49 protein-coding genes and 2 tRNA genes (1 of these 51 running past the window's edge) are annotated in these 57,671 nt (G+C 38.3%); 17 read left to right on the forward strand and 34 right to left on the reverse strand.

The annotated features are described in order from the left end of the window. The 11 genes from CLOL250_RS07385 to dnaA form a co-directional block, all read right to left on the reverse strand. A partial coding sequence (locus CLOL250_RS07385) for a hypothetical protein (protein WP_008401661.1) occupies positions 1–260 on the reverse strand: 260 nt, incomplete at its 3' end. A 245-nt stretch (positions 261–505) separates the two neighbouring features. Beyond that, positions 506–2,167, reverse strand: coding sequence for a hypothetical protein (locus CLOL250_RS07390; RefSeq protein WP_044945523.1), 1,662 nt, complete (start codon positions 2,165–2,167; stop codon positions 506–508). A 209-nt stretch (positions 2,168–2,376) separates the two neighbouring features. Then, complete coding sequence (locus CLOL250_RS07395; RefSeq protein WP_044945526.1) at positions 2,377–2,946, reverse strand: Fe-S-containing hydro-lyase; 570 nt, start codon at positions 2,944–2,946, stop codon at positions 2,377–2,379. 93 nt (positions 2,947–3,039) lie between these two features. Beyond that, positions 3,040–3,882 (reverse strand): fumarate hydratase, encoded by an 843-nt coding sequence (locus CLOL250_RS07400; RefSeq protein WP_008401664.1) that lies wholly within the window; start codon positions 3,880–3,882, stop codon positions 3,040–3,042. A 17-nt stretch (positions 3,883–3,899) separates the two neighbouring features. Then, a complete protein-coding gene (locus CLOL250_RS07405; protein ID WP_008401665.1) occupies positions 3,900–4,205 on the reverse strand; it encodes a hypothetical protein in 306 nt (101 codons plus the stop codon). Positions 4,206–4,285: 80 nt separating this feature from the next. Then, complete coding sequence (gyrA, locus tag CLOL250_RS07410) at positions 4,286–6,835, reverse strand: DNA gyrase subunit A (RefSeq protein WP_008401667.1); 2,550 nt, start codon at positions 6,833–6,835, stop codon at positions 4,286–4,288. A gap of 17 nt (positions 6,836–6,852) precedes the next feature. Further along, entirely contained in the window at positions 6,853–8,769 is a 1,917-nt protein-coding gene (gene gyrB / locus CLOL250_RS07415; RefSeq protein WP_008401669.1) for a DNA topoisomerase (ATP-hydrolyzing) subunit B, read from the reverse strand. 35 nt (positions 8,770–8,804) lie between these two features. Continuing rightward, positions 8,805–9,887: a DNA replication/repair protein RecF gene (recF, locus tag CLOL250_RS07420; RefSeq protein WP_008401670.1), complete on the reverse strand. Its 1,083-nt coding sequence runs from the start codon at positions 9,885–9,887 to the stop codon at positions 8,805–8,807. A gap of 26 nt (positions 9,888–9,913) precedes the next feature. Next, the gene (locus CLOL250_RS07425; protein WP_008401671.1) at positions 9,914–10,123 is read right to left on the reverse strand and encodes an RNA-binding S4 domain-containing protein; all 210 of its coding nucleotides are present in this window, start codon (positions 10,121–10,123) and stop codon (positions 9,914–9,916) included. 23 nt (positions 10,124–10,146) lie between these two features. Further along, positions 10,147–11,253, reverse strand: a complete 1,107-nt coding sequence (gene dnaN, locus CLOL250_RS07430; RefSeq protein WP_044945529.1) for a DNA polymerase III subunit beta — start codon at positions 11,251–11,253, stop codon at positions 10,147–10,149. A gap of 272 nt (positions 11,254–11,525) precedes the next feature. Continuing rightward, a complete protein-coding gene (gene dnaA, locus CLOL250_RS07435; RefSeq protein WP_008401673.1) occupies positions 11,526–12,890 on the reverse strand; it encodes a chromosomal replication initiator protein DnaA in 1,365 nt (454 codons plus the stop codon). 690 nt (positions 12,891–13,580) lie between these two features. Here dnaA and rpmH point away from each other — a divergent pair. The 8 genes from rpmH to rsmG all read left to right on the forward strand — a co-directional run bounded on the left by rpmH (position 13,581) and on the right by rsmG (position 20,812). Further along, positions 13,581–13,715 (forward strand): 50S ribosomal protein L34, encoded by a 135-nt coding sequence (rpmH, locus tag CLOL250_RS07440; RefSeq protein ID WP_004852723.1) that lies wholly within the window; start codon positions 13,581–13,583, stop codon positions 13,713–13,715. Positions 13,716–13,778: 63 nt separating this feature from the next. Then, on the forward strand, positions 13,779–14,132 hold the full coding sequence (gene rnpA, locus CLOL250_RS07445; protein ID WP_008401675.1) for a ribonuclease P protein component: 354 nt from the start codon (positions 13,779–13,781) through the stop codon (positions 14,130–14,132). 2 nt (positions 14,133–14,134) lie between these two features. After that, positions 14,135–14,347, forward strand: a complete 213-nt coding sequence (gene yidD, locus CLOL250_RS13710; protein WP_084770674.1) for a membrane protein insertion efficiency factor YidD — start codon at positions 14,135–14,137, stop codon at positions 14,345–14,347. 11 nt (positions 14,348–14,358) lie between these two features. Continuing rightward, a complete protein-coding gene (locus CLOL250_RS07450; protein WP_008401679.1) occupies positions 14,359–15,756 on the forward strand; it encodes a YidC/Oxa1 family membrane protein insertase in 1,398 nt (465 codons plus the stop codon). Further along, entirely contained in the window at positions 15,756–16,400 is a 645-nt protein-coding gene (gene jag / locus CLOL250_RS07455; RefSeq protein ID WP_008401680.1) for an RNA-binding cell elongation regulator Jag/EloR, read from the forward strand. The genes CLOL250_RS07450 and jag overlap by 1 nt, the downstream gene beginning before the upstream one ends. A 283-nt stretch (positions 16,401–16,683) precedes the next feature. After that, positions 16,684–18,063, forward strand: coding sequence for a tRNA uridine-5-carboxymethylaminomethyl(34) synthesis GTPase MnmE (mnmE, locus tag CLOL250_RS07460; protein ID WP_008401681.1), 1,380 nt, complete (start codon positions 16,684–16,686; stop codon positions 18,061–18,063). A gap of 12 nt (positions 18,064–18,075) precedes the next feature. Beyond that, on the forward strand, positions 18,076–19,974 hold the full coding sequence (gene mnmG, locus CLOL250_RS07465) for a tRNA uridine-5-carboxymethylaminomethyl(34) synthesis enzyme MnmG (protein ID WP_008401682.1): 1,899 nt from the start codon (positions 18,076–18,078) through the stop codon (positions 19,972–19,974). 115 nt (positions 19,975–20,089) lie between these two features. Further along, positions 20,090–20,812 (forward strand): 16S rRNA (guanine(527)-N(7))-methyltransferase RsmG, encoded by a 723-nt coding sequence (rsmG, locus tag CLOL250_RS07470; RefSeq protein WP_008401683.1) that lies wholly within the window; start codon positions 20,090–20,092, stop codon positions 20,810–20,812. A gap of 160 nt (positions 20,813–20,972) precedes the next feature. Here rsmG and CLOL250_RS07475 read toward each other — a convergent pair whose 3' ends face one another. The 14 genes from CLOL250_RS07475 to trmB all read right to left on the reverse strand — a co-directional run bounded on the left by CLOL250_RS07475 (position 20,973) and on the right by trmB (position 35,835). Then, a complete protein-coding gene (locus CLOL250_RS07475; protein ID WP_008401684.1) occupies positions 20,973–21,932 on the reverse strand; it encodes a 3'-5' exonuclease in 960 nt (319 codons plus the stop codon). A 115-nt stretch (positions 21,933–22,047) separates the two neighbouring features. After that, positions 22,048–22,121: transfer RNA gene (locus CLOL250_RS07480), tRNA-Arg, on the reverse strand. A 68-nt stretch (positions 22,122–22,189) separates the two neighbouring features. Beyond that, positions 22,190–23,065, reverse strand: a complete 876-nt coding sequence (locus CLOL250_RS07485) for a DUF3881 family protein (RefSeq protein ID WP_008401685.1) — start codon at positions 23,063–23,065, stop codon at positions 22,190–22,192. Positions 23,066–23,138: 73 nt separating this feature from the next. After that, positions 23,139–24,422, reverse strand: a complete 1,284-nt coding sequence (serS, locus tag CLOL250_RS07490; RefSeq protein WP_008401686.1) for a serine--tRNA ligase — start codon at positions 24,420–24,422, stop codon at positions 23,139–23,141. Between the two features lie 90 nt (positions 24,423–24,512). After that, a complete protein-coding gene (locus CLOL250_RS07495) occupies positions 24,513–25,043 on the reverse strand; it encodes a DUF4446 family protein (protein ID WP_008401687.1) in 531 nt (176 codons plus the stop codon). Positions 25,044–25,063: 20 nt separating this feature from the next. Next, entirely contained in the window at positions 25,064–26,002 is a 939-nt protein-coding gene (locus tag CLOL250_RS07500; RefSeq protein ID WP_008401688.1) for a ParB/RepB/Spo0J family partition protein, read from the reverse strand. A 17-nt stretch (positions 26,003–26,019) separates the two neighbouring features. Continuing rightward, positions 26,020–26,799, reverse strand: a complete 780-nt coding sequence (locus CLOL250_RS07505) for a ParA family protein (RefSeq protein WP_008401689.1) — start codon at positions 26,797–26,799, stop codon at positions 26,020–26,022. Between the two features lie 648 nt (positions 26,800–27,447). Further along, positions 27,448–28,404: an alpha/beta hydrolase gene (locus CLOL250_RS07510; protein ID WP_119963580.1), complete on the reverse strand. Its 957-nt coding sequence runs from the start codon at positions 28,402–28,404 to the stop codon at positions 27,448–27,450. Positions 28,405–28,578: 174 nt separating this feature from the next. Continuing rightward, positions 28,579–29,304 (reverse strand): DUF6320 domain-containing protein, encoded by a 726-nt coding sequence (locus tag CLOL250_RS07515; protein WP_008401693.1) that lies wholly within the window; start codon positions 29,302–29,304, stop codon positions 28,579–28,581. Further along, a complete protein-coding gene (locus CLOL250_RS07520) occupies positions 29,297–30,580 on the reverse strand; it encodes a hypothetical protein (protein WP_008401694.1) in 1,284 nt (427 codons plus the stop codon). Before CLOL250_RS07520 ends, CLOL250_RS07515 begins: the two co-directional genes overlap by 8 nt. Before the next feature lie 15 nt (positions 30,581–30,595). Then, positions 30,596–32,287, reverse strand: coding sequence for an arginine--tRNA ligase (gene argS, locus CLOL250_RS07525; RefSeq protein WP_008401695.1), 1,692 nt, complete (start codon positions 32,285–32,287; stop codon positions 30,596–30,598). Between the two features lie 92 nt (positions 32,288–32,379). Further along, entirely contained in the window at positions 32,380–33,510 is a 1,131-nt protein-coding gene (locus CLOL250_RS07530; RefSeq protein WP_119963312.1) for a sensor histidine kinase, read from the reverse strand. Positions 33,511–33,566: 56 nt separating this feature from the next. Further along, complete coding sequence (locus tag CLOL250_RS13365; RefSeq protein ID WP_008401697.1) at positions 33,567–35,168, reverse strand: D-alanyl-D-alanine carboxypeptidase family protein; 1,602 nt, start codon at positions 35,166–35,168, stop codon at positions 33,567–33,569. 19 nt (positions 35,169–35,187) lie between these two features. After that, positions 35,188–35,835 carry a tRNA (guanosine(46)-N7)-methyltransferase TrmB gene (gene trmB / locus CLOL250_RS07540; protein WP_008401698.1) on the reverse strand — a complete coding sequence of 216 codons (648 nt, stop codon included), beginning with the start codon at positions 35,833–35,835 and terminating at the stop codon, positions 35,188–35,190. A 787-nt stretch (positions 35,836–36,622) separates the two neighbouring features. On the opposite strand from trmB, the gene CLOL250_RS07545 reads away from it, so the two are divergent. Next, a tRNA-Lys gene (locus CLOL250_RS07545) sits at positions 36,623–36,695 on the forward strand. Between the two features lie 80 nt (positions 36,696–36,775). Here the strand turns inward: CLOL250_RS07545 and CLOL250_RS07550 are convergent. From CLOL250_RS07550 to CLOL250_RS07560, 3 genes are read right to left on the reverse strand one after another with little or no spacing between them, the layout of a single operon-like run. After that, positions 36,776–38,086 carry a sensor histidine kinase gene (locus tag CLOL250_RS07550; RefSeq protein WP_243104440.1) on the reverse strand — a complete coding sequence of 437 codons (1,311 nt, stop codon included), beginning with the start codon at positions 38,084–38,086 and terminating at the stop codon, positions 36,776–36,778. 26 nt (positions 38,087–38,112) lie between these two features. Beyond that, complete coding sequence (locus CLOL250_RS07555) at positions 38,113–38,844, reverse strand: LytR/AlgR family response regulator transcription factor (protein WP_008401702.1); 732 nt, start codon at positions 38,842–38,844, stop codon at positions 38,113–38,115. Then, positions 38,841–39,419 (reverse strand): accessory gene regulator B family protein, encoded by a 579-nt coding sequence (locus tag CLOL250_RS07560; protein WP_008401703.1) that lies wholly within the window; start codon positions 39,417–39,419, stop codon positions 38,841–38,843. Before CLOL250_RS07560 ends, CLOL250_RS07555 begins: the two co-directional genes overlap by 4 nt. A 243-nt stretch (positions 39,420–39,662) precedes the next feature. Between CLOL250_RS07560 and CLOL250_RS13925 the strand changes: the two genes are divergently transcribed. From CLOL250_RS13925 to CLOL250_RS07575, 4 genes are all read left to right on the forward strand, one after another. Continuing rightward, positions 39,663–39,827: a hypothetical protein gene (locus CLOL250_RS13925; protein WP_156782870.1), complete on the forward strand. Its 165-nt coding sequence runs from the start codon at positions 39,663–39,665 to the stop codon at positions 39,825–39,827. A gap of 145 nt (positions 39,828–39,972) precedes the next feature. Beyond that, positions 39,973–40,632: an ABC transporter ATP-binding protein gene (locus CLOL250_RS07565; protein ID WP_179960553.1), complete on the forward strand. Its 660-nt coding sequence runs from the start codon at positions 39,973–39,975 to the stop codon at positions 40,630–40,632. Positions 40,633–40,646: 14 nt separating this feature from the next. Continuing rightward, positions 40,647–43,028, forward strand: a complete 2,382-nt coding sequence (locus CLOL250_RS07570) for an FtsX-like permease family protein (RefSeq protein ID WP_008401706.1) — start codon at positions 40,647–40,649, stop codon at positions 43,026–43,028. Positions 43,029–43,040: 12 nt separating this feature from the next. Continuing rightward, positions 43,041–43,451: a hypothetical protein gene (locus CLOL250_RS07575; protein WP_008401707.1), complete on the forward strand. Its 411-nt coding sequence runs from the start codon at positions 43,041–43,043 to the stop codon at positions 43,449–43,451. A 101-nt stretch (positions 43,452–43,552) separates the two neighbouring features. On the opposite strand, the gene CLOL250_RS07580 is transcribed toward CLOL250_RS07575, so the two are convergent. Beyond that, on the reverse strand, positions 43,553–45,076 hold the full coding sequence (locus CLOL250_RS07580) for an aminoacyl-histidine dipeptidase (RefSeq protein WP_008401708.1): 1,524 nt from the start codon (positions 45,074–45,076) through the stop codon (positions 43,553–43,555). Positions 45,077–45,156: 80 nt separating this feature from the next. Then, a complete protein-coding gene (locus CLOL250_RS07585) occupies positions 45,157–45,903 on the reverse strand; it encodes a helix-turn-helix transcriptional regulator (protein ID WP_008401709.1) in 747 nt (248 codons plus the stop codon). A 212-nt stretch (positions 45,904–46,115) separates the two neighbouring features. Here CLOL250_RS07585 and CLOL250_RS07590 point away from each other — a divergent pair, with 212 nt between their 5' ends. Then, positions 46,116–49,589: a carbohydrate binding domain-containing protein gene (locus CLOL250_RS07590; protein ID WP_008401710.1), complete on the forward strand. Its 3,474-nt coding sequence runs from the start codon at positions 46,116–46,118 to the stop codon at positions 49,587–49,589. A gap of 95 nt (positions 49,590–49,684) precedes the next feature. Here CLOL250_RS07590 and CLOL250_RS07595 read toward each other — a convergent pair whose 3' ends face one another. After that, a complete protein-coding gene (locus CLOL250_RS07595; protein ID WP_008401711.1) occupies positions 49,685–50,569 on the reverse strand; it encodes a YitT family protein in 885 nt (294 codons plus the stop codon). 193 nt (positions 50,570–50,762) lie between these two features. Here CLOL250_RS07595 and CLOL250_RS07600 point away from each other — a divergent pair, with 193 nt between their 5' ends. From CLOL250_RS07600 to CLOL250_RS07610, 3 genes are all read left to right on the forward strand, one after another. Beyond that, complete coding sequence (locus CLOL250_RS07600; protein WP_008401713.1) at positions 50,763–51,833, forward strand: alpha/beta hydrolase; 1,071 nt, start codon at positions 50,763–50,765, stop codon at positions 51,831–51,833. A gap of 79 nt (positions 51,834–51,912) precedes the next feature. Continuing rightward, entirely contained in the window at positions 51,913–52,746 is an 834-nt protein-coding gene (locus CLOL250_RS07605; RefSeq protein WP_008401714.1) for an Mrp/NBP35 family ATP-binding protein, read from the forward strand. Then, positions 52,743–53,657 carry a radical SAM protein gene (locus tag CLOL250_RS07610; RefSeq protein ID WP_008401715.1) on the forward strand — a complete coding sequence of 305 codons (915 nt, stop codon included), beginning with the start codon at positions 52,743–52,745 and terminating at the stop codon, positions 53,655–53,657. The genes CLOL250_RS07605 and CLOL250_RS07610 overlap by 4 nt, the downstream gene beginning before the upstream one ends. Positions 53,658–53,671: 14 nt before the next feature. Here CLOL250_RS07610 and CLOL250_RS07615 read toward each other — a convergent pair whose 3' ends face one another. The 3 genes from CLOL250_RS07615 to trpA form a co-directional block, all read right to left on the reverse strand. Next, positions 53,672–54,874, reverse strand: coding sequence for a DHHW family protein (locus CLOL250_RS07615; protein ID WP_008401717.1), 1,203 nt, complete (start codon positions 54,872–54,874; stop codon positions 53,672–53,674). A 208-nt stretch (positions 54,875–55,082) separates the two neighbouring features. Then, positions 55,083–56,510 (reverse strand): MBOAT family O-acyltransferase, encoded by a 1,428-nt coding sequence (locus tag CLOL250_RS07620; protein ID WP_008401719.1) that lies wholly within the window; start codon positions 56,508–56,510, stop codon positions 55,083–55,085. Positions 56,511–56,969: 459 nt separating this feature from the next. Further along, a protein-coding gene (gene trpA, locus CLOL250_RS07625; protein WP_008401720.1) for a tryptophan synthase subunit alpha crosses the window boundary here: on the reverse strand, positions 56,970–57,671 show its 3' portion. It continues 69 nt past the right edge of the window; 702 of the gene's 771 nt are visible here — the last part of the coding sequence; its start codon lies off the right edge, out of view; the stop codon is at positions 56,970–56,972.

Raw genomic sequence — 57,671 nt, forward strand, 5'->3', positions numbered from 1 at the left:
TAAATTGTTTCATTAGAATTATATGCATAATCCTGCATTGCCCAGTTTACACCATCATAACTCATTTCCACATGATAATGAATATTCTGACCAAGGTATGTTTGCCATGTAATATCTACCCTGCTACTGCTTGAACCTGTCTGCTGAATATTCATATTTGTCTCAGTTGCTGCCATAGATGTAATGCTCATCGCAAACAGCATAATACTTGTAATTGCCAGTAAAATTAGTGATTTACTGAATACTCTCTTCTTTTCCATAGAACTCTCCTTTTTTCTTGTTTAAAACCTTTTGCATCAACTGATTCAGCCCAAGAATCAGCCTATAATAATAATTTACAATATATTTGATCTCGTGTCAATTTGATGTGATTAGTGAATACTGCCAATTTTATTTATGCAGTTTGTACACATTTACACAGATTTTAAATACATCTTGCATATACTTTATATAAGTGTATATATTTAAAATAATTTATTTTATACAGTATTTTTTACTAAACGATTTATTTTTCGTACGAGATCAACTGATTGATTGCATCCTCTCCTTCCTGATAGAATACCTTGATTGAATCGCCCTGCTGAATGAAGATCAGACTTTCATTTTCTGCAAAATCCTGTTTATAGACATTTCCATTTTCATCTGTAATATAGACATAGGTACTGTCTTCCAGATTAATGTATTTGATATCTTTGACAGTGATCTGCTTGTTCGGAAGATCATCGGACAGATCTTTACCCGTCTTTAGTCCATTCTGTGCCAGCAGTTTATTATAAGATGCCAGTGTTTCTCTCTGTGTATTTCCGGTTGCTACGATGTTGTATTTCTCGACATCAACCAGTGCATACATTTTGACAAGGCCACCGTTATCTTTTAATACCATAATATAAGTAGGAATACCGCCAATATTTATCAATGAAGGGAAGGATGCTTTATATCCAAGGTGCTGTACCTGTCCTTCTGCGGATGCCATTGCCGAGTGTTCTTCTGCACCAGCAATCGAATAATATTTGCTTTCTCCGGTACGAAGATTGATCATAACAAAACCGATATTAGATTCATCTCCATTTACGGAAGTTACACCTGTGTATACCCACACATCTCCGTTCATTACCTTATAACCATAGTCATCTGTTGTCGTTTTACATCCCTTGTTGCCAAATACGCTGTTCCAGTAACCACCGGATAATTTTCCGTACCAGTCATATTTTTTACATGCCAGATCTCCGTCATAGACACGGTCTACCCATTTTGGTACATCACCGACTTCATAATATTCAGTATCACCGGTACATGGATCACAGATTACTACGCCCTTTACATCCTTTGCACCGAACAAACCTGCATTTGATGTAAGTAACGGACAGATATAATATGGATTTCCGTTATCATCCAATTCCAGATAAAAGCCTTCAAACATAGCCGTCGGATATGCCATCTGCACATGACGATAAAGATTCTGATTGAAATATGCAGAAGGTGAATAGATCATTGGTTTTTCAAGCTTTACATATTTTGCTTCATTCTTTACCGGATCGACGAGTACATATCCCGGTATACCGCTCTTTTTATTATTCATATATTTGATGAATCCGGCATATTCCAGAGCTGCTACCTTCATCGGACTTCCATTATAATCGATCGTACTGTAGTCACTGCTTACTTCGTACTGGCTGACCACATCAGATAAAGAACCGATCGCACGTTCACCTATGATAACCGCTGTATCTGTATCCATCAGAGCTATGTCATTGATCTCTTTGCTTTCAACGATATCTTTCTCAAAATTTCCATCTTCAATCCGGATCAGACCCGCATATTTGGAAGCTGCAAATAATTTGGATGATCCGATCCATCCAACAAGTGCTGCCAGGATCATGATTCCGATCACAATACCAAATATCTTCGTCAGTTTTGGTGATACAGGCATATCATCCATCTGTTCTGCCTTTAAATTCAGTGTACAAATAAAAAGTGCAACAACTGTTACAATCATCCATATCCAGAATTCAACACTGTGAAGATTGATTGTCGGCGTTAATACATAATATAATACTGCTTCTATTATGATGATTGCTGCCAACATGATAAAATTCCATTTACCAAATTTTCTGCCGGATTGGTCTGCATCATAATAACTTTCTTTTTTCTTTTTGTTCTTACCCATATCCATCACTCTCCTCTTTAATCGAAAAAATGCGCCAGGAACATCCCAGCGCATCTCTCTTAAACATTTACTATTTAAATGGCTTTGAACATCACAATGCTATTGTAACCTGATGCACATAATTATGTATAGCTGTGAATATCCCTATTATAATTCTTTAATATATCAATTTTGATATAATAGAACGAAAACAGCTTTATTCTATATTATTATTCCTGCTGTTTCAGATAATCTGCAACCGCTGTTTCGTACAGATTATTTCCTTTGCTGTCAATTACAACAATAACAGGAAGATTTTCTACTGTCATCTTACGGATGGCTTCTGTTCCCAGATCATCATATGCAACGACTTCTGATTTCTTGATACATTTGGAAAGGAGTGCACCTGCACCGCCTACCGCAGCAAAATATACTGCCTTGTTTTCTACGATGGCATCAATAACTGCCTGACTTCTCTTTCCTTTTCCGATCATTCCATTCAAACCTTTTGAAAGAATGAGTGGTGTGTATTTGTCCATACGACTGCTGGTTGTTGGTCCTGCCGATCCGATGACCTGTCCTTCTCTTGCAGGTGTTGGTCCCAGGTAATAGATTACATTTCCTTCCAACTTAATTGGAAGCTTTGATTCATCATTTTCATTCTCGATCAATGTATCATACATTCTCTTATGTGCAGCATCTCTGGCACTATAAATCACACCTGATATATATACATAATCTCCTGCATGAAGTTCTTCTACCTGTTTTTTATCAAATGGTGCTGTAATATGCTTATCCATTTTTCTCATCTCTCTCTTTTTATTCTTCTATAAAATAAATTCTGTAATTCATATCTGCCATGTATTGACCTTAATGGCAGTCTTTGAGATCCATTACAGAATCCTTGTTACATGTCTGTTTACATGACAGCACATATTAACTGCAAGAGGCATTCCTGCGATATGTGTCGCATAAGTCTCGATATTAACTGCAAGTGCTGTTGTCTTACCGCCCAGACCACCTGGTCCGATTCCCGTATGATTAACGGCATCCAAAATCTCACTCTCGATTCTTGCGATATGCTCATATGGTGAATGTTCTCCGGCTTTTCTGGTAAGTGCTTTTTTTGCAAGCTTTGCAGCCATTTCAAAATCCCCACCAAGACCTACACCTACAAACATCGGAGGACATGCATTTGGACCTGCATCCTTGACTGCCTGAAGAACAGCTGCCTTTACTCCTTCTTCTCCATCGGCGGGCTTTAACATGAACACACGGCTCATATTCTCACTTCCGAATCCCTTTGGTGCAATCGTGATCTCGATATTCTCACCCGGAACAATATCATAGTGAATAATAGCCGGTGTATTATCCTTTGTATTCTCACGGATCAGCGGATCTCTTACGACGGACTTACGGAGATATCCTTCTGTATATCCCTGTCTTACCCCTTCATTGATCGCATCTGTCAGATTCATGCCTTCTATATGAACATCCTGACCAACATTTACAAAGAATACTGCCATTCCTGTATCCTGACAGATTGGTATCTGTTCTTTTGCCGCGATATCAAGATTCTCACATAACTGTGTCAGAATCTGTCTGCCAAGTACACTGTCTTCTTCTGTTGCGGCATTTCTGACTGCCTTTTCCATATCCTCTGACAATTTTAGATTTGCCTCTATACACATCTTTTTTACAGTCTGAATAATCTCATCTGTATTAATTGTACGCATCTCTTTTATCCTCTTTTTTAATTATCTAAGAAATCATCATCATTTCTTTTATAATGTGGATCTCTCTTTTGTTTCATATATTTGTATATATGTGCAAGCAGCGTCAGAAACGCCACTGCAATGACCAGAACGATCAATATATACAAAATATCCATAATATAACTGGAAATACCTATTGTATTATTGGAAGATTCCAGAAACTTACTTAACCTGTCATTTTTGGTAATTATATTCTGTGCTTCTGTCGTTGCTTCCGTTGTTGCTGTTTTAAATACAATGCTGTTGATAGCATTATATAACCCCAAATACATTTTAGACGGCATATCCCACCTCCAATTTTATTAAGTAACTTTTACCTTCTTTACAAATACCGACTGATTTTATTCAGCCGGTATTTTTTATATTATTCTTCTGTTGAAGTTTCTTCCGATGACTGTTCTTCTGATACTTCTGTATCTTCCGTTTCTTCCGGACCTTCTCCCTCCGGATTCTCATCGTCGAATTCTTCTTTTTGTACTTCTGTCATGGATGCTACCTTGACATTATTATCATAATTCAGATTGATAACCTTTACACCGGAGGTTACACGTCCAAGTGTAGATATTCCTTCACAGCTTGTACGGATAATGATTCCTTCTGTTGTAATGATCATAATATCATTCTCATCGGTAACTATCTTTGCTCCTACAAGATCACCTGTCTTGTCTGTAATCTTATAACATTTAACACCTTTACCACCACGGTTCTGTACGTTAAATTCTGAAATCAATGTCCGCTTACCCATACCATTTTCGGTAACAAGCAGAATCTTTTCTCCCTGTGAACTCATCTGCATGGAGATTACAATATCATCTTTTCCAAGATGAATACCCTTTACACCCATGGAAGTTCTTCCTGTCTGTCTGACATTCTTTTCATTGAAACGAATTGTCATACCTTTCTTTGTGATCAGGAATATATCATCTTCTCCATTTGTTGCTTTCACTTCGATCAGTTCATCATTATCACGCAGAACAATAGCTGTAAGTCCTGTCTTTCTGACATTCTGATATTCTGATATATCTGTTTTCTTAACCATACCGTTTCTGGTTGCCATAAACAGATATTTACCATCTTCGTAGCTCTTTAACGGAATAACTGCTGTAATCTTCTCGCCTGCCTGAAGTTGAAGAAGATTAACGATTGCAACACCTCTGGCTGTTCTTCCTGCTTCCGGTATCTCATATCCCTTCAGACGATATACACGACCGGTATTTGTAAAGAACATCAGATAATTATGTGTCGTTGTTACGATCATACTCTCTATATAATCTTCATCAATCGTCTGCATACCTCGAATACCTTTTCCACCTCTGTTCTGTGCTTTAAAGATATCTTCCGGCATACGCTTGATATAACCAAGCTTTGTCATGGTTATAACGATATTTTCTCTCTCTATCAGTTCCTCGTCTGTTACTTCATCAACATCTCTGCCGAGAGCTGTTCTTCTCTCATCACCATATTTCTGAGAAATAACAAGAAGTTCATCTTTGATAACTCCGAGTAATTTTTTCTCATCTGCAAGGATTGCTTTCAAATAACTGATCTTATCCATCAGTTCTTTATATTCTGCCTCTAACTTCTCGCGTTCCAGACCTGTCAGAGCACGAAGTCTCATATCTACGATTGCCTGTGCCTGAATCTCTGTCAGTCCGAATCTTTCGATCAATGAATTCTTCGCATCCTGTACACTCTTAGAACTACGGATAATGTTGATAACTTCATCGATATTATCGAGTGCGATCAACAATCCCTTTAAAATATGTGCCCGTTCCTCTGCCTTATTCAGGTCATACTTTGTACGTCTGGTTACTACATCCTCCTGATGCTTCAGATAATATCCAAGCATCTGGCTAATATTTAAGATCTTTGGAACACCATCTACAAGTGCCAGCATATTAACACCAAATGTATCCTGAAGCTGTGTATGCTTATATAACTGATTCAAAAGTACATTTGCATTTGTATCTTTCTTTAATTCGATGACAACACGGATACCTTCTCTGGAGGATTCATCTCTTACATCCGTGATTCCTTCTACACGCTTGGTCTTTACCAGCTCTACGATTTTCTGGATCAGTAAAGCTTTATTTACCATGTATGGAAGCTCCGTTACTACAATCTTATGCTTGCCATTTGGCATTGCTTCGATATCTGTAACGGCACGAACCTTGATCTTACCACGGCCGGTTCTGTATGCTTCTTTGATTCCACGATGTCCGAGAATCTCTGCTCCCATAGGAAAATCAGGTCCTTTTATGATCTGCATAATCTCGTCAATGGAGGTTTCTCTGTCTTCTTCTATACGATTATCAATAATTTTTACGGTTGCACCGATTACTTCCTTTAAATTATGTGGTGGAATATTTGTAGCCATACCAACTGCGATACCCGTTGTTCCATTTACTAATAGATTAGGAAAACGTGATGGAAGTACCGTAGGCTCTTTTTCCGTTTCATCAAAGTTTGGTACAAAATCTACTGTATCCTTATTGATATCAGCTAACATTTCCATACTTATCTTTGATAATCTTGCCTCTGTGTATCGCATCGCAGCAGCGCCATCACCATCTTCTGAACCGAAGTTACCATGACCATCTACCAATGGATATCTTGTATTCCAGTCCTGAGCCAGTTTTACGAGAGCATCATAGATGGAACTATCTCCATGTGGATGATATTTACCCATGGTATCACCGACGATACGGGCACATTTACGATGTGGCTTATCCGGACCGTTGTTCAATTCTATCATTGAGTGAAGAATTCTTCTCTGAACAGGCTTCAAGCCATCTCTTACATCAGGAAGTGCTCGTGCTGCAATAACACTCATGGCATAATCTATATAAGACCGCTCCATGGTTTTTTTGAGTCCGACTTCACTTATTTTGTCAAAAATCTTATCATCATCCATGTTCTTCTCCCTTTCGTTTAAATGTCAAGGTTCTTAACGAACTTGGCATTTGTCTCTATGAACTGTCTTCTAGGTTCTACTTTATCTCCCATCAGTACATTAAAGGTCATATCAATCTCTGATTCATCATCATCATCAATCGCAACTTTTAATAAAATTCTCTTTTCCGGATCCATGGTTGTCTCCCATAACTGTTCTGCATCCATTTCTCCAAGACCTTTATATCTCTGGATCTTGTTTGACTGATCTCTTCCAACTTCATTCAGAATACTGTTCAGTTCATCATCACTGTAGGCATACCAGATTTTCTTGTTCTTTTCCAGTTTATAAAGTGGTGGCTGTGCCAGATATACATGTCCTTTTCGTATCAAATCCGGCATAAACCGATAGAAGAATGTCAGAAGCAGAGTTGCGATATGAGCACCATCTACATCGGCATCCGTCATAATGATGATCTTATTATATCTGAGCTTATCAATATCAAAATTTTCATGAATACCTGTACCGAATGCTGTGATCATTGCTTTAATCTCGGCATTCTCAAGGATTCTGTCAATTCTTGCTTTTTCTACATTTAATATTTTACCACGAAGTGGAAGTATCGCCTGTGTTGCACGGGATCTAGCTTTCTTTGCAGAACCACCGGCGGAATCTCCCTCTACGATATATATCTCACAATTCTTCGGATCTTTATCGGAACAATCTGCAAGTTTTCCGGGAAGTGCCATATTATCTGCAAGATTTGCCTTTCTTGCTACATCTCTGGCTCTTCTTGCTGCGATTCTTGCACGTTGTGCCATCACAGATTTATTTATAATTATTTTTGCTATATTCGGATTTTGCTCTAAGAAGTAGGTAAGCTGTTCACTTACGATATTTTCCACAACAGGTCTTACTTCTGAATTACCAAGCTTCTGCTTTGTCTGACCTTCAAACTGAGGTTCACCGATCTTTACAGATACTATCGCAGACATACCTTCTCGCAGATCTTCACCGGACAGATTATCCTCTTTTTCTTTTAACAGATTATTCTTTCTGGCATAATCATTGAATATTTTAGTAATAGCTGATTTGAAACCTGTTAAATGTGTACCACCCTCCGGTGTATTAATATTGTTTACATAACTGTGTATCATTTCATTGTAAGAATCGTTATGCTGCATTGCTACTTCTACATACACACCGTCCTTAAGTCCTTCACAGTAGATTACCTTATCATAGAGTGCTTCTCTGTGTCTGTTCATATATTCAACAAACTCTTTGATACCGCCCTCATAATGGAAATGACGTTCCTTTGGCGGATCTACACGAAGATCTGTCAATGTTATTTTTAAACCTTTTGTGAGAAATGCAGTCTCACGAAGTCGTGTTCTTAAAGTATCATAATCATAGATCCAGTCATCAAAAATCGTCTTATCCGGAAGAAATGTTACCTTTGTTCCGGATTTATCTTCCGGTGCATCCGCAATGATTTGTAATGTACTGTCAACATTACCGCGCTTATAGGTCTGCTTATATACATGACCATCTCTTGTAACTTCAACCTCTAACCATTCGGAAAGAGCATTTACAACAGAAGCACCTACACCATGAAGACCACCGGATACTTTATATCCTCCACCACCGAACTTACCACCGGCATGAAGAACGGTAAATACTACTTCCAATGCAGACTTTCCGGTCTTCTCCTGAATACCTACAGGGATACCACGTCCATTATCAACAACCGTTATGGAATTATCAGGGTTAATAAAAACTTCTATGTGATTACAATAACCAGCCAGAGCTTCATCTACGGAATTATCGACAATCTCATAAACAAGATGATGCAATCCTCTTGTAGACGTACTTCCTATGTACATTCCCGGTCTTTTTCTGACAGCCTCAAGTCCTTCCAGAACCTGTATCTGTTCAGCATCATAATTATTTGACATTTTTTTCCTCCTTAATATTCCACAACACACGAAACTTATATTTTTTTTACAGTTCCGTTTATAACATGATACACATTATTGATCACTACTTGTTCTTTTATAAAATCATCATAACCCGTACAGGTTATAATTGTCTGAATATCTTTGATCTCCTCTAACAAAGCTTCTCTTCTGCTGCTGTCAAGCTCTGACATAACATCATCCAAAAGCAATATCGGATTATCATTTATAATATTCTTTACCAGCTTTATCTCCGCTATTTTAAGAGAAAGAGCAACTGTTCTTTGCTGTCCCTGCGATCCGAATCTTCTCGCATCGATTCCGTTTATCATAAACATGATATCATCTCTGTGAGGTCCTGTCTGGGTACTCATATAATTCAGATCGACATGAACCTTGTCTGCCAGTACCTTTTCAAATTCATCTTCACTTACATTCTTATCATATATAATTTCCAGCTTTTCTTTTCCGGAAGTAAGCTTCGAATGAATCTCTCCTATCAGATTATTTAACATCATTATAAAATTTTGTCTTTCTTTTATAACTTTTTTTCCATAATCTACTAACTGGATATTCCATACATCTAAGGTATCCATCAGACTCTTATTATAGACAATCTGCTTTAAAAGATTATTTCTCTGATTCAATATTTTCGAATAAGATGAAAGGTTCTGATAATATAATCTGCTCAACTGACATAATTCCAGATCCAGAAACCTTCTTCTTTCAGAAGGACCGTTTTTTATGATAGATAAATCCTCCGGCGAGAAAAATATCACATTTAATAAACCAAAGAGTTCTGTTGTACGTCTGATGGGAAGTCCGTCTATTGCAACTCCTTTATTCTTGTTTTTACGCAAATGCATATCTATTCTATGACTTATATCACTTTTTTTAATGCAAAGACGTATATGTGACTCTTCTTCGCCTATTTTTATTATTTCCCGATCCTTACTTCCGCGGTGAGACTTGGTTGTGGCTGCCATATAGATAGATTCCAATATATTTGTCTTTCCCTGTGCATTATCACCATATAAGATATTTGTATTCTTATCGAATGTGATGAATAATTCATCATAATTTCTATAGTTGTTAATATTCAGTGATTCTACATACATACTATCTACCAGCCACACATATAGAATTATTTCTGGATACTTATCTTATCTCCATCAAATTCTACTTCGTCTCCATCATACAGTTTTTTTCCTCTTCTGGTCTCTATCTCACCGTTTACGATGACAAGACCCTGAGATATAACCTCTTTTGCTTCTACTCCTGACTCTACAAAACCGGCTGCCTTTAATGCCTGACCCAGTTTTATAAATTCATCTCTCAGCTTGATTATTTCCATTTTTTCTTATCTCCAATCCCGGATTATCTGCTTCCGATACCCATTGGAAGAATCAGATAAATATAACTCTCTTCTTCATCCTTTATTACGCAAGGTGATTTTGTATTATTCATATATATTGTAATATCATCATCTTCAATTGCACGGATCGCATCCATTAAAAACTTTGGATTAAATCCGATGATAATATTGTTTCCCTCTTTATGAATCTCAATCTCTTCATTCATGGAACCTATCAGAGAATCAATCTTCAAATATAACATATTATCCTCGATCGTAAGTTTGATAGGCTTCTTATCTGATTCTTTGATCAGAAGAGAAGAACGATCCAGACAGTCAAGAAACTCTCTCTTGTTGATTGTAAACTTAATCTGATAATCTACATTTAGCATATTATCGATTCTGAAGAATTCACCTTCTACCAGACGGGATACAACCTTTGTCCGATCAAATTCAAATAATATATTGTTATCTGCAAAGTAGATATTTACATCATCATCTACTCCACCACTTACAATCTTACTTATATAACTGAGTGCCTTCCCTGGAACAATAACCTTTACATCTTCACTTTCATTCTTAAGTTCAACGTTACGAATAGCAATTCTATGACCATCAATTGCTACTACACGAAGACGATTATTTGAAACTTCAAATAACTCACCTGTCATAACATTATTGTATTCACTGTCTGAAATAGAAAAAATTGTCTGGTTAATGATTTCTCTCAATGTAAACTGCGAAATAGTTATAAATTTAGATTTCTCTACAACAGGAAGACTGGAAAAATCCTCTCCTGACTTTCCGGCAATTGTAAATAATGATTTCTCACATTTTATAGTTGTCTTAAAATCTTCATTTGTCTCCATATGTATCTCGCTGTCAGGTAACTTACGAACAATATCGGATAAAAGTTTTGCTTCGATAGCAACCTTTCCTTCCTCAATAACAGTTCCTTCAACATATGATTCAATACCAATCTCCATGTCATTTGCTGTAAGTTTGATATTTCCATTTTCAGCTTCTATAAAGATACATGAAAGAATTGGATGTGTGGTTTTTGTAGATACAGCTTTTGATACATTACTTATTCCCTGCATCAATTTTCCCTTCATACACGAAATCTTCATTTTGTTTATAACTCCTTTCCCGGTTTGATTCCATATATATATTTAATAATTAAAGTAGTAATAATAGTAGTAGTAGGTGTGGATTTGTTGAAACTCTTAAAACCCATTATAAAATATAATAAAACTAATTATGTGACTATGTTAATGAGGCTCTTTTTAAATGTTAATTTAATGGAGGTTTTTAACATTTAAAAATCGTTTGAATTGAATGAATTGTCAGATACTAACATTTCATAATACTATTACATACATTCATCCACATTTAATTAACATCAGCTGTGAGGACTTAGCTTTTTCATGATCACATCAATGGTTTCAGCATATTCAGGATCATTTGCTATTCTTTCCTCTACTCTCTTTATGTTGCTTAATACAGTGGAATGATCTTTTCCTCCAAATACATCACCGATTGTTTTGAGTCCTTTAGTTGTAAACTTACGGCAGAGATACATGGATATTTGCCTTGCATTTGCAACATCCTGACTACGTTTGGAAGATTTGATATCATCTACACTTATATTTAAATGTTCGGAAACCGTATTAATGATAAGATCAGGTGTAATAGCTACATTGGTTTCCTTGGATATCATGTCTTTTAATATGTTCTTTGCAAGATCTTCGGTTATTGTGACATTTCCAAGTTCGGCATATACACTGATCTTGTTCAATGCACCTTCCAGTTCTCTTACATTATAGGTAACATTATTAGCAATATATTCGAGAATGTTATCACTGATATTTTTATAACCGTTCATCTCTACTTTGTTTTTAAGAATCGCCATTCTTGTCTCGTAATCAGGAGCATGAATATCGATCGGTACACCCCATTCAAATCTGGAACGAAAACGTTCTTCCAGAGTTTTGATCTCTTTTGGTGGTTTATCTGAAGACAGGATGATCTGCTTACCTTCATCATGAAGTGCATTGAAGGTATCAAAAAATTCCTGCTGGGTACTCTCTTTACCAATCAGGTATTGAATATCATCGATAAGTAATACATCGACGGTTCTGTATTTTTCCCGAAATTCATCTGTCTTATTTTTCTTGATTGCTTCTACGATCTCATTTGTGAATTTGTTAGATGGAACGTAGAGAACTTTCATATTCTTATTATGTTGTAATATATAATGTGCAATCGACTGCATCAGATGTGTCTTTCCAAGACCTGCCCCACCATATAAGAATAGTGGATTGAATTTATCCAGTCCCGGTGAATCTGCGACAGCCAGACATGTTGCATGGGCGAGTTTGTTACTCTCACCTACTACAAATGTTTCAAATGTATATTTTGGGTAAAGATTGCTTTTTGTAATTGCCTCGTTGTATTCCTCAGATGTGACGATTTCTTTTGAATCGTTTTTGAGGTTACTTTCAAGATCAATGACAACTTCGATAGAATCATCCTGAAGAACTTCTCTTATAGAAGTAACCAGAAACATATCGTACATTTTCTTGTTGATAAATTCTATGCCCCTTGCTCCCATCTGCTCGTCAATTGTGAAATACAATTTTTTTCCTTCGACAGAATATAACTTCAAAGGTTTTATCCATGTATTAATAACGATATGGGATAATCCATGTTCAGTCTCAAGAAGGGAGAGAATCTCGTCCCATTTTGATAATATCAATTCTTTCATTTTTATGAAAATCCTTTCAGTCCATTCGTTGTATCTATGGAGTTATAGGCATAGAACCACGTATTTATATCTTATAATAAAATGACCATTTTTTCAAGTTTTATTACCCTCAGACAGACATATGATAAAAATTTTCTATATAATAGGAAGAAACTCATTTTGCATTATGGATGGAAATCGTTTTGTAAAAGGTTGAAAATAAGTTACATAATAATTATGAAAAAGTATTGTTATGTTAAGTAATAAAAATGTTACCTAATAAATTGTGAACATCAAAAAATAAGATAAAATATGGATTTATGTAAGAATGAAAACAACAAATCCAGATGTTATCCACATGTTATTAACAATTTGTGGATAACATTATGTAAATTGATTATGGTAAAGTACATATCAATGGATAAATGTGAAAAGAAAGAAAAACCACAAGATTTTGTATTTGAAAATTATATGTACACCAATTTTTGAAAAATAAAAAATCACATTTTTCTAACTAAGTATTTTATAGTGTAAAAACCCTTGATTTTAAAGGAAATATTCAAAAAAAACTTGACTGTATGTGGTTATTTATTTATAATATGCAAGGACTTTGTAGGTATCTACATGTGTTCGTCCGAGTCTGTTATAAACAGAGGAAACGAATGGATGTGGATAAATCATGGTCATAATAATTAAAGGAGGTGTATAGATATGAAGATGACTTTCCAGCCTAAGAAGAGACAGAGATCAAAAGTACATGGTTTCAGAAAGAGAATGAGTACTGCTAATGGCAGAAAGGTACTGGCCGCTAGACGAGCTAAGGGTAGAAAGAAATTATCAGCATAGGTCACAAGGTTGTGGCCTTTTTTAGTTTTTCTAATTTTCAATCAATGATTTGGTGGTTATGTTATGAGTAATTTTATTACGTTAAAAAACAGCAGAGAGTTTGGCAGTGTTTATAACACAAAGGATTCGGTGGCCAATAAATATTTAGTTATGTATCTGAGAGCCAACAGCTTGGAATACAATAGACTTGGAATCTCTGTTAGTAAAAAAGTTGGTAACAGTGTGGTGAGACACAAGGTAACCAGATTGATTAGAGAAGCTTATCGATTAAACAAAGACTGTATCCGCAGTGGTTATGACATTGTGTTCGTTGCCAGAACAACAGCGAAGGACAAAGGGTATCATGAGATAGAAAGTGCTATGATGCATCTGTTCAGGCTGAAGAAACTGACGCTAGTCAGAGATGGTGAAAATTAAAAATGAAAAGAATGTTAATTGGTTTAATCAGATTTTATCAAAGGTATTTGTCCATGTTAAAAGGACATCCTACCTGCAAGTATTTTCCAACCTGTTCACAATATGCGATCGAAGCTTTGGAAAAGTATGGAGTGATAAAAGGTGGCCTCCTGGCTGTATGGAGAATACTTAGATGTAATCCTTTTTCTAAAGGAGGATATGATCCCGTTCCATAAAGGAGGACAAGATGTTTCTAACAGTAGAAGACGGTCTGATCTTAGGACCGATATGTTGGTTATTCGGTAAGATATTCGATCTTATGTATAAATTGATTGAGCTTATCAGTAACAGCATGGGAATAGGATATGTTAATCTTAGTATCTGCGTTATCTTATTTACGTTTTTTATAAGAGCTTGTTTGTTTCCGTTGAATTTCAAACAGCAGAAATCTTCTAAGATTATGAGTTTTATCCAGCCGGAGATTAATAAGGCAACAAAGAAGTATAACAATAAAACAGATCAGGAATCCCTGATGAAGAAGCAGCAGGAGACACAGAAGATCCAGAAGAAGTATGGTGTAAGCCTTACATCCGGATGTCTGCCAACTCTGATCCAGCTTCCTGTATTCTATGGTTTGTACCGTGTTATCCAGAATATTCCTGCTTATGTAGAAGATATGAAGGGTAAGTATGATGCGATTGTAACAAGTATGCAGAGTGTAGCTATCGATAAGATAGATGCTTCCAAGTTACAGGCAATCGGACTTGATTCCGGTGCAAAATATTATGATATTATCAATGCGGTTGCAACAGATAAGGAAGGTCAGGTTTCTACAGCAGTTACTGCTTCAAAGCAGATGATGACGGCTGCATCAAATGGAGATCTTACAAATAATAAGGTAATTGATGTACTGGATAAGATATCCACATATGACTGGTCACAGTTACAGGATATTTTTGGATTTACAAGTGGAAAAGAAGCAGATTATATTCAGAACTTTGAGAATATGAACAGATTTTTATTTAATATGAATATTGCAGATGCTCCCGGATTGAAGCTTTCAGCAGCACTGATCGTTCCAATCCTGTCAGCAGTATTGCAGTTTGTATCTTCAAAAATCAGCATGAGTGCTTCCAATACAAATTCAAATGATCCTACGGCTGCACAGGCAAACAGCATGATGAATATGATGACTTACGGTATGCCGCTTATGTCATTATTTATCTGTATTAATCTGCCAATCGCTATTGGTCTTTACTGGATCATAGGTTCTGTTATTACAATTATTACACAGCTTATTATCAACAATTATTATAAGAAGTGTGATAAAGAAGCAGTTCTTGAGAAATGTAGAGTAAAAGCAGCTAAGAAGCAGGCAAAGAAAGAAGCAAAGCATCCTGGTAAGAAGTCATTCTATGAAAGAATGATGGACGCTCAGAATGGTAATGTAAGTTCAGATAGCACCCAGTCTGAAAGTATTAACAGAATGGCATCTTCAAGACTGAAAAGTTATACGAATCCGACAGTTGATGAAGTGAAACAGTCAGAAAACAACGTTCATTACAAATCTGGAAGCATTGGTTCCAAAGCAAATATCATGCTTCAGTATCAGAATAAGAGTAATGATAAGGGAGGAAAAAAATAATGGAGTTTGTAGAATTTAAAGGTAAAACTTTAGATGAGGCACTTATGCAGGCAAGTGTTGAGCTTGGATGTGCCAGTACAGACCTGGAATATAATGTAGTCAGTGAGGGATGCACAGGTTTTCTTGGACTGATCGGTTCAAAGCCATTTGTCATCAGTGCCAGAAAGAAGAAAACATTTGTGGATGATGTAAGAGAATATCTTGAAACATTATTCAAGGCTATGGATATTCAGGCTGACATTAAGATTGAGTTTAATGAGACAGACAATCTTCTTGATATCGATGTAGAAGGACCTGAGATGGGTATTCTGATCGGTAAGAGAGGTCAGACATTAGATGCACTCCAGTATCTGATCAGTCTCGCAGTAAACAAGAAGAGTGACTCTTATATCAGAGTAAAGCTTGATACAGAGAATTACAGAGCAAGAAGAAAAGAAACTCTTGAAAATCTTGCCAAGAACATTGCATTCAAGGTAAAGAGAACAAAGCGTTCATTTGCACTTGAACCAATGAATCCTTATGAGAGAAGAATTATCCACGCTACTTTACAGAATGATAAGTATGTATCCACAAGAAGCGAGGGTGAAGAGCCATATCGTAAGGTTATCGTATATTTAAAAAAATACGACAGGAATAACAAATAATAAAGTATTTTGCTAACAGATACTTGTATAAAAACAGAAAAACATATGTAAATATGAATTTCTGAAAAAATATGATTTCCGGAAAACGAAGAATCAGGGTAACGGCTCTGGTGAATCGGCTTCCGGAAATTTTTTTTAGGGATAGAAAAAAAGTATGTATAGGTGTATTATCTAAAAGTATGTTAGTATAAATAAAATGACATGATAAGATAAAATACATGATATCTGTCATGACAGTAAACGATATGTAGAATATTGATCAGATAGAAACAGGAGAAATCATATGCTTGTAAATGATACGATCGCCGCGATCGCAACCGGTATGGGAAATGCCGGAGTTGGTATTATAAGGATCAGTGGTAAGAATGCAGTTGAAGTCGCTTCAAAGGTGTTCAGACCGGCAAATAAAGAAAAAAAAATAGAAAGCATGAAAAGCTACACGGCAGCATTTGGACAGGTATATGATGGCGATAAAGAGCTGGATGAAGGTATTCTGCTTCTGATGCGTGCTCCGCATACTTATACATGTGAGGATGTGTGTGAACTGCAGTGTCATGGAGGAATGGTTGTATTAAGAAATGTACTTGCTGCAGTAATTAAAAATGGTGCAAGACTTGCAGAACCGGGAGAATTTACCAAAAGGGCATTCTTAAATGGAAGGATCGATCTGTCACAGGCAGAATCAGTTATGGATCTGATCAGTGCGAAGAATGACTTTGCGGTGAAATCTTCTCTTATGCAGCTGCGTGGTGATCTGAAGAATCAGATCATAGATATGAGAGAACAGATTTTATATAATGTAGCGTTTATAGAATCGGCACTTGATGATCCGGAACATTACAGTCTGGATGGTTATCCACAAAAACTACAAACAATTGTGGATAAATTGGGTGATAATGTGGATAAATTACTGCGAACTTTTGATAACGGAAGAATATTAAAAGAGGGAATCAAGACTGTTATCGTTGGTAAGCCTAATGCCGGAAAATCCTCACTTCTCAACATGTTTCTGGGAGAAAACAGAGCAATCGTTACGGATATTGCAGGAACGACAAGAGATACATTAGAAGAAGTTGTCAACATAAATGGTATTATACTGAACATTGTGGATACAGCAGGTATTCGCGATACAGAAGATATTGTGGAAAAGATGGGTGTGGATAAAGCACTGGAATTTGCATCACAGGCAGATCTGATCTTATATGTGATCGATGGATCTGTACCGTTAGATGACAACGATAAGCAGATAATATCAGAGATTAAGGGCAAGAATGTCATTGCCGTTATGAATAAAAACGACTTACAAACAGTTGTGGATAAAATGTGGATAACATGCGAGCTTGGTTGTGATATCGTAGAATTATCTGCTTCTACAGGAGATGGAAAAGAAAAGTTATATGATCTGTTAAATGACAAATTCTTTTCCGGAGAATTGGATTATAATGATCAGTTGTACATTACAAATGCGAGACATAAAGAAGAACTGATGAAGACCGAAGAAAGTCTTTTAAAGGTAAGAGAAAGCATTGATATGGGTATGGAGGAGGATTTCTTCTCAATTGACCTGATGGATGCTTATGAACATCTGGGGCTTATTATAGGAGAAACGAACAGAGATGATCTTGCAGATAAGATATTTGAAGAATTCTGCATGGGTAAATAGGAGGATGGATAAATGCCAGTGGTTGAAGAAAATTATGATGTGGTAGTTGTGGGGGCCGGTCATGCAGGCTGTGAAGCTGCACTTGCTTCTGCTCGGCTTGGACTTGAAACGATTCTGTTTACAGTTAGTATGGACAGTGTAGCCATGATGCCCTGTAATCCAAACGTAGGTGGAAGCTCGAAAGGACACCTGGTAAGAGAACTGGATGCACTCGGCGGGGAGATGGGAAAGAATATTGATAAGACTTATATTCAGTCCAAAATGTTAAATGCATCAAAAGGACCTGCTGTTCATTCTCTTCGAGCGCAGGCAGATAAGTCAAATTATTCCCGTACAATGAAACATACATTAGAGAATACCGATCATCTGGTATTACGTCAGGCTGAGGTATCAGAGCTGATGGTAATAGACGGCGTGGTTAAGGGTGTTAAGACATTTTCCGGTGCAACCTATTATGCAAAGGCAGTTGTTCTCTGTACAGGTACTTATCTGAAAGCAAGATGTATCTATGGAGATGTCGTAAATCATACAGGACCAAATGGACTTATGGCAGCCAATCATTTGTCGGATTCCATGAAAGAAGCCGGAATCGGTATCCGCCGGTTTAAGACAGGTACACCTGCAAGACTGGATAAGAGAACGATTGATTTCTCTCAGATGGAGGAACAAAAGGGTGATGAGCATATCGTTCCATTTTCATTTACAAATACAGAAGAAGATATCAAGAGGGATCAGGTATCCTGCTGGCTTTGTTATACAAATGAGGAAACACATGAGATCATTCGTGAGAATATCAACCGTTCTCCATTGTTTTCCGGTGTGATCGAAGGTACAGGACCTAGATACTGCCCTTCGATCGAGGACAAGGTTATGAAGTTTCCGGATAAGACGAGACATCAGATTTTTATAGAGCCGGAGGGTGAATTTACAAATGAGATGTATATGGGCGGAATGTCCAGCTCTCTCCCAGAGGATGTTCAGTATAAGATGATACGGAGCATGAAAGGACTTGAGAATGTCAGGATCGTAAGAAATGCTTATGCGATTGAGTATGATTGTATCAGTGCGATCAATCTGAAGCATTCACTGGAATTTAAGGATGTGGAAGGCTTATTTGGAGCAGGTCAGTTAAATGGAAGCTCCGGTTATGAGGAAGCGGCAGCACAGGGACTTATGGCCGGTATCAATGCAGCCAGAAAGGTGCTTGGAAAAGAGCCTGTTGTACTGGATCGTTCACAGGCTTATATAGGTGTGTTGATCGATGATCTGGTTACAAAGGAGACAAAAGAACCATACCGAATGATGACTTCCAGAGCAGAATATCGTCTGCTGTTAAGACAGGATAACGCGGATCTTCGACTGACCGATATAGGTCATGAAATCGGGCTGATCGACGATGAGAGATATGAGAAATTCTGTCAGAAACGTACAATGATCGAAGAAGAAACAAAGCGTTTAACTGAAACGATGGTTGGCGGAAACAGTAAGATTCAGGAATTCTTGCGTTCTATGGAAACAACAGAGTTAAAGACAGCAGTAAGTCTTGCAGAGCTGACCCGCAGACCGGAGCTTTCTTATGAGAAGATTGCACCAATCGATCCGGAGAGACAGCCGTTGCCTGCGGATGTGATCGAACAAATTGATATATCGATCAAGTATGAAGGATATATCAAGAGACAGACGGAACAGGTACATCAGTTTAAGAAGCTGGAAAAGAGAATGATCCCGGCTGATCTGAATTATGATGATGTGTCGAATCTTCGAAAAGAAGCCAGACAGAAGTTAAAGGATATCAAGCCGGAAAATATCGGTCAGGCATCCAGAATCTCCGGTGTATCACCGGCAGATATATCTGTGCTGCTGGTTTATCTGAAGATGAAGCAGCATGCCGTAGAGCCTGAAAATAAATAAAAAAGCAGATATGAAGATAATATAAAATTATCTGTAGGTAAGTGTTATTTTTGAAAGCATATAATATGAGATGTAATATATATGTTCAGAAATATATAGAAAGGATACCATAAATATGGATCGACTATATGAAGTAGCAAAGAAGATAGATATTGAATTAAGTGATCATCAGTTAGAACAGTTTCAGAAATATTATGAGCTTCTGGTAGAGTGGAATAAGGTTATGAATCTGACAGCCATCATAGAGAAGGAAGATGTCATTATAAAGCATTTTGCAGATAGTCTTCTACTTGCAAAATATAAAAAGCTGGATGAATCTTTATCAGTCATAGATGTAGGGACCGGAGCAGGATTTCCCGGAATACCGCTTAAGATCGCATTTCCGGGATTAAAGGTAACTTTGATGGATTCCCTGAATAAGCGTGTAAAGTTTTTAAATGAAGTTATCCGCACGCTTGAGCTGGATGATATAGAAGCTGTTCACAGCAGAGCTGAGGATGGTGGAAGAAATGTACAGTATCGTGAGAAGTATGATCTTGCGGTATCAAGGGCAGTTGCCAATCTTTCTTCTTTATCGGAATTTTGTATGCCATTTGTTAAGACAGGTGGATATTTTATTCCATATAAGGCATCCGGACTGGATGAAGAGATCCATGCAGGAAAGAAAGCCATTCGTATCCTTGGAGGACAGGTAGAGAATATCTTCCATACAACGATACCTGATACGGATATGGAGCGTTGTTTTGTCTTCGTGAAGAAGATAGCAGCAACACCGGAGGAGTATCCAAGAAAAGCAGGAACAGCGACAAAGAAGCCTCTTGGAATGAAAGAAAAATAAAAAAGTATAGTAGAAATGAAAATATATAATATGAAAAATATATAATATCAATGAAAGACATTATATAAAAATGGAGCAGGTATTTGTAAACCTGCTCCATTTTTATTAGGAAAATATACAGAAAAATGATCTGTTCGTTTTATTATCAAATGTTAGAATATTATCTTGTAGCACGAGTGTGCCGTTTTTCTTTACGTCTCTCTCGAATTTCTGTCTGTTTTTGTTTGATAGCTTCAACACCGTTTTTATCTATTGGTTTAATTGTTTTAACAACATAGTATTTTCCGTTATCAAGTGGTTTAAATTTTATCTTTCCACTGAAATAACCATGGTGCCAGCATTTCCCTGCACAGATGTAAGAAGACGGACTGTTTGAAAACCATTCAAGCCTCTTATTGATCTTCTTGTTACATTTGTAGCATCTTATACAGGTAATATCTTCATCGTCCATTGCTTCCTGCTTGCTTGAAAATTCTCTTGTAATGTATTCATACTGATTATTATGTATGGCTACAATTTCCTCTTCCTTTTTTGTAGGATGAATATACAGATCGAAGCTGTATAAATCTTTCAAATTTCTTGGATGCATCTCTTTTAAAACAAGAGCGGTATATCTGGCATCGTTTACAGCAGAATGAAAAGGTTCATCTTCCGGTATATTAAAATCTGCAACTGCTTTTTCCAGTTTACTGACGGTAGAACCGGTTGGATCGACCATGTTTGCATATATCTGCTGAAGATTTAAAAATTTCAAAGGACGAGGAAGCTTGTCCATATAGTAGAAAGCCATATTTGTCTGTAATTCGGTAAGATCCATGGGACCCCAGGTACAAAAGATATAATCTTTACCGCACCATTCCAGAAATTCCGTACAGACTTCTTTAAATCCTCTTCCTTTTGCCAGATCCGTTTCATCATAATTTAAAATGGTTCTGATTTTTGAATGTAATTTTTTATAGATCCGGGGTTTTATCAAACTGGAATATTCATCAATGATGCGATAGTTCTTATCTACTTTAACTGCACCAATTTCGATAATTTCAAAAGGCATTCGGGGATGTTCTCCGATATGACCGGAATAACTTTGATTCCACTCAAGATCCATTACGATATAGTTCATGTGTATTGATCCTTTGATTTGTTATATGAAAATAACTGTCGTATACTTTCAAATTAATTAATTTACATCTATGAAATTCTGAAAATAATTTAAAATATAAGAATTTCATAAAAAATGCACCTGGCGGGATTCGAACCCACGGCCTTCCGCTTAGGAGGCGGACGCTCTATCCTGCTGAGCTACAAATGCAGACGAGTTAAACTTTATAGAAACCCTAACATTACTATGATACCTAAGAATATTAGAAATGTCAATTTTTAAAAAATGACATTTCCCTGCAGCCAGATTTCACCTTTAAAACGGCGCCCCGGAGCCGGTAGCCCGAGAAGATCTTTTTCATTAATGGCTATGGTCATAAGCATTTCATTTGTTTCCACGTTCAGAAGATAGACATTATCATTTGTATAATCATTCTTACATAAGGTGTAGTCCAGAATATTTCCTATAATAGAATAATGTTCTGTCTCAATACCATATGGCATGAAATTTGTTTCTACAATAGAAAGAATGTCTTCATAATGTGACCGACGGTTTACCTGTGTATAGATATCCATGTCATCCAACGTAAGACTTTCCATTGCGGTGCGATCACCTTGTCTGGCAGCTTCAATTAACTTGTTTCGGTTAGCAGAAGAATGATTGTGTTCTTTTGTTGATGGTGGAAGCTGTTCTATATCAAGTATGATCTTACCATTTGTAGACAGACCGGACATATAAGCCTTATTGATCAGATGGTTGGAGTAGTTCATCCATTTTGTATTTGCATAGTCGGAAACATTGGTAAGAAAGAAGATAAGTGTCATGCCGAGATTATAATCCTCACATACACCGGCAAAAGATTCTTTATCTCCGTGCTTTTCTATATAGATGCGTTCCTGATTCATTACGGAAGAACTGCGAACATAAGGAAAGTAATATTCAAATGAAACTGTGTTGTCGATATCCATTTCACCAACAAGTGAAATGCCAAAGCCTTCTCCAAAGTCTTTGGTCAGTTGGACAAGACGTGTGTCTGCATCAACAGTTATAATATTTCTTGTTGTTGGATAGGCAATGATTTCTTTTGTGATCGGAGTCAATTGCCTTCTGTTTTTTATATCGGAAAAACCAATTGAACGCAGATAACTGTGCATACAGACACCTCCTGTCTTACATTTTTATAATTTAGTCTAATTTACTATGGTCAAAAAAGTCTGTTTTATATAATTAAGCTTCAATTTTATCCTTGCCACCCATGTATGGACGAAGTACTTCTGGAATTCTTACTGAGCCATCTTCCTGAAGGTTGTTCTCGAGGAAGGCAATTAACATTCTAGGTGGAGCAACTACAGTATTATTTAAGGTATGTGCAAGATACTTCTTACCATCTTCGCCCTTTACACGAATCTGAAGTCTTCTTGCCTGAGCATCACCCAGATTTGAACAACTTCCTACTTCAAAGTACTTCTTCTGACGTGGTGACCATGCTTCTACATCCAGTGATTTAACTTTCAAATCTGCGAGGTCACCTGAGCAGCATTCCAGAGTACGAACAGGAATATCAAGTGAACGGAAAAGATCAACTGTATTCTGCCATAATTTATCAAACCACATCTTGCTTTCTTCCGGTTTACAGACAACGATCATTTCCTGTTTCTCAAATTGATGAATACGATATACACCACGTTCCTCAATACCATGAGCACCTTTTTCTTTTCTGAAACATGGAGAGTAGCTTGTTAATGTCTTTGGAAGTTCTTCTTCCGGAATAATCTGATCGATGAATTTACCAATCATGGAGTGCTCGGATGTACCGATCAAGTAAAGATCTTCGCCTTCAATCTTATACATCATCGCATCCATTTCCGCAAAACTCATAACACCTGTAACTACATTGCTTCGAATCATGAAAGGAGGAACACAGTAGGTAAATCCTCTATCAATCATGAAGTCTCTTGCATAAGAGATAACAGCAGAATGGAGTCTTGCAATATCACCCATCAGATAGTAGAAACCATTTCCTGCTACACGTCTTGCTGAATCAAGATCCAGTCCGTGAAGATGTTCCATGATCTCTGAATGATATGGAATCTCAAAATCAGGAACGACCGGCTCACCAAAGCGTTCAATCTCTACATTTTCGGAATCGTCCTTACCGATAGGAACTGATGGATCAATGATATTTGGAATGACCATCATGATTTCTTTTACTTTTGCTTGAAGTTCTGTTTCGTTTTCCTGTAATTCTGATAAACGCTCAGCCTGTTCTGTTACCTGTTTCTTAATTTCTTCAGCTTCTTCCTTTTTACCCTGAGCCATTAAAGCACCAATCTGCTTGGACAGTTTATTCCTATTCGCTCTCAGATCATCTGCTTCCTGCTGTGTAGCTCTTGCCTGTGCATCGAGTTCAATTACCTCATCAACAAGTGGGAGCTTGCTGTCCTGAAATTTGTTTTTAATGTTCTGTTTTACTACATCTGGATTCTCTCTTAAAAATTTAATGTCTATCATTTTTTGATATTCCTCCTAGTTTATATGAATATTGTATATCCATATGTTTTTATATTTTTTTGACTAAAGTCATTATTGTTCTGAAAATTATTATTGTTCTATAATATCTTCAATTTCTTCATCCAGAGTTTTTGCACGTTCAATTGCTTCTTTCTCTTCATCGGAGAGAGCAACATAAGATTCTCCTCGAATCAATTCTTTAGCATATGCAAAACATCCTTCTCTGGAATGCATACAGTTTAGAACAATACCATTGTTATTGCTATCCATAAATGCAATAGCAAAGCTGAGACTTCCACCCATTCCTTCAAAGGCATCGTATTTTACAAGACCAATCTTACTTATGCAGGAGGCAAGAGTTTCCTGTATCTCTTTATGTTCCTTTGTAAGACGTTTGGAATTATTTTTAACAGCGTCCATTTCAGCAAAACGATCAAGAATAATGTCTTCCATATCGCCTGCTGTTTTCCCGTTTAGAAGACGTTTGATATCTTTATTTCTTTTTCGTATATTTGCCAGTATATAGAATATAAATATAAACTGGGCGATGATTAAAATGAATAAAATGATGAAAAGGATAGCAGGATCCAGACCAATCTTATCAAGTAATGTATTGTTCATCTGATATAGTTCCTTTCCGTTTATTCTCTGTTGATGGAATATAACATCTCTGTTATTCTTTCCAATTCATCCTGAGAATAGTAATTTATTTCAATTTTTCCTTTTTCATTGTTCTTTGATTTTATAGCTATCTTTGCACCCAAAATATCTTTTAAACGACTTTCAATATCATTATAGAAGATAGATAAATCGTTTGTGGCTACAATATTTTCTTTCGACTCTTTCGGAATACTTAAAAGCTTTTTAATATAAATCTCTGTGTCGCGAACACTAAGTTTATTATCAAAGATAAAATTGGCCGCTTCTGTCTGTAATTCAGCGTCTTCAATCGGAATTAGTGCACGAGCATGACCGGTTGTTAGTTTATCTTCAATAATCATCTGACGTACTTCGTCGCATAATTTTAAGAGACGAAGAGAATTTGCGATAGTTGATCTGTTCTTGGACACCTTTTCAGCAACTTCTTCCTGAGTCAGACTATATTCATTAATCAGGCTTTCATATGCCAGAGCTTCTTCAATTGGGTTCAGATCTTCACGTTGAATATTTTCAATGAGAGAAATCTCCATAATTTCACGATCTGTATATTCCCGAATGACGACAGGAACTTCTTTTACACCGGCAAGTCTGGCTGCGCGCCATCTGCGTTCACCGGCAATAATCTCATAAAATTTGCCTTTTTTTGTAACAATAAGGGGTTCTAATACACCATACTGTTTGATAGAATCTGCAAGTTCCTGTAATGCATCTTCATCGAATTGCTTTCTGGGCTGAGATTTATTTGGCTCAATCTGTGTTATCTTAACTTTTTGTTCTACTTCTTTTACAACTTCCTTTACAACTTCTTTTGTAATGGTTTTTGTTGTTTCGCCAGGAGTAGATTTGGATTTCGTTCTTGCTTCATCGCCTGTGGGAATCAGTTGATTCAGACCTCTTCCCAAACCTTTTTTTGTGGGCATGATTTTCCTCCTGTATTTTATTTATAATAATCATTTTCGATTACTTCATCTGCAAGCATCATATAGTGTTCAGCTCCAGCAGATTTTGGGTCATATTCAATTATAGGCATTCCATAACTTGGTGCTTCTGCCAGACGTACATTTCTGGGAATCATAGTGTTATAGATATGCTGATTCAGATTTTCTTTTACATTTTCTACAACCTGCATAGAAAGATTTGTTCGTGAATCATACATAGTGAATACGATTCCTTCAATCGTTAGTAAACGGTTAAGCTGTTTTCGAATCAAATTTACTGTATAGATTAACTGTGATAATCCATCCAGAGCAAAAAATTCACACTGAATAGGAACTAATACTGTGTTGGCTGCAGTTAAGGCATTGACAGTTAACATTCCGAGAGCAGGTGGACAATCTATAATGATGTAATCAAATTTTCGCCTTACACTTTTAAGATGATTTTTAAGGACATATTGTGGGTCTTCTACCGTAACAAATTCTACTTCAGCACCTGCGAGTTCTCGACTTGCAGGTAATAGATTCAAACCTTTGATATCGGGATAGGCATCAATAATCATACATTCGCCAAGGTTACAATCGCCATTTAGCATATCATATACACTGTATTCAAGTGCATTCTTATCGATACCGAGACCACTTGTCATATTACCCTGTGGATCCATATCTACAGCTAATACCTTCTTTCCCTTTTTTGCAAGGCAGGCTGCAAGATTAATTGCAGTTGTAGTTTTTCCTACGCCACCTTTCTGGTTGGCAATTGCGATTATTCTTCCCACTTGTTGATAATCTCCTTCTTAAAGTCTAATAACAGATGTTTCACGTGAAACATTTTATTTACAAATTTATTTTTTGCTTTGTTGTATTATTTTTTCCTTGTCCATTATATCACTATAATAGAATTATTGAAATGAAAAAATCTCTATATATTATAAAATCCCGTCACACTAATTAAAAAATAAATTAGCAGAACGGGTACAAGAAAATGTCTATATAAAAGGAAAGATGTGACGTAACATGATATAGCGGGCTCCGGAAAGAGCAATTTAAAAAAAGGGGGGGATTAAATTTTGCTATATTATGTGTAGTCACATCAATCTTATCAAAACGTATAGACTGCGTTTCGATGGATTTATTATAACACTAATATGTAGAAATATCTACTATTATTTTGAAAAATGTAGAAAAAATTAAAAAAGATGTTCTCGTGAGATGAATTCCTCGCTGTGTTTCACGTGAAACAAGTAATGATAAACAAGTATGATTGTGTTTCACGTGAAACATATAATAATAAAAAATATGTCTGTGTTTCACGTGAAACATAAAATAGGATTGCTTCTTTATAGTAAGACAATCCTATCTTATGTTTGTTTACTTACTAAATTTTTATGTGTAAGAGTATCCTATCCGTTTATTCCATATATCTGTTAGAATATCATTAATTGCTCTAAGAATTTAGAAACCTCCACCCAGGCTTTTTTGGATTCCGGCATAAGGGTCATACCCATTTGAAAAACATGGAACATATTCTCATATATGGATAAACGAACTTTTACACCCTGGGCTTTTGCTTTTTCAGCAACAAGAACAGAATCAGATAAAAGCATCTCATTAGATCCAACCTGAATCAGCATCGGAGGAAAACCGGTAAAATCACCAAACAATGGGGAGATATAAGGATCACTTGAGTCATGAGCTCCCGGATAAACACTGTTGTAGATTAAGCTTTCATTTGTATTTCCAAAAAGTGGATCAATCTCAAAATTCTCTGTATAGGATGGACCACTTGCTGTCAGGTCTGTCCATGGAGACATAGCTACGATTCCGGCAGGAAGAATACGATCTCGATCTGCAAGATAATGGCATAATGCCATAGCTAATCCGCCACCGGCAGAATCACCGGCCAGAATGATATGGTTTTCAGAGTAGCCATGGGTTAACAGCCAGTCATATGAATATAAGGCATCGTTTAAAGCTGCTGGATATGGATTCTCCGGGGCAACACGATAATCAATGGAAAGAACAGATGCGCCTTTCCCAAGCTCTGAATATAAACCGGCAAACATACGATACTGTGTCTTAAAAGCTCCGACATATCCGCCACCATGAAATTGAAGGATGACATATGGATTATGGGAATTTTTCCATTTTAACATTTCCATTTTGAAATTCTTTGTTTCTATTAATTCGCTGGTAAAATGATCCGGATATTTATATGTTTTATCAATGTCGCTTTTGGAACGATTGTTATTTCTAATCTGTGTAAGAAGGTTGTTACTATTGAAATCTGCGACCAGTTCACATACAAGTTTTGCTTGTTTGCTCATTCCGGAATTATCAGGAGATGAGGAAGAACCGGAGGTTAATTTATCTAAAAGTGCCATTTAATAAAATCTCTCTTTCTAAATTTAGTTAATAGTAAGCAGTGCACAACGAAAAATAATTGCTGGCACTGCTTTTACTATAAGATAATTTGTATTTGTAGGTTATTACCTGTGATGTCATTTATAAAATAATATCCTATGCTTGAAATATAATTCTATATATGAAATATAATTTTATACATGAAATCTACGTTTTAGTTCTGTTGTTGCAGGTCGATCTCCGAATACCAGTGTACCACCGAGCAACAGAGCACTCATAACATCTGCAATGATCATAAAGAAATCATGTTTAAAGAACTTTCCGGTAAGCATAAGTATTGTCAGGATCACACAAATAATAATGATATATACCTGTAATAAAATATAGGATTGCCAATTTTCAGTATTAATAATCATCAAAACAAGAATTGCAATGTCTAGCATTGCAATAACACAAGGTATTGCAAAGTCGATTGACCATCCGGTATATCCAAGTATATAATCAACCAATACAAGAACGGGCATGATGAAAATTGCCTGTACCAGCATTTTCTTTCGATGACTCTTATTGTGCCTAAATGAATAGATCAGTGAAAAACAGGCATATGCAAGTCCGATTCCGCACAGGGCTGACCATTTTACCTTTGAATATGTCAGGTAATTGATCAGAATAAGGACACCTTCTACAACAATACTGCAAAATATTGTCAGTTTAATAACAAACCGCATACGACGCATTGCGGGCGTAATATCCGGATACATAACAGATTTTGACTTCTCACCGGTTCCTTGACTATGGTCAAGAAAGTCTTTTTCACTTTCCGGATCTTTCACCGGATCATATTCCAGAACTCCGTTACATAAAGGACATGAAAGGGAGTGATCCAGAACATCTATGTTACAACGTCTACATTTACTCATAATACACCCCGTTACTTTCTATCGATACATGAATTCCGTCTCGAACCATCTGGCGGAAAAATTCTTTTTGTATAAATGTTTCACGAATGGCAGAGCTGAAGGTGAAGACCAGTGTATCCTTATAACTGATGACACTTCCTTTGATGAACTGTCCTTTGGACATTGACAGAACGACATGGAAGCGGTCGATATATTCCTTATACATATCATCAACGGATACAACTCCAAGGTTTGTGATCGTTGATGTATTTGCTTTTAATGAAGCTTTATAAATACGGCGCATGGCGATGCTCTTAAAGACACGCGGAACGGCACGGATGATAAAATTTACTTCATTGGAAACGTTATAGGATAACAGCTTCTCCAGATTTTCTTTATTGATTTGTTCCTTCAGACTATCTGCGATGATGTGCAGAACATCTTCAAATGTATAAGTATCCTTCTCCGGCTTGAAGTAAGCGGAGACAACGGCAAAGAAGTTCTTCGTTGTATTGGAATTAAAATATGGGCGAAGATTTACAGGAACGACGGTGCTGATCGGACGCTTGGAAGGCTGACCCTTCAGGTATTCTTTGTAGATTGCCCAAGTAAATGTACCGAGCAGATACTGGTTGATGGTTACGCCATATTTTGCTGCCGCCTGTTTGATCTCGGCAACCGGGATGTAGCCGTGCAGGATAGCAAAATGATTAAATGGCAGCTTTTCCCCCTTTAAGATAACTGCTTTTTCCGTCTTATAGGAACGTTTGGCAGGTCGTATATAGTTCTTCTTATAGCTGTCCTCGATATCCAACGAGGAATCTGCATTTAAGGTATTACCTGCTTTTTCAGCAAGTTCCGGGTATTTGTACCGGAGGTACTGGTAAGTCAATTCCTTCAGAAAAATAAGAGCACCATTTCCGTCTGTTAGGACATGAAATACTTCCAGATTGATCCGCTTCTGATAGTAGGTAACACGGAACAGATATTCGTTATTTGTATAGGGATTGATATACAGACAAGGATATGTATCTTCCGGTATTACCCTTGGAGCAGGCCGATTATTTGCTTCAAAGTAATACCAGAAAATACCATTTTTTAGTTTGTGATTAAACACATCAAAAAATGGAAGAATCTTGTCCAATGCCTTTTGCAGAAGTTCTGCATCGATGTCTTCTGTCAATGTAACGGAAATGCGGTAAACATTACTTACATTTTCACTTACAATGACAGGAAACAGATTGGCTGTATTATCGAGTTTATCCCATTTAATTGTCTTATTTAATCGTTTAGACATGAAAGATCACCTGATTTACATAGCTTCCGGTGCATTGATTCCAAGGAGATCTAATGCATCGTGAAGTGTTTTCTTTGTAAGGTATGTGAGCATGACACGGGCATTCTTTACATTTTCCTCCGGCACGTTGATACGTGTAGAGTTGTAGAATTTGTTAAATGCCTGAGCAACATCTACAGCAAATCTTGCAACAACAGATGGTTCGTATTTCTCTGCTGCATCCGATACAACCTTAGGAAAACGGTTGATTTCTTTTAAGAGATTCATAGCGTCCGGTTCAGAGATCGTGCTATAATCAACCGGCTTTGCAGGATCAAAATTCTCAGCAAGTCTTACAACGCTGGAGCATCTTGCATGGGTGTACTGAACATAAGGGCCGGTCTCACCATCAAAGTTCAATACTTTGTCCCAGCTAAAGGATACATCTTTGATACGCTGGTTATAAAGGTCATTGAAAAGAACAGAGCCAACACCGACGATCTTGGCAACTTCTTCTTTATCAGGAAGGTTTGGACTCTTTTCTGAGATGATTTCAAAACTCTTTTTAATTGCATCATGCAGGATGTCTTCTGCGTAGATGATATTTCCGCTTCTGGTTGAAAGCTTTGCACCCTCTAAGCTTACCAGTCCATACGGAATGTGAACCAGAGAATCCTTCGCCCAGTCATTTCCGAGAAGCTCTACTACTTTGAACACCTGTGCAAAATGCAGCTTCTGTTCCTGTCCGGTTACATATAAGCATTTTGTGAAATGATAGGTATTCTTACGATAGAAGATAGCAGCCAGATCACGGGTTGCATAGATGGAGCTTCCATCTTTCTTTGTAACGATACATGGGGCCATATCATAGTCGGACAGATCTACGATCATAGCACCCTCGCTTTCCTTTAACAGGTTCGCGTTTGTCAACTGGTCAACAACGTCCTGGCATTTGTCACGATAGAAGCTTTCACCGAGATAATAATCAAAATCCATACCCAGAAGATCATAGGTACGTTTGTATTCTACAAGACTGATGTCCTTGAACCACTGCCAGATTGAAAGTGCTTCTTCATCACCATGTTCCATCTTGCTGAACCATGCTCTTGCTTCATCTACAAGCTCCGGATTCTTGTCTGCTTCTTCATGGAACTTCACATAGAGACGCATAAGCTCGGCAACGCCATCTTTCTCAACTGCTTCCTTTGTGCCCCAGTTCTTATATGCAACGATCAGCTTACCAAACTGTGTACCCCAGTCACCTAAGTGGTTGATACGGATTACTTTATAGCCGAGTTTGGAATAGATCTTATAGAGGGAATTACCTATGATAGTAGTTCTGAGGTGTCCAACGTGGAAGTTCTTTGCTACGTTTGGCGAGGAGTAATCGATACAGATAACCTTGTCTGCACCTTCGTCTGAACCACCAAAGTTGTCCTTTAATGCAGCTTCGATCATAGTCTGGACAAAGATATCTTTCTTTACGAAGAAGTTTAGATATGCACCCTGAACATCAATCTTATCGAGAAAATCAACATCACCGATAGCTTCTTTGATATCGGCTGCAATCAGATTTGGTGCTTTATGCATAGTCTTTGCAAGTCTGAAGCAAGGAAATGCATAATCACCAAGCTCCTGCTTTGGTGGTATCTCAATAAAGGTTGCTATTTCTTCAGCAGTCATGCCTTCTACATGATCTGCAATCAGATTTACGATTTTTTCTTTCATAATTAAGGTTGTCCTTTCAAATTCTTTCTTATATATTAAGGAAATGTCCTTATTTTTCTTTCATTTCATAATTAAGGGGGAGAACCCATAATCTACATTATTTCAATTGGGATAGAAAAACGGATATCTGTTCCACTAATGATATCACCATCTATCTTAAGTTGTCCATTTAACAGATAAATAAGCTCCTGAATGCGGTGAAGTCCACTGTTCCATGGAGAGGTGTGACTGTAATTCTTATCAATGCCGATGCCGTTATCGTTGATATGTACCGATATCTGATCGCTAAGAATCTGAATATTGATATCAATACGATTTGCATTTGCATGCTTATATACATTGTCCAGACATTCACACAGTATACGGATCAGACTGATTGTGATAATTTCCGGAATCTCGATCGAAGCGTCCGGACAGTCAATGTCAGATTCAATGACACATTCCGGGTGAGTGTCTTTATATCGGAAAATGGTATCCCTTAACAAGGTTTCAATCGGTACAGACGTATCGATGTCCCCGGTAAGTCCTGAAAGGATAGCATTCAGAGAATCTTTCATGGAAATTGTCCTTTCAATCAGTTCATCAAGGGTGACTGTTGCCCGGTTGATATCGGATTTGATCAACCATGACAGGGAATCCAGAGTATGTCTGGTTCGATCTAGCTGATCCAGAATATCGGTATGTAGGGTCTGTACCAATTTGTCCTGATCGTATTTCTTCAGACGTAAGATATTGAATCCATGATTGATAACCGGAAGATTTTCTTCGGTAGATTCATCATCTTCAAGTGCAGTTGATTCTTTTGTGAATTCATCTGCCAGTTCGTCCAAGAAAGTATCCAGTTTTCTGGTCGCTGTATGAAGGAGAGTGATCCTGCTTTTCAGCTCGTCAGCATCAGCCTGTAAGCTATGGATATTTGCCGTAAGTTCAGCATCAGAAGCATTTAGTTCTTTTAATTCCTGTTCAATCTGTGCTGCTTTTTCCTCCTGCGTTGTAGTCGTTGTAGAAAATGGAGAAAAAACATTATGTCCGGCACTGTTTTTAAAGGAATAGACCTCCAGTGTTTTCATAAGCTCATCAATTTTGATCTTCAATTCAAACTGCTCTGTTTTTAAAGACTGGATCTGTTCCAGCTTCGCTACATACAATCCGTTGAAGTAGTCCAGCATTTCCTGATTGGAATCCCGCACTGTTTTCAGATTTTCCGTTGTTGAAATATCCATGATATTCTCCATTCTCCTCTATAACCGATAAGAGGTTTTGTTGTTTTTATTGTACCTTATTCGTCAAGGTCATTATCAAATGTTTCCTGCAGCTGTCGTCGGCGTTCTTCATATTGTTTTCTTCTTGCTGCCTGAATCGCACGCTGACGTTTTCTTGCCTTCTTTATATGGATCAGATAGATCACAAATAATATGGCAAGAAGAAGCAGAGCTGCAAAAATGATCCATAACGGACGGATTAATAGTTTCTTTTTTGTTATTGGAGCTGCAACTGTAGTATCAGCTGCATTCTCCGTGTTTTTTGATGACAGCTGTTTACCATCCGGATTATAGCCGGTTACGGTAAGATCTGTTGTTCCGATCATATTTCCTCCATAGGAGAGGATCAGATGCCCCACGGTATAAGTATCTCCATCTTTTACAGGTTCTTTGTTATATTCGATACTGTAAGTTAATTTCTTAATATCATCATTTTTATTGAAATTCAGTTTATAGTCCTTATCAATCTGCAATGTAATATCAGAAGCGGAATCAGCTTTGTAATAGGAGTTCAGATAATCAAGCGTCTGTGATGTCTGGGTGCTGTCAAAGGTATAGTCGGCCAGAGGGGTCTGGAGACTATAATTCCGGAAGCAATACTCATAGATGGCTTTGCTGTCAGTGTAGGTATTTGCCGCACCATTGCAGTTCATCAGAACACAGATCAGTTCTGTATCACCTTTTTTACTCCAGGTAACAAGGGTATTTAATGCATCGTTTGTGTAGCCGGTCTTACCACCTTCACAGTATTCATAGTAATATTTGCTGTCAGGATTTGTCATCTTGCAGTGTTGCCAGAGCTGACGTTCTTCCTCACAGATATTTGTCGGTCCGATGACGTGATTTCTGGTACCTGTTATTTTACGGAATTCATCGTGTTTCAGACAGGCTTTGGTTATTAACGCCATGTCATAACAGGTCGTATAGTGATTCTCATCCGGCAGGCCGTTTGCATTTACAAAATGAGTGCCAAGGCAGCCAAGTTCGACTGCACGTTCATTCATCATCTTAGCAAAATCTTCGATGCTTCCGCCGGAGACAAATTCTCCGATGCCCCATGCAACTTCATTTGCGGATTCCAGCATCATACCATAGAGGGCATCCTCCATAGAGATTTGTTCACCTTCATCCAGACCGATATGGCTGCTTCCTCGATCAATGCCGAAGACGGCATCGTGTGACATTGTTACAGTATCGGTCAGCTTTGTATTTTCAATGGCAAGTAAGAAGGTCAAAAGCTTCGTAATACTTGCCGGGTACTGTTTATCAAAAGCGTTTTTTTGATATAGAATATTCCCAGTATTTGCATCCAGTACGATGGCATAGTTGGATGCAAGCTCCGGTGCTTTGCCCGGTTCGTCAGGGTACTCGGTTGTAACTAAGTATTCAGTTGTTCCATCCTCATCTGTGCTGTTATCTGATCCTTCGTTTGTAGAGTCATCAGATGCCGTATTCGTAACTGTACTGTCTGGAAGAAACAAATGGTCTGTTCCGGCAGCAGAGGATGACGTGCTGTCTATATAGAAAACGCTCATGGTAAATAACAGAACAGTGGACAGGATAACGACAGGAATTGCATGTCTTGTCCTGTTTTTCTTCGGGTTCTTTCTTATCTTCATGAACGGTTATTCTCCAATGCTATTTCTTTGTTCGATATGCAACCAGCCGGTTGATCGGAGTACCAAGAGCAGAAAACTTTGCTTCGTATTCTGTCATGATATTTCCTTCGTTGTATTCGGAATGGTGCAGATCATATGTGTAGTTTTCAAGTGTCCATCCTGCTTCCGGAACCTGCTCTAAGGAGAAGTCAAATAATGGGCGGTTATCTGTCTTGAACATAACACGTCCGTCCGGCGCAAGGATATGATCGTAGTGTTCGAAAAAGTGAGTTGAAGTCAGACGTCTCTTGGCATGGCGATCTTTTGGCCATGGATCAGAGAAGTTCAGGTAGATATTTGCTACTTCATTCTCTGCAAAGACATTCTCGATATATTCGGCATCCATTCTTATAAAATAAAGATTGGTCATGCCTTCTTCCTGTTCACGTTTCTCGATGGCGCGCACCAGAACGCTGGAATATTTCTCGATACCGAGATAGTTGATATCCGGATTCTGTCTGGCAAGCTCCATAATAAATTGTCCTTTTCCCATACCGATCTCGATGTGGATAGGATTTGTATTTCCAAAAAATTCGCTCCATTTGCCTTTCATGCTTTCTTCGTCATGCACGACATATTTGTTGTCGGCAATTGTCTCTCTGGAGCCTTTTACGTTTCTAAGTCTCACGAGGGTGTTCCTCCAAAATAATCTTAATTCGCAATGCCCACTATGTGGTCAATTCGCAATGCCCACCATGTGGTCAATTCGCAATGCCCACTATGTGGTCAATTCGCAATGCCCACTATGTGGTCAATTCGCAATGCCCACCTCGCCTGACGGCTCGTTGTAGTGCTTCGCACTATAGAATTACATATATATAGAACTCGCCGTAAGCAAGCTTCCGCTCGTTCTACATATATATAATTCTGCATTGCTCATTGTTCCATTATATCAATATTAGGGTTTTAAAGTAAATAGCAGGGCGGCTTTTTTTATGTTTTTTCGTGGGTTTTCATAAGGAAATCTGCGAAATAAAGGAACTTATTTCAGTTTCTTCATATAATGTGTTATAGAGGACTTTTTTACCGGAAGGATGGAAGGCGTTGATGGATGAAAAAAGTAATTCGGTTTGGAGGGGTGAACGATGCGGAATCAGAAATTTCAGAAAAAAGTGACAGCCCGTAGTTATTGTAATAAAGGATTTAACCGGTGGTGTGTCTGCCTGTATAAGGGGTATGAGGAAGTAAAAAAGATTTTAAATCAGGATTGTTGTAATAGAGAAAAGAAACCGCACTGCTACAATAGAAGAAGATAAAAATCAATAGGGAAAAAGTACAAAAATCCGCATAAAATCTATGCAAATAACCGATATTAAAAAAAGTTAAAATTTTTTGAAAAAAATGCTTGCATTTGGATAAACTATGTTATATAATCAATTTCGTTGTCGGCGAGATAACAAATTAAAAAAGACTTCGGGCCGCTAGCTCATTTGGTAGAGCACCTGACTCTTAATCAGGGTGTGCGGGGTTCGAGCCCCCGGCGGCCCACTACAAAAGTCCTAATTTGGCAGATATTTGAAGCTGCTGGGTTGGGGCTTTTTTTCGGTTTAGGAATATATATTTTTGATTCAGGTAGTTCTCTTTTTTTCAGGAATAATAACCGTTACGGAATAGATTCCATTTTCGTAATTGATCAGGCAAAATCCGCCGCAGGCTTCAGCAGAATTTTTTACATTCTTCAAACCATATCCATGAATAAAGTCCAGATTTTCTATATCTTCCGGTGGTTTTTCTCCAATAGGAAAATGGTAGGTATTTGTAATATAGATCGTAAAGGTATGTTCAATCGTCTGAATATTGATATTGATTTCTCCACTCTGTTCTTCCAGACAGGCATTTAATGCATTATCTAACAGGTTTCCAAGAATAATAGTCATATGATAATCGTCACATGGAACAAGGTCATTGTCGATTTTTAGTTTGGTTGTGAGTTTGATGTTGTGTCGGGCAGTCCGAAGCATAAGATTGCTTATAAAAGCGTCGATGACCAGATTTCCTGTATTTACAGTACAATATCTGGCTTCCAGATCGGACATGGTTTCTCTTGCATATGGAATGATACGATCATAGTGTTCTTCATTTACACAGGTCTCAATATAGAATAAATGCTTCTTGATATCATGCATGAATCCACGAATGTTTTTATAGGCATCTCCAAGCTGCTGGTATTTCTGTCGCTGATAGTTTACCTGCTCGGTAAGCTGTCCTGCTTCCTGGGCAAGTGATTCAGCTTTTAAGACGCTCTGAAGAAGAATGTAGTTTACGATATTAATAATAAGCAGAAAGATAACAAGGATCAGGTAAGCATCAGGGTTGGTTTTATTCATGTGGAAAAAGGATGGCAATAGAACCAATATGCAGGATAAGGCTGGAATAAGAATCAGAAGTGCTGCATATTTTTTTGACTTTACACCGGCTTTTTTCTTCTTAATAATGTGAATAATCATGATAATCAAGATTATTAACAGATCACATATAAAAGAAATGGATGTAAATGTTATCTCAGGGAGGGTGTCGAATTGGATCGTAACATCCGTAAAATGAGCAATAATATAGTAGGCAAGCTCCTCACAGATTGAGATTATAATGGAGTAGCTTACAATTACCAATACACGATAAATAAACCCGGAGACAAAAAAGAAAGAGAGAAGAAAGGTCCTCAGATTTGTCAGTGAGGTACGGAAAAAGGTAACCATGTTTGATACATCACCATTAAAAGGCGCAGTTATCTTCCAGAAGATAAAATCAGATAATAAAAATGCAAGTATCAGCCAGTAAAAGCGTACTTTATCTTTTCTTTTTTCAAACATCGTCTGAAAGTATAAATATAATACGATGTTATCAATTATAGAACTTAACAATGTAATGTATGTTGACATTGATTCTCTTTCCTCTATAAAAATAATTAGTTTAATACATGTATGATTCGATCTGCATATAACTGCTGTAATGGACTTATCTTTCTTCTGCTGATCGGAAGCTGTTCACCATTATCCATTAAAACATGTGTCTGCTGAATGATCTGGATATGACCAATGTTGATCAGATATCCACGATAAGTTGAATAAAAGCTGTGTGTTGCCAGACGATTTTCCCATTCCTGAATGGTTCCCTCGCCATATAGAATAGCATCAGTCAGATGATATTCAAGATACCGTTTTTCACCTTTCACTGCCTGAATATATAAAAGGTTATTAACGGGGATCAGATGTTCTTCTCCATTTGTATCGATCACAATTTTAGTTATGTGTGAATGTTGATAACGACGGATAATATCAGACAGTAATTTTTCAATTCTTACATAGCTTACCGGTTTTGTAAGAAACTGAAATGGTTGTACTTCAAAGCTTTCCTGCATGTATTCAGGATAGGATGTTACAAATACAATAAATGATTCATCATATAATTCATCACGCAGATATCTTGCAATCGTCATGCCATTGATTCCGGGCATTTCGATATCCAGCAGAAGAATCTGAAATGGATGTTTCCGCTGTGCCTGTAAAAGGGCTTCGCCGGATTGGAATGATTCGATTTCAAATTGGATATTGTAAGATATCATATAATGCTTAATGTGTTCTGTCAGACAGGCAATATCTAACTGAGTGTCATCACAGATGCCGAGTCGAAAGGTCATAAATTCCTCCTGTTTTTCCAGATACCGATGTATACACTTATTACGCCTTCCATCATACAGATTGTAACCATTCCCATATAAAGTATCTGTCTGCATATATAGAGGACGATCATAAGGATACTCATAATTATACAGGTTATTATACATCGGTGAAATAATTTTTTTCGCTGATCTACAGATAATCGTTTGTTCTTTGTATCAACCGGTGCAACAGGGAGGATCATACCCCAGAAAATCAGATATAGAATAAGCAGCCCGACAGGTTCTATATATGGTACAAGAACCGGACCGAGAAAAACAGTCGCCAGATAAATGCCATATGAAAGCAGGGTACACCCAAGTCTTGTATTTGCATGGAAGCCTCCGGCAAAATGACGGATCGGGATAGTAACCAGAAGATAGCAAATGGTAATGCCAAATCGATGGACGAGCAGACCGAAGATAAGAACTATGATATCATATAAGAGAGACTCGATCAGATAGTCAAAGAGATAAGCATATATGGATTGTTGTTCTTTTGGTATCTGTCCGTCTTCTGTTAATATATCTGCCAGATATGTTCCGGGTTGTTTCATCAGCAAAAATCCCCCTTTTTATTAATAAAATCAGTATAACATGAAATAGTAAAAAATGTATTTTTTTAGAGTGAGTGGTCGAAATTCGGGAGTGAATGGTACAAAAATTACCGTTCACTCCCGAATTTCGACCACTCACTCCAAAATCGTCACAATTTGAAAAAGATGTGCTAAAATAAAGACACGGTTTGGGCTTTAGCCGTTGTGATTAAAGGGCAAAAAAGAAGAAAGGGGGAGATACTTATGAAGAAGACAGTAACCAAACTAATCTGTAAGTTTGGCGCACAACTCTGTGCCGTGGCTATGGTGATCGCACCACTGGTATCTGATATATGTAGAAATAAGTATTATCAGCCGGAAGAGCCTGAAGGATTAGCGGCTTTTGCCAATAAGCATAGGGTTAGCTAGAGGGGCTAAAAGTAGAAAGTGATTCTTCAAATAATGAAACACGTCATATTTTCCATGTTGTTTATAATAAGAAAAATCGACTGTAAATGGAAAATATGACGTGCTTTTGTTAAATAAAAATATTGAGCGCAGAGAGGTGGATATCATGATAAAAATAGAACATTTGACAAAAAAGTATGGAGAAGGAGATTCCTGTTGTCTGGCGCTTAATGACGTTAGTGCAGATATTCAGGAAAATACATTTACAGTTATTACAGGCAAAAGTGGAAGCGGAAAAACAACATTATTAAATATGATCGGATTGATTGATAAGCCGGATTCTGGAAGCATATTGGTTGAAGACAGGAATATATTGGACTATGGTAAAAAAGACTGTTTACGATATCGTCGGGAAATGATTGGAATGGTATTCCAGTTTTTTCAGTTAATACCGGTTCTTACATGTCGGGATAATATTATGATCGCAAATGAATGTGTAAAGAAATGTAAGAAGGATTATTTTGATACATTGACAGAACAATTAGATATAAAAGATCTTTTAAATAAATATCCGGATCAGTTATCAGGTGGACAACAACAACGGATTGCAATCGCGAGGGCATTGATCAATCAACCCAGGATCATTCTGGCAGACGAACCAACCGGTAATCTGGATTCGGAGAACAGCAGACGTGTCATTGATCTGTTGAAACAGACAACAAATGAATATGGCATGACTTTGCTCATGGTGACGCATGATGCTGATATTGCAAAGCAGGCAGATCACTGTATTCATCTTGTTGACGGAAGAATCCAGCAGAATTAAGGAGGGGAAACAATATGAAGTGCCGATTGATATTTCACAATATCCTGCACAACAGGAAAAAAGCGGTTCGGGCAATTATAAGTATTTGTTTTTCTGTTATGCTTATCTTTTTCTCGATCAATGCATATATATCATTTCAGGATATGCGGCTGCAAAATGCGTATCAGACAAATGGAGAATATAATATTACTTTACATAATGTAACATATAAGGTTCGTGACTGGATATTGGAGCAGTATAAGGATCAGGCAACACTTGGTGTAGAAAAAATAGTTGCAAATGTAAATAATGAATTATGCATCGTGGATAGTGATGCAGCTTCGATCACTATGAATCATTACCAATTAGAAAAGGGCATTTTTCCCCAAAAAGAAAATGAGATTGCTATATCGGCAACAGCCAAATACAAAAATGTATATATTGCAAAACAATTTGATCTGGGAGACACAGTTACCTTCAAGGATCAGACCTATACGATTAGTGGAATTTTAAATGATTATGATTATAGTACACAGGATGTCTATAAGGTTGCGATCGTAAATGGAAGTATACGGGGAAATTTATACAACATCTATATTCATTTTAATGATCGACGGGACTATCAGCCGGGATATAAAGCAATAAAAAAATATATGGATCTGAGTTCCAAACAGATTTTTAATGGTGATACCGCCCATGGATTTATGGAAGGATACCATATGATTACAAATGGAGATCTGAATGCGATAGAGATTGACAGATCAGGCGGGCTGGAGGATACCAATATTGGACAACTCCTCATGGGTTTTATCATACTAATCATACTTACTTCACTCATTCTTGGTATTCATATTTTCCTGTCGTATATGAGTGAAAGAAGTAATCAGCAGGGAATCCTAATGAGTCTTGGATTTTCAAATAGCTATATTTTTTCGGCATATTTCCTGGAGGGTTTCATTCTGATAATTATTGGATGTGTGCTTGGACTTATACTTGGAAGATATATTACCATTTTGATCTTTAAGCTTATACAGTCATTACGAACCATCCCACTGGAACATTTCGCTCCACAGTTCCAGCCAATTTCATATATGGTCATTTGGGGAATCTGTGTATTGGATTTTATAGTTGGAATCTGTCCTGTATTAATATATCGTTCAAGAATGAAAATGATCGATATTATGAAAGGTGGAAAGAACAATTATAAGGTAAAGGATAAACGTGGATCTGAAAAAGGAAATATCATGATGCGGTATTCCATTCGGGATACCGGAGATTATGAAAAGGTATTTTCATTCCTGTCTCTTGTCTTGATCGGAATGGTAACGATGCTGGTTCTTATGGTAAATCGTTATGTATCATATCAGTTATTGTCTGAGGAAAGTCAGGATGTACAGTTTTCACTAATATCCGATGATGTCAGTCATATGGACGATTTTGAAAATCTGATACCGGGCGTTTCCTACTATGATGAGGTTTATGATACTATGGGTGAGTTTTTCATTGATCCTTCTCTTATCAATATGGACTATGCAGATGATTTGATATTTTCAGATGATGAAAAGGGTGTGTGGTGTGAGATTGTTGGTGTCAGTGAAAAACAATATAACCGAAAAATAGAGATGTCACAGGAGGTCAGCTATAATAAGTTTGTCCAATCTGGAGGAGTGATCATAATTGATAATTATAAGAATACAGAAGATTGTATTTTAAATGATATCCCGGATACACTAAAGTATGCGGGTCGTCAGGAGGAAGAAGGACCGGTATTTTCAGAGGGAGAAGTACCGGTTTTCGGAAGAAGCAGATTCTTAAACTGGAAGGATCAGAATGGAATCGCTATCATTGTTCCTGAAGAGCTGTTTAAAAAACAATTCGATTATACAAATGTACTTATTAATATAAATGTAAAGTCGGGTTATGAGTTAAAGGCAGCAGAGTTTCTGAATACACATGCACCTGTATATGAATATTCTTTTTTTGATACTTTGACAGATTACATCCGGGATCAGGATAATAAGAAAACGATTCAGGGTGGTACTTATGGAATTTTTGTAATCATTATGGTAATTAATTTCCTGGCAGTTTTATATATTCATGCACTGACATTCGTTCGACGCAGACACAACTTTGCCATCCTGAAGGCAATTGGCCGCACAGACAGCAGTATTATTTTGCCGATGCTTCTGACCAAGATTGGTCAGGGAATTGTTGTATCTATTGTAGCTGTCTTTATAGTGACACTTTTGTGCCGCTTATATTTGTCAGAAATAACAAAAAATATTGTGTTAGTTGATGGCTGGAAAAGCATAGCACTGGTGCTTGCATTTGTTCTGTTTATTCAGATAGTGGCAATTTTTATGGATGTTATTCAATTAAAAAGACAAAGAATCTTAAAGGATCTGAGAGAGGAATAAGGGAGGGTAATTATGAAAATGAAGGTAAAGATTCTTGTTATAGCATTAATGGCAATATTTTGTATAGCTCCTACGAGTGTTCCAAAGGCAGAGGCGGCTGGAACTTTAAAGACAATGTATGTACATCCATCTATCTGGAGCGTTCATGGTATATATACAAAAACATCAACAGGAAAAATAGTGTATGCAAAGAATGCATCTGGATTTGGTAAAATGGAGTACTGTTATGGACAAGTCCGTTCTAATATATCAGGTAGTTGGGCGGCATATTCATCATCAATTAAGTTATACAAGAACAATAAAAACACTACAATGAATCTTACTAACACAATAGATAAGAATAAAAGTGTTAGTTTGAGGGTTGTAGGGCTTGGAAGCAGTCAAACAAGTGATGACAAACAACAAATAACATTTATATACTAAGTAAGATAAAATATTATTAATTTCTCTCAGATTCTTTTATGATAAGAGCTGACACGATAACAATAGAATTGTTAGGTGTCAGCTCCTTTTTTTAAGATATATTATTTCAATTCTTTCAATATCTTTAAGGTATATTCCCATGTTCTGCGGACACTTTCAACGTTCATGGATTCATTGGTTGTGTGGATATCGTCCATATCCGGTCCGAAGGATACACAGTCGAGTCCCGGCATTTTCGACGCAAAGATTCCACATTCTACACCGGCATGGAGTGCCTGTATCACAGGTTCTTTTCCATATTGCTGTTTAAATATTTTTACCATCAGATCGCGAAGAGGAGACACCTCCCGGTATTCCCATGCAGGATAATCTCCGGTTATTGTCAGTGTTCCGCCTGCAAGAGTGGCGAGAGATTTCAGGCTGTTAAGCAGAGCATCTTTTTCACTTCCGATACTGCTTCGGACGGAGCTTTTAAAAGATACTATGCCATTTGTTGATTGATCGTCTGGTTTGATCGTTGACAGGATACCGAGGTTCAGGGAAGTCTGAACCAGCCCTGCGATATCTTTGCTCATTTTCCGGACACCATTTGGATAAGTCATTAAGACATCGATCACGGTATGGGTAGATGTATCCGTCATTGTGGCTGCCGGAAGATCAACAGGCTCTAAGGTGATACAGATATCCGGGTCTGTATGGGTGTATTCATGACGGATGATCTGATTCCATTTGGAGATGAGATCCTGAAGGCTTGAGTGCACAGAATTTGCTGGAATATTTGCATGGTCTGGTGTGTTTATGTCAGACATATCGGTATCAGAAAAGATAACGACAGCTTCTGCATCGGTCGGGATGGCGTTATCTTTTAAACCGCCGGAGAGCGTGGATAATTTCATATCAAAATCATTTGCAAGTGCGTTCAGAACACGTCCCAGCACCTTGCTGGCATTTGCACTTTGCTTGTTGATCTCGACACCGGAATGACCGCCACAGGCATGTGAGACAGAGAGTTTATAGGCCGATGCCTTTTCGTTCGTATTTTCCCATATAACGGGGATCTGAACATCTGCGGTTGCGCCGCCTGCACAACTGACAAGCAGATAGCCTTCGTCTTCGGAATCAAGATTTAACATGATACGGGATGAGAGTGGCGAACAGTCAAGAGCTGCCGCACCGAGCATACCGATCTCCTCGTCAACCGTAAAGACAGCTTCTAATGGTGGATGTGGAATATCGTGGGAGTCGAGTATTGCAAGTGCAAATGCGACAGCGATTCCATCATCACCGCCAAGGGTCGTGCCTTCTGCGCTGATAATGCCATTTTCCAATTTGAGTTTCAGACTATCGGTATCCATATTGATCGGGCAGTCCTTTTCTTTCACAGCAACCATGTCCATATGTCCCTGCAGTATGACAGGGGCAGAAGTCTCATAGCCGGAGGTTCCCGGCTTAAAGATAATGACATTGTTGGAAGCATCTTTGATATATTTCAGTTCATGCGCTTCGGCAAATGCTGTCAGATAATTACTGATCGCATCGGTATGACCGGAGCCATGTGGGATGGAGCAGATTTCTTCAAAATAATGAAATACATTTTGTGGTTCTATAGATGATAATACAGACATATGTGCCTCCTTGAAATAAGCTTACAATATAAAATGTGCATATCCAGTATAACACAAGATATGCACAGATAGTTGTTGTATTATTTTCCAAGGGCAGTTGTTCGTAAAAAAGATTCCTGATATTTTCTTGGAGTGACTCCAGTTGTCTTTCGAAATACTTCTGTAAAATAACTCTGGCTGGGAAATGCCAGAATTGATGCAATTTCAGAAGGCGAGAAATCAGAATAAAGTAACATATTTTTCGCTGTTTCAATTTTTTTATCACGAATATAGTTGCTGATTGTCTGACCGGTTTCCTTTTTAAAAAGCCGGGATAGATAGGAGATATTTAATCCTGTCAGCTTAGCAAGCTGTTCTGCTGTGATATGAGTATGAAGATGATCATAGATATAATCCAGACAGACAGCAATATGGAGTGATGATATTTTGGATTTTCGAAGGTTTCGCATTCGTTTCGCATAATCCATACACATGGCAGGATGAAGTGCTGCAACTTCCTCTGGCGTTTTGCAACGGTCCGCTTTTTGGATATAGAAATCGCTCAGACTGTAGGCATTTGACAATTCCATACCACCTTCAATGCAGTAACGTGCAATAATTGCTGTTGTAATGACATAATGGTATTTTATGTTTTGAAGATAGTGGTCGGACAAGGTGCCTAATCCTTCTTTATCTAATAAGGATTCCTGACACAGCTGTTTAACCTTTGCTACATCTCCTTCTTTTATCGCTGCATAAAAGGAAACCTCCGGATTGTATGGAGCCCGCAGAAGATTATTTTCCCTTTGAACAAATTCTCGGTATACAAGTTCTTTTTTTAGTTGCATATCCTATCCCCATTCGTATAAAGCAGTCATAAGACTATATAGTAAATATGACAGATAAAACAAAATGACTATTAGTAAATTTGTATAAATTGTATCATAAAACATGGCTATGGTCAATAAAACGATATAAAAGTAATATAAACGATATAAAGAAAACTGTAATCTTCTTATACTATTTGCATAATAAAAATCTATACGGGAGGTATGTATTTATGAAAAATGCAAAAAAGATTATTGCTTTTTTAATGGCTCTTACTCTTTTGGTAAGCACCATCCAGATGCCGGTTATGGCTGCAACAACAAAAAAAGCAACAATCAAGATGGTATCGATTGTAAAGCCTGAGACAAAAACACTTGTTTTAAAAGCAAAAAAATCATACCAGTTGAAAACAAAAGTAACTGTAAATGGAAAAATCAGTAAAAAGGTAACCTATGAATCTTCAAATAAGAAGGTTGCTACGGTAAGTAAAACCGGTAAAATCAAAGCACTGAAAAAGGGAAAAGCAACTATAACAGTAAGAAGCAAGGTGAATAAGAAGAAAAAGACAACTTTGAAGGTTATTGTTGGAACACCTGTTAAATCTGTAAAGCTCAATAAAAGCAAGGTGAAAACACAGGTTGGCAAGAAGGTAAAATTAAAAGCAACAGTTTCACCTAAAAAAACCAGTGTAAAGGGTGTAAAGTTTACTTCAAGCAATAAGAAGGTTGCAACAGTAAGTAAGAAGGGTGTTGTTACATGTAAGAAGGCTGGAACGGTTACAATTACAGCTACGGCTAAAGATGGCAGCGGAAAGAAGGCAAAATGTAAAATTACTATTAAAAAGAAGACCACCAAGCCATCCAATAAACCAGAAACACCAAACAAGCCGGAGACACCAAACAAGCCGGAGACACCAAATAAGCCAGAGACACCAAACAAGCCGGAGACACCAAACAAGCCGGAGACACCAAACAAGCCAGAGACCCCAAATAAGCCGGACGACAAAGACAACAAGCTTTCTTATGATGGATATAATCTGAAATGGGAAGATGACTTTGATGGTGATGCGTTAAATGAGGATGACTGGAATTATGAAGAGCATGCACCAGGATGGGTAAACAGTGAATTACAGGCATATGTAAAGTCTGATCAGAATGTATATGTAAAGGATGGAAAGCTGGTTATCCAGCCTGTCAAGACAAAGAATGAAGATGGTTCATATTCTATTACTTCAGGAAGAATCAATACTCAGGGTAAGCATGATTTTACATATGGATTGTTTGAGGTAAGAGCTAAGGTTCCAAGCGGAAAAGGTTTCCTTCCGGCCTTCTGGATGATGCCAACAGATGAAAATCTGTATGGACAGTGGCCAAGATGTGGAGAGATTGATGCTATGGAAGTTATGGGTCAGGAAACAAATAAGGTTTATGGTACGATTCATTATGGAAGTCCACATGCTGAAAAACAGGGGACATATACATTAGAAGATGGAAATTTTGCAGATGAATATCATACATTTTCATGCGACTGGCAGCCAGGTAAAATCACATGGTATGTAGATGGAGTAAAATATCATGAGACAAGTGACTGGTTCACAGCAGTTGAAGGTGAGACAGAGGTTGCTTATCCGGCACCATTTGATCAGCCATTTTACATGATCTTAAATCTTGCAGTTGGTGGATCATGGGTTGGATATCCGGATGATGATGCAGATTATATCAATACTCAGAGTTATAGTATTGATTATGTAAAAGTATATCAGAAGGACAGCTACAATGAAGATGTAGAAAAACCTGTTAACGAAGTAATTATCCGTGATCCGGATGCAAATGGAAACTATGTAAACAATGGAGATTTTGCTAAGACAGAAGATCTCACAGATGACATAGACTGGAAATTCCTTACCACTTTAGAAGGAGAAGGAAATGCAGTTATTAATGACAAGACAATTGAAATACATACAGATAATGCAGGAACAGTTGATTACAGTATTCAGCTTGTTCAGCCATCAATTCCTGCAGAAAAAGGTGGCGAATATACAGTAACATTTGATGCATGGGCAGATGAAGCACGTACTATGAAAGTAGATGTATCTGCACCAGATCGTTCCTACAAGCGTTATCTGAATGATACGGTTGTTGACCTGAAAACAGAGAAGCAGACCTATACTTATACATACACCATGATGGATAAGCCGGATGCAAATGCACGTCTGGAGTTCAATTTCGGTGCTACAGATTCAACAGCTACTGTATACATTACAAATGTATCAATTAAAAAGACAGCACAGAAGGAAATTGATAATAGTAAAAAACCTTTATCAGATGGTAACTATATTTACAATGGTGGTTTTCAGGAAGGTAAGAATCGTCTCGGTGACTGGACTGTGACAAATAACTGCCAGGCAGTAGTTAGCGTAACAGGATTGGCAGATGGCCGTCGTCTTATGGTAAAGGCTGATACAAAGAATAAAGCGGATGTAATCCTTTCACAGGATGGTCTTCCACTTAACAGTGAGACAGAATATGCATTGAGCTTTGACGCACAGGCAGATACAGATATGCAGCTTGATGTAGTTATTGCAGGTGAAACATTTACTGCAGATGTAACAACAGACAAACAGACATTTAACTATGTATTTAAAACACCGGAAGAGTTAACTGATGCACTTAAGACGATAACATATTTCCTTGGAAATAAGGGAACGATCTATTTGGACAATGTTCGCGTTGTTGAAAATACACTGATTAAGAACGGAAGTTTTAAGGCAGGTTTCTCCGGTTACGAAGTATATGCAGAAGGCAGCACAGATGTATCTTATGTAGTCGACAGTCAGACAGAAGATTGTGCAGCAGATTTTACGATCAAGGATACAGGTGCTCAGGACTGGATGATCCAGTTAAAGCAGAACAATATTAGTCTTGAAGAAGGTCAGTGGTACAGACTATCATTAAAGGCAAAATCAGATATGAACCGTAAGCTTATGGTTGCACTTCAGAGAGATGGTTCATCTGATGATGACTGGACACCATATTCAGGATCAAAGACAGTTGATCTTACAGATGAATATCAGTCTATTGTTGTTGAGTTCAAGATGAAGAACAAGAGTGATCCTAGAACAATTTTAAGTATTTCTATGGGTGCTGTAGGCGGTGTTCAGATCAAACAGCAGCATAGAATCTGTATTGATGATATTATTCTTGAGAAAATTGATGCTCCAAAGGTTGATGAGACGGAGTCAGATGTGAATCTGATCAAGAACGCAGATTTCTCAGAGGGAGACAATGGACTTTCAAACTGGGAAGGTGGTATTATGGGTGATGCTGTTGGAACACAGACAGTTGATAAGGGTGTTATCACTTATGAATTATCAGATGTTGGAACTGCTGACTGGAATGTACAGTTGAAGCAGACGGGACTGGCATTGGAAAATGGAAAGACCTATGAAGCAAGTATTACTTTAAAGTCAACCGAAGCAAGAACGGTATTATTGAATTTCATGAGCAACACTTATAAATGGTATGGTGGAGAAACAATTGTTCTTCCAAAGAATGAAGAGGTTGTAAAAACCATTACATTCACAATGAATGAAGAGACAGATACTGATGCTGGATTCTTCCTCTCTATGGGTAAGATTGCGGATGTTGATACCCCTGCATCTACAATCACAGTATCAAATATCTCTTTAAAAAAGCTTGCTGAATAATTCACAGGCATATAAACACATAAGTATTTATGCAAGGCAGGCACTGGTGATAATACCGGTGCCTGTTTCTGTTGCGCAAATAAGTTATTGAGATATTATTGTTTGTTAAAGCTGTAAACCTCGGCAATCTCGCTGATGGAGACATAGGCTTTATCGTCAAGTTCATGGACAATATTCTTCATCTTTCCAATCTGGAAACGGTTTACAACAATGTAGATCATGGTCTTTTCCTGATCCGAATAGAAGCCCTTTGCATCGATCATCGTTATACCGCAGGAAAATGTATCCGAGAGTTCCTGACAGATTTCCTGTGGCTTCGTTGTAATGATATAGGCGGCTTTGGAACGGTCAATACCTTCTACGATAAAGTCGATAGTCTTAAGTGCAGCCATATATGTAACGATGGAATAGAGAGGCAGGATCCAACTGTTCAGGATAATGCCACAGATGATATAAAGCATTACATTATATGCCATAACAAAGGTTCCGACGGTGATGCCAAGGCGTTTGGCAAATATGATCGCAAGTGTCTCGATACCATCCATTGCACCGCCAAAACGGATCGCAAGTCCGCTTCCCGCACCAGAGATCAGACCGCCAAAGAGTGCGCACAGAAGCAGATCGGAGCCTGCAAGCGGAGATACAAATCGGACATCGACAGGAAGGACATCTGTAATCAACCATGCACCCAGAGAGTAGATTGCAACTACATAGATCGCATAGATGGTGAAGGTAGATCCCTGCTTTTTCCAGCCATATAAGAATAGTGGAATATTTAAAATAATAAGGAAAACAGAAAGTGACAGGTGTTCCGGAGTGATCTGGCTTAGCAGCATGGAAGTACCGGATATGCCACTGTCATAGAGATTAACAGGACTTAAAAATATCGTAATACCGAAGGCATTGATAAGCCCGGCAATGGTCAGCCCGAGGATATTTTTCCAGTGTAGGGAACGAAAGATGGTTTTTAGTTTATTCATATAAAAGCCTCCTGTTCTGTCATATACATTTTTTACTATGGTCAAATATTACACGAGAAAACCATTGATTACAAGAGAATCGTGCTTAATTTAATTAAATCTTTACTGGAAGTTTATTGTTTTCTTGCATTCGTATTTGTCAGAGAGTAAGATAGACTCATATATTATGTGATATTAGAGGAAATAGAATAATATGAAAAATGTTTCAGAAATTATAAATCAAGGAAATAAAAATGCAGAGCTTCCGGCATGGTTAAATATGCGGCATGCATGGAGTGCCAGTGATGCAAAGCGGGATGAAGGACTGATATATCCGAATAATGTAATTCAGATCAAGAATTTGGACTATAAAAAAGAGCCGGATCATCAGAAGTGGTGTGAGGCAGTTGAATTATTAGCTTCACAGAGAACTATGGGGGAAAAGACATCGGAAAAGTATAGTCGGATTTTCTATTATAATGAACCGGACGATGCTTCGAATCTTGATTCTGAACGTTATGCATCAAACAGTTTATTTGATATATATTATCCGGCTGAGCCGGATGCGCAGACATCATATCCGGTGATCGTCAGCGTTCATGGCGGTGGATGGTTTTATGGAGATAAAGAGCTGTATAGTTATTATTGCTGCCATCTGGCATCAAAGGGATTTGCGGTTGTGAATTTTAATTACCGGCTGGCACCTCAGAACAAATATCCGGCAGCGATTGAGGATGTGGCATATCTTATCCGATATATTCATGAGAATGCAGGTGTGCTTCATCTGGATATGGAAAAGTTTTATATGCTGGGGGATTCAGCAGGAGCGCAGCTTACAGCAAATTACTGTATTATTGCCGGGAATGCAGCGTATCGGAGCAAGCTGGATTTCTTTACATATGACAGACTTCCAAAGGCTGTGTGCCTGAACTGCGGAGCATATGAGATGGACAAGCGGGAGGATAATATTTCTGACTGGTATATGAAGAAGGAAGATGGAAGTTATGCAGTATCTGAAGAGCAGAGAAAGTTGTTCCTTTCACAGCTTGAGTATCTGACGAAAGATTTTCCACCGGCATATCTGATGTACAGTGTAAATGATGATCTGAGATTTCAGACCATTCATCTGGATGAACGAATGGAGAAGCTGGGTATCCGGCATGTGATCCGGTCATTTGGAGAGAAACATCCGGACAGCGGACATGTATTTCACATTAATCTGAAAAACCCGGAAGGCGTACAGTGCAATGAGGAAGAATGTGCATGGTTCCGTCAGTATGAATAAGTACATGGCGGTTCATATAGAAAGTATATGCATTTGTAAGAGTTGAAAAAATATGAAATGAAATTTGGAGTATAAGAAAATGGCAGAAGGTTGTAATCATAATTGTAGTAGTTGTGGAGAGAGCTGTTCATCAAGAACTGCTCCTCAGAGTTTACTTGAAACACCACATGAAGGAACAAAGATCAAACATATCATAGCAGTTATCAGTGGAAAAGGCGGTGTTGGAAAATCATCCGTAACGACATCTCTTGCAGTTACCTTGAATCGTCTTGGTTATAAAACGGCGGTTCTGGATGCAGATATTACCGGACCTTCGATTCCGACAGCATTTGGAATAAATGAAGAACCGGAGAGAGGCGACGATTTCCTGTATGCGGTTGAAACAAAGACCGGAATCAAGATGATGTCGATCAATCTGTTGATCGAAGATCAGACGGCACCGGTTATCTGGCGTGGTCCGATCATCGCGGGAGCAGTAAAACAGTTTTATACAGATGTTGTATGGGGAGATATTGATTATATGCTGGTTGATTGTCCGCCCGGAACCGGAGATGTACCGCTTACGGTATTCCAGTCTCTGCCTGTTGATGGCGCAGTTATTGTTACAACACCACAGGATCTGGTGTCTCTTATTGTGGAGAAGGCAGTCCGTATGGCAGACGATATGGGAATCCGTATCTTAGGTCTGGTTGAGAATATGTCTTATTTTAAATGTCCGGATTGCGGCAAAGAGCATAGCATCTTCGGTGAGAGTAAGGTAGAGGAGATACGGGATCGTTTTGGTATCGAGACGGTCATAAAGCTTCCGATCGACCCTGCACTTGCCGGTCTGATGGATGAAGGTAAGATCGAGGATATGCCGGAATCAAAGCTGAAGGAATTCGCACAGACGATCGTGGGAAAGATAGGATGAAACTTAGAAAACTACTGGAAAGCTGCCATCTGTGTCCGAGAAAATGTGGGGTGAACCGCATAAACGGACAGACAGGGGCATGTAATGAAACATTATCAATATCAGCCGCAAGGGCAGCACTGCATATGTGGGAGGAGCCATGTATTTCCGGAGAGAACGGATCAGGTGCGGTATTCTTTTCCGGGTGTTCGCTTGGATGTGCATACTGCCAGAATCACGATATATCCGGGGGTTTGAATGGAAAAGAGATCACGATAAAACGCTTATCGGAAATTTTCTTTGAGTTAAAAGAGCAGGGAGCCAATAATATCAATCTGGTTACGCCGGATCATTTTATTCCACAGATCATAGAGGCAATCGATATAGCAAAGGAGCAGGGGTTCGATCTTCCGTTTGTCTATAATTGCAGCGGGTATGAGGAGATCGAAGCCCTGAAGCTGTTGGATGGATACATTGACATTTATCTGCCCGATTTCAAATATATGTCGGCAGATCTGGCGGCAAGATACAGTCACGCACCGGACTATCCGGAGGTGGCGAAGCGGGCACTGGCGGAGATGGTACGACAGGTTGGAGGCGATCAGACGACATTTGACGAGGATGGCATCATGAAGCGTGGTGTTATTGTCCGTCATCTGGAGCTGCCGGGATGTATCGAGGATTCCAAGGCGGTCGTCCGTTACTTATATAAAACATATGGAAATAATATTTACATCAGCATTATGAACCAGTACACTCCGATGGAGGGTATCGGTGAGAAGTTCCCGGAACTGAACCGCAAACTGACAGAGCGGGAATATGATGAACTGGTTGATTATGCGATCTCGATCGGTGTAGAAAATGGTTTCATCCAGGAAGGAGAAACGGCATCAGAGAGTTTTATACCTCCATTTACAAATGAAGGGATATAGAGAAAGCGGGCCTTTTATAAGCCCGCTTTTATGATGTCGTTTTCATCGGAAAAAGTAATACAGTTGTATAAGAATAATACCTGATCGTAGTCTTCGACATTTACCAGATTGCTGATCGATTGATTCGTGTATCGCAGATCGATCATGGTTACGGTATCGTAGTTATTGATCAGAAACTGCATCATTGAATTCGCATAGCTGTCCTTGATCACAAGGATGGAACGCTTTCCGGAATCCGAAGTATTTGAAGCATTTTCCGCATCGGATGCTTTGTTGCGGCTGATCGTTGCAACTGCAACATTCTGTCCGGTATAGGATGCGTATTTGTCTTTGACATTCAGATAGTCGCGAAAGAAAATGGAGTCATGAGAATCTTCTTTGTCAAATCCATTCGATGTCGTCATGGATGGTGTTACACTATTATCTGCCAGAGTGTAGAAATCAATCTCATCTTTTGTAACAGACTGATCCAAGGTCTTTGAGAACAGGGTTCCCTGAAATTCTGTACTGGCGGTTTCCTTTGTAAAATCTTTCAGTTCATAAGGAGTATATCCAAGCTCTGCTCCGGCAGACTGATATGCATAGTAAGCACCAAGGGATGTCCAGTGGTGGTCGGTACGATAATAGATATACTCGCTATCATGTTCTTTTAATGTATTATATATATTGATCGGTGTCACGCCGGACAGCTCGCGATAACAGGATTCGATCATGTCTTTTTCGTCAACTGATACATTCATAACAGCTGCAGGCAGCAGGGAGTCTCCATAGATACCGACAGAGGTTGGACACAGCATGAAGTAGGTTGGAACCTCCGGATGCTTTGCAGCGAAGCTGTTAATAACAGCAAGATTTGTATGGATCTTATCAGCATTGTACGCGGCACCGATATCATCATAATCTGAAAGCACCTGCATCATCTGATCATCCTTTGTATATACAGTTGAAATCTCTGTTTTTCCCATCAATCGTTCAGAATCATTCATGGCTGAGATCCACTGTTCCCTGCCATAGAACCGGTCAGAGAACCAGGAATCAAAACCGTTCATAAATGTCTCGTCCTTGATGGAGGAAAGACTGACGGTTGGAAATTCCGACAGATAACGATTTTCATTTTCGGAAAAAGGCGCTTTCTCTTTTGGCAGCTTAACAAGTGTCAAAATGGGAAGAGCGATGATGATACATGCAAATATGATAATTCCGATTTTTTTATGCATAAGGGCTCACCTCACAAAATTCTATAAATAGGCGTTTGCAAAACGCCATGCCAATCTCGCCTGACGGCTCGAAAAGGCTATCGCCATGCCAATCTCGCCTGACGGCTCGATTTACGGCATTCGCCGTATAGCATCCGAACCTCATATAGATGATTGTGAGCAAGCTCCCAACATCTATATGGGTTGCAGATGCTGCATGGCTCATTTTTTAAAAGTTGAAATACAAAAATGGGTTATAGCTTGCGTTGACAAGGTAGGCGGTGGAAAGCAGCATCAGAATCGCCATCAAAATGACGCTTCCGTAATTGCCGACAGCCGGAACTTTGTCTGCGAGCTTAGTAGCCAGCTTCTTTGGCAGATCCGTAGAACCGATGATCGCAATGATGAATAACAATCCGAAGTTCACAAGGATATATATGGTATAACTGTCGTAGAAGCTACTGCCAAAGCGGAACATCCGTCCCATATAGGAGAATGCCTGTGCGATTGTTGATGTATCAAAGAGTACCCATCCAAGCATGACGAGGACGATCGCATAAACACGTTTTATAATAGAAGGAATCTTTGTAAAGATATCCTGCTTTCCTGCTTTTGTCAGAGCAGTTGTAACCAGCTTTTCTATAATGATCAGAACACCGTACAGAGAACCCCACAGAATGAAGTTCCAGCTTGCACCATGCCAGACACCGGTTAAGAACCAGACAACTGCGGTGTTGAATATCGTACGGGCAAGTCCCTTGCGACTTCCGCCGAGAGGAAAATATACATAGCTCTTGAACCAGCCGGAGAGGGTCATATGCCATCTGCGCCAGAATTCACTGATACTCTTCGACATATACGGATAATTGAAATTTTCCGGGAAATGGAAACCGAGCATCTTACCCAGACCGATTGCCATATCAGAATACCCGGAAAAATCAAAATAGATCTGTAAGGTATAAGCGGCAATACCAAGCCATGCGGTTGCAACCGGAAGCGCGGATAAGTCCATAGCTTTGACATTTGTCCAGACAACACCGATATTATTTGCGATCAGAACCTTCTTGCTAAGACCGACCGCAAAGCGGAGAACACCTTCCCAGATCAGGTCGATGTCGATCACACGTTCATTCAGCTCGGCAGCCACATCTTCATAACGAACGATCGGACCTGCTACGATCTGTGGGAACAACGTGACAAAGGCTGCAAAGGTGATCGGATTCTTCTGAACAGAGATGTTCTTCCGGTACAGGTCGATCGTATACGACATGGACTGGAAGGTAAAGAAGCTGATACCGATCGGAAGCAGAGAGGTCGGTGAACCATAGTGCGTTCCGAATATGTTATTAATATTTTCTATGATGAAATTGCTATATTTGAAAAAGCCAAGTAAGGACAGATTCATGACCATCGATATGATCAGTGCAACCTTTCGAAGTGCCTGACGGTCGCCTGCCTTATAAATGACCAGACCTGCAAAATAATCGATCATTGTCGATGCGATCAGTACAAATACATAGATTGGTTCGCCCCATGCGTAGAAGAACAGACCGCTGATCAGGATGAACAGGTTCCGTAACTGCTTCGGGACAATATAATAGATAACCAGTGTAACCGGTAAAAAAATATATAAAAATGTCAAACTGGAAAAAACCATGTGATACCCCAACTAACTTCATTATTATGTCGACTTCTGTCGCCGTAACAATTATAAAGTTAACGTATGGTAGTGTCAATCGGATTAAATATTAAATATTTGTGAGAAACCGGCTAAGAAACGGGAAAATATATAGATTGTGTACATAGTTACAATATCGGCAGGCATATACAGATATACAGCAGTATTAAGACTACAAATATAGGATTTTAAGGAGATGAGAAAAATCAGTCCATGTGAAACTATACAATCTATATAAAAGAACTGCCTTACTAAGACATTAGCGAGGATTTCGTAATGAGATGCATATACGAGCAAATGTGGGTGCCTGTTTGAGCCTGAAAGGCGAGTTGGCACAGGAACATTTGCGAATCACGTATATGCAGATCATAGAAACCACAGCGAGTCTAAGTAAGGCAGTTCTTTTATATAGTTACATGGTTTTACATGGGTGTCCTTCTATCGGATAGCGTCCTTCATGCTTGCGACATAGTCTTTGATGTAAGGAACGCAGTCCCTGCCATATTTGGCGCAGAGCTTGACGATGGCAGAGCCGACGATCACACCGTCAGCATGAGCAGCCATTTCCTTTGCTTGCTCCGGTGTAGAGATTCCGAAGCCGATCGCACACGGAGTATCCGTTGCGGCTTTGACCAGCTTGGTCATAGCACCGATATCGGTCGTGATCTTGCTTCTTGTTCCGGTAACGCCGAGAGAAGAAACACAGTAGATAAATCCATTTGCTTCCTTTGCGATCATGCTGATACGGTCGTGAGAGGTTGGTGCGATCATGGATACCAGATCCAGATCATACTTCTTACAGATACCGTCGAACTCATCCTTTTCCTCATAAGGGATATCCGGCAGGATCAGTCCATCAATGCCGATCTCCTTACAAATGCTGATAAATTTTTCAGAGCCGTAAGAGAAGACAACATTTGCATAAGTCATAAATACCATAGGAATGGTAACTGTCTTACGGAGCTTTCTTACAAGGTCAAATACATCATTTGTCGTAACATGGTTTGCGAGTGCGCGGATATTTGCACCCTGGATAACAGGGCCTTCTGCGGTTGGATCTGAGAATGGGATACCAAGTTCGATCAGGTCTGCACCTGCTTCTACCATGGCATATACGATCTGTTCTGTTGTTTCAAGATC

It is taken from the genome of Clostridium sp. L2-50 (assembly GCF_000154245.1).
In the GTDB taxonomy this organism is placed as follows: Bacteria; Bacillota; Clostridia; order Lachnospirales; family Lachnospiraceae; genus Coprococcus.

Coding starts and splice junctions, on each gene's coding strand:
- CLOL250_RS07390 (WP_044945523.1), bottom strand. CDS start 2,167: ATGGGTAAGAACAAAAAGAAAAAAGAAAGTTATTATGATGCAGACCAA.
- CLOL250_RS07395 (WP_044945526.1), bottom strand. CDS start 2,946: ATGGATAAGCATATTACAGCACCATTTGATAAAAAACAGGTAGAAGAA.
- CLOL250_RS07400 (WP_008401664.1), bottom strand. CDS start 3,882: ATGCGTACAATTAATACAGATGAGATTATTCAGACTGTAAAAAAGATG.
- CLOL250_RS07405 (WP_008401665.1), bottom strand. CDS start 4,205: ATGCCGTCTAAAATGTATTTGGGGTTATATAATGCTATCAACAGCATT.
- gyrA (WP_008401667.1), bottom strand. CDS start 6,835: ATGGATGATGATAAGATTTTTGACAAAATAAGTGAAGTCGGACTCAAA.
- gyrB (WP_008401669.1), bottom strand. CDS start 8,769: ATGTCAAATAATTATGATGCTGAACAGATACAGGTTCTGGAAGGACTT.
- recF (WP_008401670.1), bottom strand. CDS start 9,887: ATGTATGTAGAATCACTGAATATTAACAACTATAGAAATTATGATGAA.
- CLOL250_RS07425 (WP_008401671.1), bottom strand. CDS start 10,123: ATGGAAATAATCAAGCTGAGAGATGAATTTATAAAACTGGGTCAGGCA.
- dnaN (WP_044945529.1), bottom strand. CDS start 11,253: ATGAAGATTTCGTGTATGAAGGGAAAATTGATGCAGGGAATAAGTAAT.
- dnaA (WP_008401673.1), bottom strand. CDS start 12,890: ATGAAAGAATTGATATTATCAAAATGGGACGAGATTCTCTCCCTTCTT.
- rpmH (WP_004852723.1), top strand. CDS start 13,581: ATGAAGATGACTTTCCAGCCTAAGAAGAGACAGAGATCAAAAGTACAT.
- rnpA (WP_008401675.1), top strand. CDS start 13,779: ATGAGTAATTTTATTACGTTAAAAAACAGCAGAGAGTTTGGCAGTGTT.
- yidD (WP_084770674.1), top strand. CDS start 14,135: ATGAAAAGAATGTTAATTGGTTTAATCAGATTTTATCAAAGGTATTTG.
- CLOL250_RS07450 (WP_008401679.1), top strand. CDS start 14,359: ATGTTTCTAACAGTAGAAGACGGTCTGATCTTAGGACCGATATGTTGG.
- jag (WP_008401680.1), top strand. CDS start 15,756: ATGGAGTTTGTAGAATTTAAAGGTAAAACTTTAGATGAGGCACTTATG.
- mnmE (WP_008401681.1), top strand. CDS start 16,684: ATGCTTGTAAATGATACGATCGCCGCGATCGCAACCGGTATGGGAAAT.
- mnmG (WP_008401682.1), top strand. CDS start 18,076: ATGCCAGTGGTTGAAGAAAATTATGATGTGGTAGTTGTGGGGGCCGGT.
- rsmG (WP_008401683.1), top strand. CDS start 20,090: ATGGATCGACTATATGAAGTAGCAAAGAAGATAGATATTGAATTAAGT.
- CLOL250_RS07475 (WP_008401684.1), bottom strand. CDS start 21,932: ATGAACTATATCGTAATGGATCTTGAGTGGAATCAAAGTTATTCCGGT.
- CLOL250_RS07485 (WP_008401685.1), bottom strand. CDS start 23,065: ATGCACAGTTATCTGCGTTCAATTGGTTTTTCCGATATAAAAAACAGA.
- serS (WP_008401686.1), bottom strand. CDS start 24,422: ATGATAGACATTAAATTTTTAAGAGAGAATCCAGATGTAGTAAAACAG.
- CLOL250_RS07495 (WP_008401687.1), bottom strand. CDS start 25,043: ATGAACAATACATTACTTGATAAGATTGGTCTGGATCCTGCTATCCTT.
- CLOL250_RS07500 (WP_008401688.1), bottom strand. CDS start 26,002: ATGCCCACAAAAAAAGGTTTGGGAAGAGGTCTGAATCAACTGATTCCC.
- CLOL250_RS07510 (WP_119963580.1), bottom strand. CDS start 28,404: ATGGCACTTTTAGATAAATTAACCTCCGGTTCTTCCTCATCTCCTGAT.
- CLOL250_RS07515 (WP_008401693.1), bottom strand. CDS start 29,304: ATGAGTAAATGTAGACGTTGTAACATAGATGTTCTGGATCACTCCCTT.
- CLOL250_RS07520 (WP_008401694.1), bottom strand. CDS start 30,580: ATGTCTAAACGATTAAATAAGACAATTAAATGGGATAAACTCGATAAT.
- argS (WP_008401695.1), bottom strand. CDS start 32,287: ATGAAAGAAAAAATCGTAAATCTGATTGCAGATCATGTAGAAGGCATG.
- CLOL250_RS07530 (WP_119963312.1), bottom strand. CDS start 33,510: ATGGATATTTCAACAACGGAAAATCTGAAAACAGTGCGGGATTCCAAT.
- CLOL250_RS13365 (WP_008401697.1), bottom strand. CDS start 35,168: ATGAAGATAAGAAAGAACCCGAAGAAAAACAGGACAAGACATGCAATT.
- CLOL250_RS07550 (WP_243104440.1), bottom strand. CDS start 38,086: ATGTCAACATACATTACATTGTTAAGTTCTATAATTGATAACATCGTA.
- CLOL250_RS07555 (WP_008401702.1), bottom strand. CDS start 38,844: ATGACCTTTCGACTCGGCATCTGTGATGACACTCAGTTAGATATTGCC.
- CLOL250_RS07560 (WP_008401703.1), bottom strand. CDS start 39,419: ATGAAACAACCCGGAACATATCTGGCAGATATATTAACAGAAGACGGA.
- CLOL250_RS13925 (WP_156782870.1), top strand. CDS start 39,663: ATGAAGAAGACAGTAACCAAACTAATCTGTAAGTTTGGCGCACAACTC.
- CLOL250_RS07565 (WP_179960553.1), top strand. CDS start 39,973: ATGATAAAAATAGAACATTTGACAAAAAAGTATGGAGAAGGAGATTCC.
- CLOL250_RS07570 (WP_008401706.1), top strand. CDS start 40,647: ATGAAGTGCCGATTGATATTTCACAATATCCTGCACAACAGGAAAAAA.
- CLOL250_RS07575 (WP_008401707.1), top strand. CDS start 43,041: ATGAAAATGAAGGTAAAGATTCTTGTTATAGCATTAATGGCAATATTT.
- CLOL250_RS07580 (WP_008401708.1), bottom strand. CDS start 45,076: ATGTCTGTATTATCATCTATAGAACCACAAAATGTATTTCATTATTTT.
- CLOL250_RS07585 (WP_008401709.1), bottom strand. CDS start 45,903: ATGCAACTAAAAAAAGAACTTGTATACCGAGAATTTGTTCAAAGGGAA.
- CLOL250_RS07590 (WP_008401710.1), top strand. CDS start 46,116: ATGAAAAATGCAAAAAAGATTATTGCTTTTTTAATGGCTCTTACTCTT.
- CLOL250_RS07595 (WP_008401711.1), bottom strand. CDS start 50,569: ATGAATAAACTAAAAACCATCTTTCGTTCCCTACACTGGAAAAATATC.
- CLOL250_RS07600 (WP_008401713.1), top strand. CDS start 50,763: ATGAAAAATGTTTCAGAAATTATAAATCAAGGAAATAAAAATGCAGAG.
- CLOL250_RS07605 (WP_008401714.1), top strand. CDS start 51,913: ATGGCAGAAGGTTGTAATCATAATTGTAGTAGTTGTGGAGAGAGCTGT.
- CLOL250_RS07610 (WP_008401715.1), top strand. CDS start 52,743: ATGAAACTTAGAAAACTACTGGAAAGCTGCCATCTGTGTCCGAGAAAA.
- CLOL250_RS07615 (WP_008401717.1), bottom strand. CDS start 54,874: ATGCATAAAAAAATCGGAATTATCATATTTGCATGTATCATCATCGCT.
- CLOL250_RS07620 (WP_008401719.1), bottom strand. CDS start 56,510: ATGGTTTTTTCCAGTTTGACATTTTTATATATTTTTTTACCGGTTACA.